Source organism: Rhizobium sp. Leaf453 (assembly GCF_001425605.1).
Lineage (GTDB): Bacteria > Pseudomonadota > Alphaproteobacteria > Rhizobiales > Rhizobiaceae > Pararhizobium.
On sequence record NZ_LMRG01000012.1, the window covers coordinates 116231 to 173901 of the forward strand.

General features: G+C 61.3%; 49 protein-coding genes and 1 pseudogene (2 of these 50 running past the window's edge). 26 read left to right on the top strand and 24 right to left on the bottom strand.

Annotated elements, in window-relative coordinates; all coding sequences use genetic code 11:
- The 10 genes from ASG68_RS14115 to ASG68_RS14160 form a co-directional block, all read right to left on the bottom strand.
- Window positions 1–702 carry the 5' portion of a siderophore ABC transporter substrate-binding protein gene (locus ASG68_RS14115; protein WP_062583809.1) on the bottom strand. 204 nt of this gene lie to the left of the window's left edge, so 702 of the gene's 906 nt are visible here — the first part of the coding sequence; the start codon lies at window positions 700–702; its stop codon lies off the left edge, out of view.
- An 11-nt stretch (window positions 703–713) separates the two neighbouring features.
- Window positions 714–1559, bottom strand: a complete 846-nt coding sequence (locus tag ASG68_RS14120) for a sugar phosphate isomerase/epimerase family protein (RefSeq protein WP_062583810.1) — start codon at window positions 1557–1559, stop codon at window positions 714–716.
- On the bottom strand, window positions 1556–2872 hold the full coding sequence (locus ASG68_RS14125; RefSeq protein WP_062583811.1) for a DUF6005 family protein: 1317 nt from the start codon (window positions 2870–2872) through the stop codon (window positions 1556–1558). Before ASG68_RS14125 ends, ASG68_RS14120 begins: the two co-directional genes overlap by 4 nt.
- Window positions 2869–4149, bottom strand: coding sequence for an AMP-binding protein (locus ASG68_RS14130; protein WP_062583812.1), 1281 nt, complete (start codon window positions 4147–4149; stop codon window positions 2869–2871). Before ASG68_RS14130 ends, ASG68_RS14125 begins: the two co-directional genes overlap by 4 nt.
- Entirely contained in the window at window positions 4146–5882 is a 1737-nt protein-coding gene (locus ASG68_RS14135) for an IucA/IucC family protein (protein ID WP_062583813.1), read from the bottom strand. The genes ASG68_RS14130 and ASG68_RS14135 overlap by 4 nt, the downstream gene beginning before the upstream one ends.
- Window positions 5866–7644, bottom strand: a complete 1779-nt coding sequence (locus tag ASG68_RS14140) for an IucA/IucC family protein (RefSeq protein WP_062583814.1) — start codon at window positions 7642–7644, stop codon at window positions 5866–5868. Before ASG68_RS14140 ends, ASG68_RS14135 begins: the two co-directional genes overlap by 17 nt.
- Before the next feature lie 97 nt (window positions 7645–7741).
- Complete coding sequence (locus ASG68_RS14145) at window positions 7742–8032, bottom strand: DUF2218 domain-containing protein (protein ID WP_062583815.1); 291 nt, start codon at window positions 8030–8032, stop codon at window positions 7742–7744.
- 98 nt (window positions 8033–8130) lie between these two features.
- Window positions 8131–10374, bottom strand: a complete 2244-nt coding sequence (locus ASG68_RS14150; protein WP_244484238.1) for a TonB-dependent receptor — start codon at window positions 10372–10374, stop codon at window positions 8131–8133.
- A gap of 181 nt (window positions 10375–10555) precedes the next feature.
- Window positions 10556–11497, bottom strand: a complete 942-nt coding sequence (locus tag ASG68_RS14155; protein WP_062583817.1) for a FecR family protein — start codon at window positions 11495–11497, stop codon at window positions 10556–10558.
- Between the two features lie 155 nt (window positions 11498–11652).
- Window positions 11653–12165 (bottom strand): sigma-70 family RNA polymerase sigma factor, encoded by a 513-nt coding sequence (locus tag ASG68_RS14160; RefSeq protein ID WP_062584033.1) that lies wholly within the window; start codon window positions 12163–12165, stop codon window positions 11653–11655.
- Between the two features lie 346 nt (window positions 12166–12511).
- Here ASG68_RS14160 and ASG68_RS30680 point away from each other — a divergent pair, with 346 nt between their 5' ends.
- The gene (locus ASG68_RS30680) at window positions 12512–12658 is read left to right on the top strand and encodes a DUF1127 domain-containing protein (RefSeq protein WP_082478435.1); all 147 of its coding nucleotides are present in this window, start codon (window positions 12512–12514) and stop codon (window positions 12656–12658) included.
- A gap of 106 nt (window positions 12659–12764) precedes the next feature.
- Here ASG68_RS30680 and rsgA read toward each other — a convergent pair whose 3' ends face one another.
- Window positions 12765–13832 (bottom strand): ribosome small subunit-dependent GTPase A, encoded by a 1068-nt coding sequence (gene rsgA, locus ASG68_RS14165; protein ID WP_082478436.1) that lies wholly within the window; start codon window positions 13830–13832, stop codon window positions 12765–12767.
- A 234-nt stretch (window positions 13833–14066) separates the two neighbouring features.
- Between rsgA and ASG68_RS14170 the strand changes: the two genes are divergently transcribed.
- The 3 genes from ASG68_RS14170 to ASG68_RS14180 all read left to right on the top strand — a co-directional run bounded on the left by ASG68_RS14170 (window position 14067) and on the right by ASG68_RS14180 (window position 18946).
- Window positions 14067–14543 carry a GNAT family N-acetyltransferase gene (locus ASG68_RS14170; RefSeq protein WP_062583818.1) on the top strand — a complete coding sequence of 159 codons (477 nt, stop codon included), beginning with the start codon at window positions 14067–14069 and terminating at the stop codon, window positions 14541–14543.
- 19 nt (window positions 14544–14562) lie between these two features.
- The gene (locus tag ASG68_RS14175; RefSeq protein WP_062584035.1) at window positions 14563–16587 is read left to right on the top strand and encodes a beta-N-acetylhexosaminidase; all 2025 of its coding nucleotides are present in this window, start codon (window positions 14563–14565) and stop codon (window positions 16585–16587) included.
- A gap of 577 nt (window positions 16588–17164) precedes the next feature.
- Window positions 17165–18946, top strand: a complete 1782-nt coding sequence (locus tag ASG68_RS14180; protein ID WP_062583819.1) for a methyl-accepting chemotaxis protein — start codon at window positions 17165–17167, stop codon at window positions 18944–18946.
- Between the two features lie 85 nt (window positions 18947–19031).
- Here the strand turns inward: ASG68_RS14180 and ASG68_RS14185 are convergent, their stop codons facing one another.
- Together ASG68_RS14185 and ASG68_RS14190 are read right to left on the bottom strand one after the other, a co-directional pair.
- Complete coding sequence (locus ASG68_RS14185) at window positions 19032–22265, bottom strand: efflux RND transporter permease subunit (RefSeq protein ID WP_062583820.1); 3234 nt, start codon at window positions 22263–22265, stop codon at window positions 19032–19034.
- Window positions 22266–22302: 37 nt separating this feature from the next.
- Window positions 22303–23520, bottom strand: coding sequence for an efflux RND transporter periplasmic adaptor subunit (locus ASG68_RS14190; protein WP_062583821.1), 1218 nt, complete (start codon window positions 23518–23520; stop codon window positions 22303–22305).
- Between the two features lie 188 nt (window positions 23521–23708).
- Here ASG68_RS14190 and ASG68_RS14195 point away from each other — a divergent pair, with 188 nt between their 5' ends.
- Window positions 23709–24308, top strand: a complete 600-nt coding sequence (locus tag ASG68_RS14195) for a TetR/AcrR family transcriptional regulator (RefSeq protein ID WP_082478437.1) — start codon at window positions 23709–23711, stop codon at window positions 24306–24308.
- A gap of 37 nt (window positions 24309–24345) precedes the next feature.
- Here ASG68_RS14195 and hutC (ASG68_RS14200) read toward each other — a convergent pair whose 3' ends face one another.
- A complete protein-coding gene (gene hutC, locus ASG68_RS14200; RefSeq protein ID WP_062583822.1) occupies window positions 24346–25113 on the bottom strand; it encodes a histidine utilization repressor in 768 nt (255 codons plus the stop codon).
- A gap of 198 nt (window positions 25114–25311) precedes the next feature.
- On the opposite strand from hutC (ASG68_RS14200), the gene ASG68_RS14205 reads away from it, so the two are divergent.
- The 7 genes and pseudogenes from ASG68_RS14205 to ASG68_RS14235 all read left to right on the top strand — a co-directional run bounded on the left by ASG68_RS14205 (window position 25312) and on the right by ASG68_RS14235 (window position 32174).
- Window positions 25312–26151: a transporter substrate-binding domain-containing protein gene (locus ASG68_RS14205; protein WP_062583823.1), complete on the top strand. Its 840-nt coding sequence runs from the start codon at window positions 25312–25314 to the stop codon at window positions 26149–26151.
- A gap of 161 nt (window positions 26152–26312) precedes the next feature.
- A complete protein-coding gene (locus tag ASG68_RS14210) occupies window positions 26313–27035 on the top strand; it encodes an ABC transporter permease (RefSeq protein ID WP_062583824.1) in 723 nt (240 codons plus the stop codon).
- Window positions 27036–27046: 11 nt separating this feature from the next.
- The gene (locus tag ASG68_RS14215) at window positions 27047–27757 is read left to right on the top strand and encodes an ABC transporter permease (protein WP_062583825.1); all 711 of its coding nucleotides are present in this window, start codon (window positions 27047–27049) and stop codon (window positions 27755–27757) included.
- 47 nt (window positions 27758–27804) lie between these two features.
- Window positions 27805–28575, top strand: a complete 771-nt coding sequence (locus ASG68_RS14220) for an ABC transporter ATP-binding protein (protein ID WP_062584037.1) — start codon at window positions 27805–27807, stop codon at window positions 28573–28575.
- A gap of 2 nt (window positions 28576–28577) precedes the next feature.
- Window positions 28578–30071, top strand: a complete 1494-nt coding sequence (locus ASG68_RS14225; RefSeq protein ID WP_062583826.1) for an HAL/PAL/TAL family ammonia-lyase — start codon at window positions 28578–28580, stop codon at window positions 30069–30071.
- A gap of 20 nt (window positions 30072–30091) precedes the next feature.
- Window positions 30092–31248, top strand: a pseudogene (gene solA / locus ASG68_RS14230) (N-methyl-L-tryptophan oxidase).
- Between the two features lie 2 nt (window positions 31249–31250).
- Window positions 31251–32174 (top strand): arginase family protein, encoded by a 924-nt coding sequence (locus ASG68_RS14235; protein ID WP_062583828.1) that lies wholly within the window; start codon window positions 31251–31253, stop codon window positions 32172–32174.
- Between the two features lie 6 nt (window positions 32175–32180).
- On the opposite strand, the gene ASG68_RS14240 is transcribed toward ASG68_RS14235, so the two are convergent.
- The 5 genes from ASG68_RS14240 to hutI form a co-directional block, all read right to left on the bottom strand.
- Window positions 32181–32714: a HutD family protein gene (locus ASG68_RS14240; protein WP_156373865.1), complete on the bottom strand. Its 534-nt coding sequence runs from the start codon at window positions 32712–32714 to the stop codon at window positions 32181–32183.
- Window positions 32715–32822: 108 nt separating this feature from the next.
- Window positions 32823–34496 carry a urocanate hydratase gene (hutU, locus tag ASG68_RS14245; protein WP_062583830.1) on the bottom strand — a complete coding sequence of 558 codons (1674 nt, stop codon included), beginning with the start codon at window positions 34494–34496 and terminating at the stop codon, window positions 32823–32825.
- Window positions 34497–34509: 13 nt separating this feature from the next.
- Complete coding sequence (hutG, locus tag ASG68_RS14250; protein ID WP_062583831.1) at window positions 34510–35310, bottom strand: N-formylglutamate deformylase; 801 nt, start codon at window positions 35308–35310, stop codon at window positions 34510–34512.
- On the bottom strand, window positions 35311–36846 hold the full coding sequence (gene hutH / locus ASG68_RS14255; protein ID WP_062583832.1) for a histidine ammonia-lyase: 1536 nt from the start codon (window positions 36844–36846) through the stop codon (window positions 35311–35313).
- A gap of 48 nt (window positions 36847–36894) precedes the next feature.
- A complete protein-coding gene (gene hutI, locus ASG68_RS14260) occupies window positions 36895–38145 on the bottom strand; it encodes an imidazolonepropionase (RefSeq protein ID WP_062583833.1) in 1251 nt (416 codons plus the stop codon).
- Window positions 38146–38244: 99 nt separating this feature from the next.
- Here hutI and ASG68_RS14265 point away from each other — a divergent pair, with 99 nt between their 5' ends.
- Together ASG68_RS14265 and hutC (ASG68_RS14270) are read left to right on the top strand one after the other, a co-directional pair.
- A complete protein-coding gene (locus ASG68_RS14265) occupies window positions 38245–39588 on the top strand; it encodes a formimidoylglutamate deiminase (RefSeq protein WP_062583834.1) in 1344 nt (447 codons plus the stop codon).
- A gap of 63 nt (window positions 39589–39651) precedes the next feature.
- Window positions 39652–40425 carry a histidine utilization repressor gene (gene hutC / locus ASG68_RS14270; protein ID WP_062583835.1) on the top strand — a complete coding sequence of 258 codons (774 nt, stop codon included), beginning with the start codon at window positions 39652–39654 and terminating at the stop codon, window positions 40423–40425.
- A gap of 42 nt (window positions 40426–40467) precedes the next feature.
- Here hutC (ASG68_RS14270) and ASG68_RS31920 read toward each other — a convergent pair whose 3' ends face one another.
- The 5 genes from ASG68_RS31920 to ASG68_RS14295 form a co-directional block, all read right to left on the bottom strand.
- A complete protein-coding gene (locus ASG68_RS31920) occupies window positions 40468–40608 on the bottom strand; it encodes a hypothetical protein (protein ID WP_164491909.1) in 141 nt (46 codons plus the stop codon).
- A 145-nt stretch (window positions 40609–40753) separates the two neighbouring features.
- A complete protein-coding gene (locus ASG68_RS14280) occupies window positions 40754–41326 on the bottom strand; it encodes a sarcosine oxidase subunit gamma family protein (RefSeq protein WP_062583837.1) in 573 nt (190 codons plus the stop codon).
- Window positions 41319–44264, bottom strand: coding sequence for a sarcosine oxidase subunit alpha family protein (locus ASG68_RS14285; protein ID WP_062583838.1), 2946 nt, complete (start codon window positions 44262–44264; stop codon window positions 41319–41321). Before ASG68_RS14285 ends, ASG68_RS14280 begins: the two co-directional genes overlap by 8 nt.
- A complete protein-coding gene (locus tag ASG68_RS14290; protein ID WP_062583839.1) occupies window positions 44261–44533 on the bottom strand; it encodes a sarcosine oxidase subunit delta in 273 nt (90 codons plus the stop codon). The genes ASG68_RS14285 and ASG68_RS14290 overlap by 4 nt, the downstream gene beginning before the upstream one ends.
- 11 nt (window positions 44534–44544) lie before the next feature.
- Complete coding sequence (locus ASG68_RS14295) at window positions 44545–45795, bottom strand: sarcosine oxidase subunit beta family protein (RefSeq protein ID WP_062583840.1); 1251 nt, start codon at window positions 45793–45795, stop codon at window positions 44545–44547.
- A 157-nt stretch (window positions 45796–45952) separates the two neighbouring features.
- On the opposite strand from ASG68_RS14295, the gene ASG68_RS14300 reads away from it, so the two are divergent.
- From ASG68_RS14300 to ASG68_RS14355, 12 genes are all read left to right on the top strand, one after another.
- A complete protein-coding gene (locus ASG68_RS14300; protein ID WP_413814018.1) occupies window positions 45953–46867 on the top strand; it encodes a GlxA family transcriptional regulator in 915 nt (304 codons plus the stop codon).
- A 72-nt stretch (window positions 46868–46939) separates the two neighbouring features.
- The gene (locus ASG68_RS14305; RefSeq protein ID WP_062583842.1) at window positions 46940–47635 is read left to right on the top strand and encodes a helix-turn-helix domain-containing protein; all 696 of its coding nucleotides are present in this window, start codon (window positions 46940–46942) and stop codon (window positions 47633–47635) included.
- Window positions 47636–47754: 119 nt separating this feature from the next.
- Window positions 47755–48660: a class II glutamine amidotransferase gene (locus tag ASG68_RS14310; RefSeq protein WP_062583843.1), complete on the top strand. Its 906-nt coding sequence runs from the start codon at window positions 47755–47757 to the stop codon at window positions 48658–48660.
- A 38-nt stretch (window positions 48661–48698) separates the two neighbouring features.
- On the top strand, window positions 48699–49385 hold the full coding sequence (locus tag ASG68_RS14315; RefSeq protein WP_062583844.1) for a GXGXG domain-containing protein: 687 nt from the start codon (window positions 48699–48701) through the stop codon (window positions 49383–49385).
- A gap of 15 nt (window positions 49386–49400) precedes the next feature.
- Window positions 49401–50729 (top strand): FMN-binding glutamate synthase family protein, encoded by a 1329-nt coding sequence (locus ASG68_RS14320; RefSeq protein WP_062583845.1) that lies wholly within the window; start codon window positions 49401–49403, stop codon window positions 50727–50729.
- Between the two features lie 91 nt (window positions 50730–50820).
- Window positions 50821–52128, top strand: a complete 1308-nt coding sequence (gene glnT, locus ASG68_RS14325; RefSeq protein WP_062583846.1) for a type III glutamate--ammonia ligase — start codon at window positions 50821–50823, stop codon at window positions 52126–52128.
- A 162-nt stretch (window positions 52129–52290) separates the two neighbouring features.
- On the top strand, window positions 52291–53175 hold the full coding sequence (gene purU, locus ASG68_RS14330) for a formyltetrahydrofolate deformylase (protein ID WP_062583847.1): 885 nt from the start codon (window positions 52291–52293) through the stop codon (window positions 53173–53175).
- Window positions 53176–53602: 427 nt separating this feature from the next.
- Window positions 53603–54928, top strand: coding sequence for an ABC transporter substrate-binding protein (locus ASG68_RS14335; protein ID WP_062583848.1), 1326 nt, complete (start codon window positions 53603–53605; stop codon window positions 54926–54928).
- Window positions 54929–55030: 102 nt separating this feature from the next.
- On the top strand, window positions 55031–55975 hold the full coding sequence (locus tag ASG68_RS14340; protein ID WP_413814019.1) for a carbohydrate ABC transporter permease: 945 nt from the start codon (window positions 55031–55033) through the stop codon (window positions 55973–55975).
- Window positions 55972–56925, top strand: coding sequence for a carbohydrate ABC transporter permease (locus ASG68_RS14345; RefSeq protein ID WP_062583849.1), 954 nt, complete (start codon window positions 55972–55974; stop codon window positions 56923–56925). The genes ASG68_RS14340 and ASG68_RS14345 overlap by 4 nt, the downstream gene beginning before the upstream one ends.
- The gene (locus tag ASG68_RS14350; RefSeq protein ID WP_062583850.1) at window positions 56922–57125 is read left to right on the top strand and encodes a hypothetical protein; all 204 of its coding nucleotides are present in this window, start codon (window positions 56922–56924) and stop codon (window positions 57123–57125) included. The genes ASG68_RS14345 and ASG68_RS14350 overlap by 4 nt, the downstream gene beginning before the upstream one ends.
- A 3-nt stretch (window positions 57126–57128) precedes the next feature.
- Window positions 57129–57671, top strand: the beginning of a protein-coding gene (locus tag ASG68_RS14355; RefSeq protein WP_062583851.1) for an ABC transporter ATP-binding protein. It continues 555 nt past the right edge of the window; only the first 543 of its 1098 coding nucleotides appear in the window; the start codon lies at window positions 57129–57131; its stop codon lies off the right edge, out of view.

A 57671-nucleotide genomic window follows, 5' to 3' on the forward strand; every position in this document is an offset into this window, starting at 1 on the left:
CACCAGCAGCCAGTCGGGATTGGCCTTGGCGATGAATTCGAACGAGATGGCTTCACCATGGGTGGCGGCCTCGACATCGGGAACGGCCGGCGGCAGGTCGAGCGTCGCATGCACCCACCCGAAGCGCGATCCCGGACCATAGGCGGTCACCTTCGGGCCGTTGGTCATGATGATCAGCGCCTTGCCCTTGCCGGCAACGGCGGCCTTGGTTTTTTCCAAGTTCGCATCGAGCGTCTTGGCGGCTGCCTCGGCTTCGGCCTGCTTGCCGAAGAGAGCGCCGTAGCTCGCCAATCGGGTTTTCGCCTGTAGGTAAAGATCGTCGCCGTCCATCGTCATGTCGATCGTCGGCGCCACTTGCGACGTCGCTTCCACCTGCGGGGACGACCGGCCGCCGAGGATGATGAGGTCCGGCTGCAGTTCGCTCAAGGCCTCGAGATTGGGCTCGAAGATATCGCCGACCACGGCGGAGCCTTCCTTCAGGCGCGCCAGTTCCGGCAGGTAGAGATTGGACGGCAGGCCAGCCATCTTTACGCCAAGGCTGTCGAGCGTGTCGATCGCGGCGATGTCGAATACCGCAATCTTGGCCGGTGTGGCATCGATCTTGACCGGCCCCGTCGCGGTCTGAATGTCGGCAGCCTGGGCAGCGCCGGCGAATGACAATGCCAGCGTGATGGCGAGTGTTGCTATTGTCCTGTTGAACATTTTGTTCCCTCTTAGAAATTGACTGTCCGACGAACCGGTTCCCGCCCCTCGACCACCTGCCGGACCTGTCGCCGGTCGCGCCGGAGAATGTCGAGGCAATCGTTGCCGAACCATTCCAGCGAGGCATCGATTTGCGGATCGCCGGAAATCTCGGACAGAAAAGCGGTGTAATCGACGGTTCCTTCGAACAGCGGCGTCATACCGGTGCGGCGTCCGGCGGCGGCGTAGACATTGGCCGGTTCGAAGACGGAAAGATCGGAGCGGTTGAGAATATTCTTCAGGTGGTAATGACGAATGTGCGGCTTCATCTCGCGATGAACGGCAATCGGGTCGTCGCCACCTTCCCAGACATGCAGCGTGTCGAAATTGATGGCGAGGAAGGGGTGATCGACCTCGGCGATCAGGCGCATGGTCGAGCCGGCCGTGTCCGCCAGTGTCTGCGGATGGGTCTCTACCAGCAGGTGAATGCCGTAGCTTGCGGTGATCGTGCAGATGTCGTGCAGGCGCTCGACAATACGCTGCCTGTCTTCGGTTGAAGTAGCCAGGCTGCCGCGATTTCCGGCAAAGGTGCGGATTTTCCGCGCCCGCCAGCGGCGCGCCAGCCGGCACAGATCGACGGTCTTGCGCCGCAGGGTATCGGCATCGGCGTCGATCGGCAGATAGTCGCTGATCATCGGCACCGACAGGCCGTAATTGTCGAGCCATTCGGCATTTCGATCTGGCTGTTGCGCCAGATTGCGGGCATGCGCGCCCCAGAGTTCGATGCCCTGGAAATCGTTGGACTGTGCCCAAGCGGCGATTTCGCCGAGCGAAATCAGGTGATGACGGAAGGTGATGGTGCAGAGCGAGACTCTCATCGTGCGGCCCTCTTCAGCATGCGGATTTCGACACCGGCGGGAATATTCCGAGCGCACCAGAGATCGAAAATCTCGGACAACTTCGATTTCAGCTTCGTCTCCAGCCGGCCGGCTTCATCGAGACGCTCGAAAACTGCGCCTGCCAGGGTGGAATCGCCTGTCTGGGACAGTTTCATGCAGGCGTAGTGCAGTGTCTTCAGCGACTGGACGAGGGTTTCGATCTCCTCGCACCATGTCTCGAACTCCGCTGCCGGCAGCTTCAGCGCCCGCCAGAAGAAGGCGAAGCCATGCTCGTAGGCATATTTGCGGATGGTGATGACCGGCAGTTCCCGAACAGCTGCTGTGAGGTCGCATAGCCTGACCTCGTTCGTTCCCTCCAGATGTGCGGTGACAATCGCGCGAACCGAATCGACGAGCGGGTTCCTGTCCCTCACGAAGCAGGCTTCGAAAAAGGCTTGCAGATCCTGCGGGTAAGGCGCTCTCGCCTCGGCGCTGTCAAAGACGTAACCGCCGCCGACAGTCGGCTGCATGATGGCGTGGATGACCTTCTCGCGGGCGATCTCGCCTTCCCAGCGGTAATCGGGATCATGCACGAACCATGTCTGCGGATCAGCGGCTTCCTGTAGCATCAGATAGTGCGGAAAGGGGTTCTGGTTGAACTTGTTCTCCCGCTCCGGCAGGTGGAACATGTCGAGCATGACCATGACCGATCCGGTTTCGCCGCGGTTTTCGACGAGATCGAGCAGCGTTGCCAGATTTTCGATCTTGGTTTTTTCAGGGTCGTACCATTCGCGCACTGTCACGCCATAGAGGCGTTCGAACCAGCCGCGCAGGAATTCCTGACTGATGTCCGGTGCGTGGTAGAGAAGCTCGAAACGGTCGCTGACAGCGAATTTCGCATCCCAGACACCGAAGTAGAACGGCCGGTGGTCGAGGCCGCGCTTCTTCAGGCCGTCGCAGACGCAACTGACGAAGCAGTGGACCTTGATGTCGTAATAGGCTTCGCCATGCACGCCCTCATCGGTCGTGCCGCCTGTCATCGGAAAGGACGGAGTGACGATCGTGGCCGTCTTCGGCGCGTAAAGCGCCGCCAGATCGGCGACGGTTTCGATATCCTGCTTCGCAATGGCCTCTTCCGGAACCGAAAGCCCGTATTCCAGTTCGAGATTGAGGAAGATTTGCAGGATCAGCACGGAATCGAGATAGAGGTCTTCATTCAGGCGAGCCTCGAGGCCGAAGCCGTCCATATGGGCGTGCATCATCTGCTCGTCGAGAACGGTGCGGATCGCGGCAAGGATTTCGCTCTGGGTCATGATGCGGCTCCTGCGACCGGTGTTGCGAATTCGCCGGCGGCGTGGCGTGCGGCGACCTCGCGGCGGCTGATCTTGCCGTTGGCCTGACGCGGGATTTCACCGATCTGCAGGATTTCCATCGGCAACTGATGGCTGGCGAGATGGCGGCTGCACCATTCGCGCACGGCCTGCGGAGCGACTGTCTCGCTGGCACTGAACAGGAGCGCGACACGCTCGCCGGCAAACCGGTCGCTCTTGCGGAAGGCGACGGCGTCGGTGACAGCGGGCATGGCCATCACGGCATCCTCGACATCCTTCGGATAGACGTTGAGGCCGGAGACGTTGATCATGTCGTCCATGCGCGAGATGAACACCAGCATGCCGTCCTCGCGGATATAGCCGAGGTCGCGGGTGTGGATGGTGACGTCATCGGGATTCTTCACCACGATCTCGCCGGCATCATCGGCGCTTGTTCCCGTCTCCGGGCGTAGATGCGGCAGCACGAAGCCCATGTCTCCGGTCGCGGTCACGTTGGGATTGATGGCGATGCATCCCGATTCCGAGCAGCCATATTGCTGGAACATGTGCAGGCTGCGGGCGCGGATCAGCGAGAACCAGGCGTCCGGCAGCAATGTGCCCGACGTCATGGTCGCATGGATCTGCTCGCCCTCCGGCATCAGCCGGGCCAGCGTGTGCAGGATCGCCGGCGAGGAATAGAGCAGCGGCCGTTCGGTCTCGCGCAGCACCTTCAGCAGGTATTTCGGATTGCCGGTATTGACGATGACCGGAACCTGGCCGCGCTTCAGCGCGACGAGAATGCCGCAGATCAGACCGTAGGAATGCGTCGCCGGGCAAGCGACGATCGGGGTCATGTCGTCAGGCTGACGGAAGGTTCGCACATAGCTTTCGACTTCCGCGTCAATTTCGTCCCAGCTGCGCGCCACGCATTTCGGCGCGCCCGTCGTGCCGGAACTCATCTGCAGCAGTTGACCCTTCGATGAAGAGGCCGCCGGTGTATCGAGCACTTCCGCCGTCAACCTGTTGTAGAACAGCCGGTCGGATCCGGCGCCGATCGCTAGCTTGCGAGCCGCCGGATAGGGCGTGCCCGGATGGATCGGCAGCACACTGGCACCTGCCTGACGGATGGCGAAGAACAGCGCCAGCCAGTCGATGGTCTCGGCAAAGCAGACGGCGTATCGACCACCTTTGTGGATTGAGAGCCCCGCCTGTTCGGCAAGACGGGCCGAAGCCTCTTCGAAATGGGCGTGATCGTAAAGCCTGTCATCGATCCGGATCATGGCTTTCTCCTTCGTTGCAGCTGGTTCGCTGCGAGAGCATTGGGTACCGTGTGGTGGTACTCCGGCTTCTGTGCGAACAGCTTCCGCGTCATCAGGGATTCGGTGAGAATCTGCGGCTGGTCGTGGCCGAGGAGGGCCTGCCGCTCGAATGCGTCGTGCTCCTGCGCATAGCCGGTCAGCACGCTTTCGACCCGCTGCCAGAAGAGGGTTTCCGGCAGGTCGTAGCAATGGTCGAGAAGGTGAGAAATCTCGGTCAGATTGTAGACGAACAGCGTGTCCATCACCAGTTCGCGCAGGGCGTCGAGATTATCAGTCCAGTAATACTGGTCCGGCTTCGCTTCGGCATAGATCGGGTGCAGCGCCAGGAAATCCGGGGCCTTTTCCGGCTCGCGCAGGAAGACGGGGCAGAATTCCATGCTGTCGTGGAAATCGCGCAGGATCAGCCGCACCGGCCAGCCGTCGCGATGCACCAGCAGCATGTTCTGGCCATGTGCCTCGACGGCGATGCCGTGATGGACGAGCAGGTGCCAGACGGGCAGGACCGATATTTCGATCAGCCGGTTGATCCATGGCATCAGGCCGAAACGCGCGATCCAGCCATTGGCGAACGGCTTTCCGTCTGCCTCCATCATCATCAGCGCATTGAAGGGAATGACGGCTTCGCCCGGCAGCAGCGTGGCATCGGCATTGTCGCGCCAGATCGCGCCGATCTGTCCGGCAAGTGCCCCATCGGCATCGGCAATGATACCGGCATATTCCTGCAGGATGGTGAGCGGGTACCGCTCGCTGAAAAGCACGTCCCCGGCGACGATGTCGCCGATCCACCGCGAGATGGCAGGCGCGGAGCAGACCGAATGCGGCTCCAGATTTCGCAGCGACGAGGTGTTGACCATGTTCAGCGGCAGCTTGATGCTGGCTGCCAGCGGCCGGTCGATATTCATCAGCGAGCGCACCGATTGCGTCGCCGTATAGCGATCTCCGGCGGGGCCGAGGCAATGCGCTTCACCGGCGGCAATCCACCCGGCAAACAGCGTGTCCGCCAGATTGCGCCATTGCCAGGGATGCAGTGGCACGAGCCCGAACGTATCCCACGAAAGGTCGAGCTGTGCTCGCATGGCTTCAAGGTGAGCCCATGTGTCGCCGCCGAGTTCGGCGCTCCAGAAGGCGACTTCATCGTTGGGCAGGACGCCACGCAGATGCTTGCGCTCAACGAGCAGCCAGATCAGCTGAAAGGGTTTACCCGTCTCGGGACCATAGGCCGCATGATCGGCATCAGAGAAGCCGGTCCTGGCTTTGTAGCAAGGATGGTAAGGATGCCCCTCGTCTAGCGCACCCTCCAAGGCGGCAAGCGACAGGGAGCGGCGATCGCGAGGCGCAATATGGCGATCGTTCCATTCGGAAAATGCAATGGTCTGCTTCATCTCGCCGAGCAGCTTGCCGCGAGCAATGCCGGTGCCGGGCAGGGCGGACACGAACTGGGCGATGGAGACTTCGCCCCATGTCGCGTCATCGTTTTCAACTTCGACAGAGCCCGTCCCCACGCGGATGCGGCCGAACGGGCCGATCGAGCCTGTGCATCGGTAGGCACGTCTGCCCAGCGACCACTGGAACTCGGATACACCGTCCCGCACGCCTTGGCGCGCATCGATCACGCCTTCGTAGAGCAGGGCGGCAACAAGCTGGCGCAACACCCGTTCGCCGGGTTGCCCTTTGCGATCAAGAGGCAATGGCATGGCTTGTCCTTGGAACGGTCAGTACCGCCGGGATGCGCAACGGATTTGGCACGGGCCGGTAAAGCGTCGGCGCATGATCGGATTGCAGTTCATCGACATCGAACAGGCGTGTCGTCAGGTTGGCTTTCGAGGCGATGGTCGGCTGGTCGAGAATGTGGCGCGCGAAGTCGCGGCCGGCGCCGGTCATCGTCTGCGCGCACTCTTCCAGATGCGTGCGCATCATCCGCAGCAACTGGCCTTCGTCGCACAGCCCGTCGTGCCCCATGCGGCTGATGATCGAAAACACCTGGTTGACGATCAGGTAATAGGCGAAGCGATCGCGGATCTCGGTTTCCGGGAAATAGAGCGACGCGATGGTCTCGGTTTCCGGAACGTAACCGCGCAGCAGTCCGCGATAGCGCTCGGAAAGATAGAAGCCCTGATTGTCTCTGTAGTAGCTGACGGTAGCGTAGCCGGAGCCGATATCGAGCAGGCTGTTCTGCTGGTGCGCCTCCAGCGCCACGCCGTAATCGTCATAGAGGCGGACCAGCGGTTCGACGGCGCAGGTGAGATAGTGCTGGAACCAGACGAGCGCCGTGTCGGAGACCGCTTCCCCATCGCGGGCGGAAAGATTGCGAATGAGGCGTTCGAGCCGGGAGCGTTCGCCCGGCACCGGGTCCGCCGTCAGAGCGGCAACGGTCAGGATGCCTTTGCCCTTGTCGACGGTAAAGGGGTTGTCGCGCAGGATGACTTCGAAGCCGCTTTCGCTGCGGCCGGGGATATCCAGCGTGATATAGGCCGGATCCTGAATGATCCTGAAGTTTTCAGACCGCGCCGCGAAGCCGATCCGGTCGATCAGTTTTGCCATCGCAACGCCGGCTTCAAGCTCCTGCCGCCGGTTGAGACGGACGGAATTGGTGATGCGTACCGGCAGGGAGAATTTCAGCATCCAGTCTTCCTGCGGATGAAAGACGGTGCGCACGGAGGATGTCGCGGTGAAAGGCTGGCCGGCCGGTCCGAGATGGCGCAGGATTCCCTTGCGTTGCATCTCCCTGATCTCCGGATCCAGCAACAGCGCTTCGGCCTGCAGCGGATGCATTGGCAACAGGTATTCGTCTTGTTTCACACCTAGCGTTTTGCCGGAGTGTTTGATCAGCGAGCGAACGATGTCCGGCGCGGAGGTCATGCGGGACGATGCGTGACGGACACGGTCAGCCTTGGCCGCAAAGTAATGCAGCTTGAATTCGCCGCGCAGTTCCGGCGCATAGCTTTCCTGCTGCCAGAAGGCCATGCCCTGCCGGCTCTTCGGCGTTGGGTGAAGCCAGTGGCCGAACACGAGCGACTGCTCCGCCTCGATGAAATGATCGTCGGGGGCGGGCTGGGCCTTTTCGATAAAGAGCGCGGTCTGCTGGTAGCTTTCCAGAACCCGCATCAAGAGTTCGAGTTCGAAACCCCGCAAGGCGTCGGTGTGGCCGTCTTCGACCTGCCGATAGGACTCATGGACAAGACTGTGAAGCGCGGACATCAGCTCGAGCGGCCGCCAGATGGCATCGGATGCGCCCCTGCACCAGACGCGGCCGAAATGGTGCGGACCGCACAGGGAGGGGGAGGTTACTTCAGCGCGAAGGACGGTCTGCTGGCGCGGCAGTGACCATTCCATGCAGTCAACCGGACCTGACGGTGTCCGGTGCAGCACCAGCGTGCCGCCGTTCACTTCCCGCATGTAGCAGTTGGCGAAACTCTGAAAGGTCGCTGCTTCGGCGATTTGCCTGGACGATTGCATCGTGTCGTTCCTCAGCACGCGACCTCGAAGGCCGCGCAATGGCGTTGTCGTTCAACGCCTTGAATTTTCTTGACCGAACGGTTTTGATGGCTGGCCGTCAGCCGGGCGCCTGCCACTGGAGCGGGCCGGTATTTTCGCGGAAGGCGAAGCGCAGGAGGTGATCCTCGACCACGGATTTGGTGTCCGCCAGATTGGGTTCATCGGGCGAGCGCACGCGAATGTTCAGGCCGCCGGCATCGGCGTGCAGATATCCCGTTCCGCAGGAAAATCTGAGTTCGCCACGGTCGTCGTCCTGGGTGACGTCGACTTTGTGAGCGAAATGCTTGCAGAGCTGGGTCAGGTATTTCTGGCCGTTTTCCGTCGTGAAACGGGTTGTCGCTTCTTGCATCGTGAACTCCTGTCTTTCGACTTTGGGTCGTAAGGAACGGGGTTTTAACCCCGCTCCTTTGTCAGCATCCGGAACACCGGAAAGTTTCGATCAACGGATCAGAACGTCGCCTTGGCGGTCAGGATGAAGGCGCGGCCCTGCTCGTAGAGCGGGGTCACGGTTCCGAATTCCTGGCCATAGGTTGCGCGATCCGAATAGGTCTCGTCGAAGATGTTCTTGATGTCGGCCCGGAACGTCAGGTTCTGGTGGGTCGGCGGTTTGTATTCGACGAAGGCGTTGAAGACCTGATAGCCTTCGAACGGCGTGCTTCCGACGGCAACGTCATCGTAATCGAGCGCGATCTCGGCATCGGCGCCGACCGTGACACCGTAATCGGTGAACGTGTGGACAGCCTGCAGCGTGATGATCTCACCGGCCGGCGCCGCCAGATAGGTGCCGATATCGGAATCAGCCGGTGCTCCGTCGATTTCGACGTCGATATTGGCGTATTTCACCTTGAAATAGCCGTCACCCCAGTTGTAGCCGCCGCCGATTTCGAAGCCGCGGGAGCGAACGTCATGGGCTTCGATGCCACGCAACGCCGCATATCGCGGAGACCGGGCGTCGTCGATATCGGTCTGGAAGATGCTGCCTTCGATCGTGAAGTCGTTGTAGTTCGCCTCAAGACCGACATTGTAGTTGTCCGACGTCACCGGCTCCGGTCCGTCGCCATAAACCCAGTTGGGGTTCATGATGAAGTTTTCGGCAAGCGGAATACCGGCCCAGACGTGCGAATATCCGGCCTTGGCAGTCAGCAGGTCCTCGACGATGTCGTACTCGCCTGAAACATTGCTGCTGAAGCCTGAATTGTTCCATTCTTCGCCGGTGGTTCCGGTGAATTTCTGGGTATCGCCGCGTGCGCCGAAGGACAGCCGTGTTCGCTCCCAGGGTTCGAGCCGCGCCTGGGCATAGACGCCGAAATTGCGCGCTTTTTCCGTGGCGGGTTCGAAGGGGTCGTCCAGTTCCGCTTCATCGTTGTAGAAATCGACGCCGGCGATGACGTTGCCGATATCGAAGGAGAACTTGTTTTCGAACTTGCCGTTGAAGCTGTCGGTTATGCCGGTGTCGGTATAGGACGGAACGCCACCGCCCGAGGGCAGGTAGATCGGCACTTCCAGCTCGGTCTTGCTGTAGGCAAGCACAAGCTTCGGCTCCCACCAGCCTTCCGGCGTCGTGTCGGTGTAGGTGAAGACGGTGTTCTGGCGATCCATCTTGTAGTCGCGGACACGCGGTTCCCACGGCGGGCGGCCGTCGATAAAGCCAGTATTGGCGCGGAACGGCCGCGGGGCATCGTCGTGAACGCGCTCATGGCTGATTTCGAAGCGGTCGCCGCTGTCGGCTTCGAAGCCGAGCTTGCCGATGCCGCTCAAGAGATCGGTGCTGGTGCCTTCGACTGTGTCGCCATTGCCTGCCGAGAAGTCGTTGCCTTTGCCGAAATTGAAATATCCGAGGAAGTCGATGCCGTCCTGGACGCCGTAGCCGGAAATCCCGGTGGTGACCGTTTCGCTGTTGAAATTGTAGCTGGAGGTCACGAAACCGCCGAAACCGTTGCCATCGATCAGGTCGCGGGCATCCTTGGTTTCATAGGCGATGGCGCCGCCCAGCGCGCCGGGGCCGGCATCGGCCGGAGCCACGCCCGCATCGACGCCGACGGCCTTCAGGAGGCCCGGATCGATCAGGTTCGTACCGCTGTGGTGGAAAACCTTGTTGTTCTGGCGGCTACCGTCGATGGTGACGGCGAGGTTGGTTTCCTCGATGCCGTGAACATAAACTTTCTGGGACATCGGCAGGGAACTGCCGACGGAAATCCCCGGTTCGCCGGAGAAGACGTCGGCGATCGTTGCCGGGTTCTTCTGTTCGAGTTCTTCGGCTGAAATCTGGATTTCACCGGCGCCGAGCGTGCCGCCACCGCCAAAGACGGAAATCGGGTCGAGGGCGGTTGCGCCGGCAACCTCGACGGCGCCTCCGCCACTGCTTGCCGAAGCCGGAGAGCCGATGACGGCCGTGCCGCCCGAAATCTGGTAGGAAATGCCCGTGCCGGACAAGAGCTGCGCCAGTGCCTGCTGCGGATCGAGCGTGCCGTTGACCGCATTCGAGCGGACGCCGCGCGAGGTGTCGGCGGACAGCGTGACCTGCAGGCCGGACTGGCGGCCGAAGGCGTTGAGAGCACCGGCAAGTGACTGCGCGGGAATATTGAATGCCCGGCTGGTGCGCGTGGTTTTTTCCTGTGCGAAGGCTGGCTGCAGGGAGCCCAGTGCGAGAGAAGACAGTCCGACGATTGCCGTTGTGGCAAGCAGGCGCAATCCGATCCTACGGCTGCGGTTTGCCTGGTGACATGTATTTCCATTGCGGCATTTCGGCGAACTCATTGTACCCCCGTCTCGGTTTCCCGCGCAGTGCCCCGCATGCGCTTCCAACCAAAGACGACCGGCTCCGGATTTTTTTTCATCCAATCCGGATTTTTTCCTGATTATTTTTCTCAGCTTAAAATCGGCTGACAACGCGCCCGTATGGCGTCACCTCGCGAACGTTGCCACCAAAGGGTTTGACCAGCGCCGCAAGCGCCTGATCAGGGTCCTTCAGGTCATAGAGCCCGGTCACGCGTTGCCTGGCGAGAGAGGGATCCGGAATGCTGATCCAAGCAGAATGGTAGCGCTGCAGCCGTTCGACGGCGGCGGCGACGCTGACGTCGTTGACGAACATCTTGCCGCTTCTCCAGGCCGCGATGTCTTCCGGCGCGATCGTATCGCGGATCACGTCGCCGGTCCGGTGATCGACCGCCGCCATTTCGCCCGGTGCGAGTTCGAAGTTTTCCTTAAGCCCCGGCATGGAATAGGAAACGGCAACCGTTCCTCGCGCGAGTTCGACGGTTGTCGTGTCATCCGCCATCTGCACGTCGAATGCCGTGCCGAGCACGGCGACAGCCACGCCGCCGGCATCGACCGTGAACGGCCGTGACGCGTCGTGGGCGACATCGAAGAATGCCTCGCCGGTGAGAAGTGTGACCCGGCGGGCGGACGCGGTGATTTCAGTGGCGATCGCGCTATCGCCCGCCATTTCGATGATCGTACCGTCTTCCAGCTTCACCGTGCGGCTTTCAGCCGTTTCCGTGATATGGTCGGCCTGCCAGCGGATGAGAAGGGCGGGCGCGGCCAGCAGCACGAGGGCGCTCGCCGCCAGCGCCACGGCGGTCGCGGCCGCCCAGCGCTTCCATCGCCGCCGCGCAGGCAGGGCCGCGACTGTTGCGGACGGGGCAGGTCTCCACAGATGCTCCAAGGCAGGAGGGACTTCGCCGAGCAGCGTCCAGGTTTTCAGTGCCTGTTCCCAGGCGTGCGCGTGGACGGGCGAGCGTGCGAGCCAGTCCTCGAAACCGTGTTCGGTCTGGCGACAGTCCGGGCGCGCCTTGAGGTCGAGAAACCAGTCCATGGCCTCTTCCAGGATTGCCGGTGGTATGTGGTTGTCCTGTGTCAAAATTTCCGCGCCGCCCGCTTCGCACTTTCCGTGCAGATTTCTAGCCTAATCATCCCCTGTCCTACAAAGACGAACTGTGAACGATTTTTTTTCACACTCATTGCGGGTTTTTACGATGCGTTGGCGGTGAGCATCGTGGCGACCCGCATCATGGCCGTGCGGACGTGGCGATGGGCGGTCGCGACCGAGATATCCAGATGCGCCGCTATCTCTTCAAGTGTGTAGCCACCGAAACGATGCATCTCCAGAGCAACGCGCACCTCGACCGGCAGATCGTCGAGGATTTCAGATATTCGCCTGATCTCATCGGTCACCGCAACGAAATCCTCCGGTGTCGGCACTTCGTTCGGGATGGACCAGTAGGGCGGTTCGTTCTGCTGCTCGCGGTTTTCCAGCTTCTGGCGTTTGAGGAAGTCGAAGGAGAGGTTGCGAACGATCTTGTAGAGATAGGCCAGTGTCTGGGTGGAGGAACCGGCATTGGTATTGGCGGGTGCGAACCGAAGGAAGGCATCCTGAACGATATCCTCCGCCGTTTCCCGCGATCCGAGAATACGCGTGGCATAGGCAATGAGGGCCGAGCGGTTGGCGATGTAGACGTCATGGCGTGTTTCGACATCGATCATGCGGTCAATCCGATTTGCGGCGCAGCGGTGGTCTGCAGCGCTTCGATCCTCATTGCGGCATTCCATGCACGGGGTCAGGTGCATATAAGCCATACTTAAATCATGCGATTGGCGTGCGCTATAACATGCTAAAACAAAGTTGTCTGTGTTTCTCAAGTTTATTTTTGCATTGCTGAAATTTTTGCGCCGGGGGCCGCCATCACCACCCCTGCAAGGCATGCATGGGTGCGTTGCCGCTTTCGCGCTGTTCGAAAAATGGGGGTAGGCTTATATTCCAGCCATCAAATGACAACGGCGCCAAGCACTGGCAGCCGGTCAGAAGAGAGACCCAGGAAAGGGGATTATCATGAACGTAGCACGCTCTTTCAACAATTGGCGCAAGTACCGTCAGACGGTTTCCGAACTCGGCCGCATGACGACCCGCGAATTGCGCGACCTCGGCATCGACCGCGCCGACATCCAGAGCATCGCACGCGCTTCCGTCGCTCGCTAAGAGCGCCGAAAACATTCGGACTGAACTCCGTGGAAACGCCCGCTCCCCTGCAGCGGGCGTTTTTGCGTTTGCGTTCCATCGTGACACTGTCGCCACGCTTCGCCGCTTATTTTCCGAAACGCTTTTTCTGAAGGACCTTGTTGCCGCGCGGACCGGTGAATTGCGGCGTGTTGGTCCGGTTCTCATCCTGCAGCTTGCGCCAGCGATCCAGTCGTTCGGCCGGCAGTGTGCCGGCTTTTATGGCCGCCTGGACGGCGCAGCCCGGCTCGTGGGCATGCGTGCAATCGCGGAACTTGCAGGAGGGGGCAAGATCGGTGATCTCGGCAAACAGCGTATCGATGCCCTCGGCGGAATCGCTGACATGCAGGGTTCGCATGCCCGGCGTGTCGATCACCCAACCGCCGCCGGCGATGGGGTGCATCGAACGTGCGGTTGTCGTGTGCTTTCCCTTGGCGTCCCGTTCGCGGATGCCGCCCGTTTGCTGTTGCTCATCCTCCTCCAGACCGGCCAGCGTATTGACCAGCGTCGATTTGCCGACGCCGGAGGAACCGATCAGCGCCACCGTCTGGCCCATACCGCACCAGGGCGCGAGCACATTGGCGGCATCGGCCAGTTTGGCATTTAGCGCCACGACGGGAAGATCGCGCTGTAGGCCTTGCGCCTCCCGGATATAGATATTCACATCATCCGCCAAATCGGCCTTGGTCAGCACCATCACCGGATTTGTCCCGGCCTGGTTCGCCAAGGCGAGATAGCGCTCCAGCCGGGCCGGGTTGAAATCAGCGTTGCAGGAGGTGGCTATAAACAGCGTATCCACGTTCGCCGCGCCGAGCTGATGCGTCTTGCGGCCTTCGGTGCGGCGCTGCAGCAGGGTTTTTCGATCCAGCCGGCGGTGGAATGCCATGTTTTCCGGATCGGCCAGCACCCAGTCGCCGACGGCGAAATCGGCGGTATTGATCTGGATGTCGATCGCCAACCGTTCCGGGCCGATCTCCGACATGATGCTCAAACGGGTACGATGGACCTCCGCGATACGTCGCGGGAGAAGTTCGGATTCGTCCGGTTCGACTTGGGATGCGAAAAAATCGGACCAGCCTAGGGAGGCGAGAAACGCTTGTTCGGAAGGTGTCGTCACAGTTCCATCCGGAGATACGGTGTTGCGTTCATTGGACATCTCGTCTCGTAATTGATGGACTGCTCATAGCAGAATGGCCATCGGCACCCAAGCCTCTACGCGCGGGCAGCATGTTCAAAGCCGCAAAATCGGTGCCTGCAAACAGCTGTGTTTTTGAAAATTGGTATCATTGCCAAAAGCGGGCGGTTGGGTGAAGACTTGTCGCCGCCTGCTTCGGACAGGCAGCCTGCGCGGCGCGCTGTCAACGGAACCGGTTGGAAAGTACGGTTTGCAATGGATTACCTAGTCAATCTGTCGCTGGTGACTCCAGCCCCCGAGCTCGACGCGCGGATGAAGTCGGCGGATGTCACCGTACGGCGCGCGCTTGCGCCCGAACTGGAATTGGTGACCGGCTGGATCCGGGAAAAATTCGGTTCCGGCTGGGCCAGCGAAACCGCTATCGCCTTCGCGCGCCAGCCTCCGACCTGTTTTCTCGCGACGAGAGGCGGCAAGCTGATCGGTTTTGCCTGCCATGAATCGATCGCACGCGGATTTTTCGGCCCGACCGGCGTCGATGAGGCGGCACGGGGCGAGGGTATCGGCCACGCGCTGCTTCTGGCGAGCCTGCTGGACCTGAAGACGATGGGCTACGGCTACGCCATTATCGGCGATGTCGGCCCCTCGGCATTTTATGAACGAACGGTCGGTGCAACGCCGATCCCCAATTCCGCGCCCGGCGTCTATGCCGGATTGTTGACAAGCGCCGACTGAGATTCCCGGGAGCAGCATGATGACAAAGACGATGCGAGGCAATTTTCGCCTGGAGACTTTCTGGGTACCGGCTGCGACGGGTGAGGCGCCGGTTTATTCCATCGCGCTGACCAATGATGGCGATCAGCCGATCTCGGACTTCACCCTCTGCGTGTCCGGTCCCGCGCGCATCGATCCGGCCGCGAGCGTTGAGGGCGGACGATTGCTCGTGCGCCTGTCGAACCACGCGGAGTTCGCGCCGCCGCCGGGCTTCGTGCTTCAGTCGGGCGAAACCTGGACGATGAAGGCACACGGGATGAGCTATCATCCGAAACACTGGACCGATGGCGCCAATGCCGGCTACGTCGTGCTGGCTGACCGGAGCGCCGTTCCGGTCACGGTCGCGCCGACGCTTGCGAAGGGGGACAATGCGCCCCTGACCCGCGGCGCCGTCGTCTATCCGGTTCCGAAGGTCGCTCCGGTCACCGTGTCGATCGTGCCCTGGCCGGAAAAGGTTGCCGTTTCCGGCGTGATTGCCCCGCCGGCCGGGTTTGATCTTCGTTCCGAGGTTATCGAAGCCGATGCAGCGGCGCAGGCCTTCGCCAAGCTCGCGCAGGCGCTGTTCCCCGTCGAAGGTATCGTTCGCTCGGCTGCCGAAGGCGGGTTTCCGGTGTCGCTTGCTGTCCGTGATGGCTTTGCGCCGGAGTCTTATAAGATCGAGTTTTCAGCCACCGGCGTGACAATCGAGGCAGGCACGCGCACTGGCTTGCTCTATGGCCTGATCACACTCGGCCAGATCCTGCGCGCCGCACGACAATATCCTGAGACATTCACCTTTCCGGCGGCTGGCGAGATCGTTGATGCGCCAGCACTTGGTTGGCGTGGCGTTCATCTCGACGTTGCCCGTCAATTCTACGGCACGGCCGAAGTTGCGCAATTCCTGCGCATTCTCGCCTGGAACAAGCTCAATCGCTTCCACTGGCACCTGTCGGACGACGAAGCCTGGCGCGTGGAGATCGATGCCTATCCCGCCCTGACCGAGATCGGCGCCTGGCGTGGCCACGGCCTGAAGATCCCACCGCTCCTGGGGTCTGGGCCGCAGATGACTGGCGGTTATTACAGCAAGGCGGCCATCCGCGAAATCGTCGCACTGGCCTCAAGCCTCGGCATTGCGGTCGTGCCTGAGATCGATGTCCCCGGCCATTGTTATGCAATGCTGCAGGCAATCCCCGAACTGCGCGATCCCGACGAGGCGGGCAGTTACTATTCGGTCCAGGGATTTCCGGACAATTGCCTCAATCCCGTGCGTGAAGAAACCTATCAGGTGCTTGAAACGATCTTCGACGAACTGATCGAACTGTTCCCGTCGAAGATCATTCACATCGGTGCCGACGAAGTTCCCCTCGGCGCCTGGTCCGGTTCACCCATGGCGCTGGCGCGTCTCAATGAGGTTGGTGGCAAGGCGATGGCTGATGCGCATGCCGCGCGTCTGAACGTCGTCACCAATACGCACGGTGCCGACGAGATCGACGGATCGGGCGCAGCCGTCCTGCAGGCGGAGTTCCTTGCACGCATCCAGGCGTTTCTCGCTTCACGCGGCTGCGTTACCGGCGGCTGGCAGGAGGCGGCGCACGGTAATGTCATCGACAAGACCAAGTCGACGCTGTTCGGCTGGCGCACGGTCGAGGCGTCCGCCGCCTTGGCTGGCGAGGGCTATGACATGGTCGTCTGCCCCGGTCAGGTCTATTATCTCGACATGGCCAATAGCCAGGCCTGGTCGGAGCCGGGCGCCAGCTGGGCCGGTTGGTCGGATCCAGAGAAGCTCTACACGTTCAATCCCGTGGAAGGCTGGAGCGATGCGCAGAAAAGGCATCTGCTCGGGGTCCAGTGCTGTATCTGGTCGGAGCCGATGACTGATCGCGGCGTTTTTGATCGGCTGGTTTTTCCCCGTCTGTCGGCTCTGGCGGAAACTGGATGGACGCTGCCGAAGCGCAAGTCTTTCGCCCGATTCGCGGCCTTGGCCGGTCTGATGCCCATTCTTTATGGCATCTATGAAAAGCCATGAACTGCCCTGACCTTGAATTTCCCGATGTCGCGGAAAGATATGCGGCGCAAACGGATTAGGTGACTGAAAACATGACGAAAACGGGAAACAATTAAAAATTGTATTTTTTCCGCAAGATTTTTTAGAGGCAGCTGATGAAATCAACCTTCGGCCGCCCTTTCCAGTGGGCGGGCATCTGCGCCAGAATTGGGCGTTTGTTCGTCAATTCCCTGGTTTCCTTGGTGGTGCGAAGAATTACCATTTCCAAACGATGACTTCTTATAGATGAAAGTATCGTTTCATCTTTAATTCGGAAATTGTCACAAACTTTAATTATTCCTTCAGCTATCATACCAATAGTTGTATGCGTGCAACTGAGTAGTGGCTCAGGCATGACGCAAACGCACAAGCCGAACGATCCGGCATGTTCCCAATTGATATGTAACATTCCCGATGTGGGGGCTTACCGTCGGCGCGTTGCCAGCTTTGCGGCCGCGACGATGACTCCGAGAGTCACAAGCTCAGCAGATGGAATGTTGCATGCGGATGTTTGAGAGCAAACACCGCACAATCGACCAAATGCCCAAGGAGGCGTTGCATGAGCAGGCTGTTTCCAAGTTTCGGTGGCGATACTGCCGCCATCATGGCCGCGATGCACAAGTCGCAGGCGATCATCGAGTTCGATCTTTCCGGCAACATCTTGAATGCCAACGCCAATTTCTGCGCGGCTGTTGGCTATGAGCTGTCCGAGATCAAGGGCAAGCATCACCGGATCTTCGTTGATCCTGTGGAGGCGGCCAGCGCCGAATATAGTGCATTCTGGGCCAGACTGGCGCGGGGCGAGTTCGATCGGCGGCAATACAGGCGCATTACCAAGAGCGGCCGGGAAATCTGGATCGAGGCATCCTACAATCCGGTCTGTCGCAGCGGAAAGCCGTATAAGGTCGTGAAGTTTGCGACGGATATCACCGCGCTGCGCCAGAAGGCGACCGAGGATGCGGGAAAGCTGAGCGCGGTTTCGCGTTCGCAGGCCGTGATCGAATTCACCCCCAACGGCGAGATCATCACCGCCAACGAGAATTTCTGCGGCGCTCTCGGATATAGCCTGTCGGAAATCCAGGGCAGGCATCACCGGATGTTCTGCGACCCCGCCTATGTCCAGACCGAGGAATACCGGAAATTCTGGGAGGGGCTTGCACGCGGCGAGTTCACGGCTAACGAGTTCCTGCGCTTCGGCAAGGGTGGCAAGGAAATCTGGATCCAGGCGGCCTATAACCCGATCGTCGATGACAAGGGCAAGGTGTTCAAGGTCGTCAAGTTCGCGACCGATGTGACCGAGCGCATGGGGGCGGTCGCCGCCCTTGCCGCCGGCCTGAAGGGTCTTTCCGACGGTGACCTGACCCAGCGAATCGACCGCCCCTTCGTTCCGACCATGGAAAAGGTCCGTCAGGATTTCAACGATGCCGTCGCCAAGCTCCGTGCGGCCATGCAGTCGGTCGGCTCCAATGCGCAGGGTATCGCGGCAGGCTCGGGCGAAATTCGATCGGCAGCCGATGACCTCGCGCGGCGCACCGAGCAGCAGGCGGCCTCCGTCGAGGAAACGGCGGCAGCGCTCGAGCAGATCACCATGACCGTCGCCGATTCCAGCCGCAGGGCGGAAGAGGCGGGTGCCCTGGTTACCGCGACCCGCGAAAACGCGCAGAAGTCCGGCGAGGTCGTACGCAATGCGATCACCGCCATGGGGCAGATCGAGCATTCGTCCGGCGAGATTTCCAACATTATCGGCGTCATCGACGAGATTGCCTTCCAGACCAATCTTTTGGCTCTGAACGCAGGCGTCGAGGCTGCTCGTGCGGGTGAGGCCGGCAAGGGTTTCGCCGTCGTCGCCCAGGAAGTGCGCGAACTTGCCCAGCGGTCTGCCAAGGCCGCCAAGGAAATCAAGGCGCTCATCCATGCCTCCGGTGATCAGGTGAAGAACGGCGTCGCCCTCGTCGGTGAAACCGGCAGGGTGCTGCAGGAAATGGTCACGCAGGTGCAGGAAATCAGCACCAATATCATGGCCATCGTTGAAGGTGCCCGCGAACAGGCGACGGGACTGAAGGAGATCAACCATTCGGTCAATGCCATTGACCAGGGCACGCAGCAGAATGCGGCCATGGTCGAGCAATCCACGGCCGCCAGCCACAGTCTGGCGAAGGAAGCTGAAGGTCTGTTCAACCTGCTCAGCCAGTTCCGTGTCGGCCAGGAATCTCGCGGACCGCGCGCTGCCGATACCAGCCATCGGTCTGTCGCCTCTCCCGCGCGCAAGATGGCCGGTCAGGTGGCGCACGCCTTCTCCGGAAACGCAGCGGTGGCGCAGGGCAACTGGGAAGAATTCTGAGCTTCGGATGCTCCGCTGGTAACGAATGAAAAAAGGCGCCGCTTGCCTGCGGCGCCTTTTGTATTTCAAGCCGATCGTTGGCGGCTTATTCGGCTGCTTCCAGCCCTGGCAGCAGCGGTTGCTGCGGGTGGAGTTGCGTCACCGTCGCCGAATCGGTCGGAGCAACGTGGTGACCCGTCTGCTTCAGCGGCCGGTTGCCGGTCAGGGCGCGGACTACCGTATAGAAGACCGGGGTCAGGAACAGACCGAACAAAGTCACGCCGATCATGCCCGAGAACACCGCGACACCCATGGCGTGGCGCATTTCGGCGCCCGCACCGGTGGAGGTGACCAGCGGCACGACACCCATGATGAAGGCCATGGAGGTCATCAGGATCGGACGTAGTCGTAGACGGCTTGCCTTGACGACCGCCTCGAAGGGTGTCGCCCCTTCGAATTCCAGTTCACGGGCAAACTCGACGATCAGGATCGCGTTCTTCGCCGATAGGCCCACCAGCACGATCAAGCCGATCTGGGTGAAGACGTTGTTGTCGCCGGCCGTTAGCCAGACCCCGCCGAGAGCCGCCAAAAGTGCCATCGGAATGATCATGATGATCGACAGGGGCAGCGTCAGGCTTTCATACTGGGCCGCCAGAACGAGGAAGACCAGCAGGATCGACAGCGGGAAGATCAGGATACCGGTATTGCCGGCGATGATCTCCTGATAGGTTAGTTCCGTCCACTCGAAGGTGACGCCTGCCGGCAGGGTTTCCGCTGCGATACGCTCGACGGCAGCGCGTGCCTGGCCGGATGAGTAGCCTGGTGCGGTATTGCCGTTGACATCAGCCGAGAGGAAGCCGTTGTAACGCATGGCGCGTTCCGGACCGGCGGCCGAGTTGACCTTCAGCACCGCCGACAGCGGGATCATTTCGCCGGAATTGGAGCGAACCTCTAGCTTGCCGATGTCTTCGGCCTGCGCGCGGTAATTGGCATCGGCCTGAACACGGACGGAATAGGTTCTTCCGAACTTGTTGAAGTCGTTGACATAGACCGAGCCCAGATAGATCTGCAGCGTGTTGAAGATTTCCGTCAGCGGAACATTCAACTGGCGGGCCTTGGCGCGGTCGACGTCGGCATAAAGCTGCGGAACGTTGACCTGGTAGCTGGAGAACATGCCGACCAGTTCAGGCGTCGTATAGGCCTTGGCCATGAAGCCCTTCACCGCCGCATCAAGCGCCTCGTAGCCAAGCCCGGCCTTGTCTTCCAGCTGCAGCTTGAAGCCGCCGATGGCGCCGAGGCCCTGGACGGGGGGGGGCGGGAAGATGGCGCTGAACGAATCCTGGATGACGCTCAGTTCCTGGTTCAGCCGCCCGGCAATGGCGCCGGCCGAGAGATCAGGCGTGGTGCGTTCCTCAAACGGCTTCAGCGACAGGAAGACGATGCCGGCATTCGACGAGTTGGTGAAGCCGTTGATCGACAGGCCGGGGAAGGCGATGGCGCTTTCGACGCCCGGTACCTTCATGGCAATATCGCTGATACGGCGGATGACGTCTTCGGTGCGGTCCAGCGAAGCGCCGTCCGGCAGCTGGGTAAAGCCGACCAGATACTGCTTGTCCTGCGGCGGCACGAAACCGCCAGGCACGGCCTTGAAGAAGAAGACGGTCGCGCCGACGAGCAGCAGATAGACGCCCATCATTAGGGTCTTGCGCGAGATCACGCCCTTCACGCCGGAGCTATAGGCATTCGAGCCGCGCGAGAAGACCGCGTTGAAGCCCCGGAAGAACCAGCCGAAAAGGAAGTCCATGACACGGGTTAGCCGGTCCTTCGGTGCATCGTGACCCTTCAGGAGCAGGGCGGCCAGTGCCGGAGACAGGGTCAGCGAGTTGAATGCGGAGATGACCGTCGAGATGGCGATCGTCAGCGCGAACTGCTTGTAGAACTGGCCGGTGAGGCCCGAGATGAAGGCCAGCGGTACGAACACGGCGACAAGCACCAGCGCGATCGCGATGATCGGGCCGGAGACTTCCGTCATTGCCCGGTAGGTGGCTTCGCGCGGTGAAAGACCGTTCTCGATATTGCGCTCGACGTTTTCAACGACCACGATCGCATCATCGACGACGATACCGATCGCCAGAACCAGTCCGAAGAGACTGAGCGCGTTGATCGAAAAGCCGAACAGTTGCATCACTGCAAACGTGCCGATGATCGATACGGGAACGGCGATCAGCGGAATGATCGAGGCGCGCCATGTCTGCAGGAAGATGATGACGACGATGACAACCAGCGCGATGGCTTCGAGCAGCGTGTGGATGACGGCTTCGATCGAGGCACGAACGAACTGGGTCGTATCGTAGACGATCTCATAATCGACATCCTGCGGCATCGAGGCCTTCAGTTCCTGCATCGTGGTGCGGACCTGGTCGGCAATCTCAATGGCGTTCGAGCCGGGGGCCTGGAAGACGGGGATCGCGACCGCCTGCTTGTTGTTCAACAGCGAACGCAGCGAATATTCGGCCGAGCCGAGTTCGATGCGGGCGACGTCGCGCAGACGCGTGATGGCGCCGGTCAGGCTCGTCTTGATGATGATCTCGCCGAACTCTTCCTCGCTCTGCAGGCGGCCCTGCGCGTTGACCGATAACTGCAGGTCCACGCCTTCGAGATTGGGCGATGCGCCGATGACGCCGGCCGCAGCCTGCACGTTCTGGGCGCGGATTTCATTGACGACATCGGACGCGGAAAGGCCAAGCTGCGCCATTTTCTGCGGATCGAGCCAGATACGCATCGAATAGTCGCCCGAACCGAACAGCTGAACCTGGCCGACGCCATCGATGCGGGCCAGCCGATCCTTGACGTTGATCAGCGCATAGTTGCGCAGATAGGTCATGTCGTAGCGGCCTTCAGGCGACGTCAGGTGCACGACCATCATCAGGTCGGGCGAGCTCTTGACCGTCGTGACGCCGAGGCGACGCACTTCTTCCGGCAGGCGCGGCTCGGCCTGGCTGATGCGGTTCTGCACGAGCTGCTGAGCCTGATCGGGGTCAGTGCCGAGCTTGAAAGTGACGGTCAGCGTCATCAGGCCGTCGGTGGTCGCCTGGCTGCTCATGTAGAGCATGTCCTCGACCCCGTTGACCGACTCTTCCAGCGGTGTCGCCACGGTCTCGGCGATGACCTTCGGGTTTGCGCCCGGATAGTTGGCGCGCACGACGATCTGCGGCGGCACCACGTCCGGATACTCGGAAATCGGCAGGATCGTCATCGCGATCAGGCCGCCGAGGAAAATGATGAAGGAGAGAACGCCCGCGAAAACCGGGCGATCGATGAAGAACCTGGAGATATTCATGGCGTGATCCGCCCCTATGCTGAATGCGGAAAAAGGATCAGTTGGTCGCGGAGGCCTGCTGCTCTGCAGCCGGCTTCATCGCCACCATCTCGGGGGCGACGAGAGCGCCGGGCCGAATTCGCTGGAGGCCGTTGACGACGATGCGTTCCTCAGCCTTCAGGCCAGCTGTCACCACCCGCAGACCCTCGGAGCGGGCGCCGACGGTGATCTCGCGATATTCGATGGTGTTGTCCGGCTTCACGACCATGACGTATTTCTTGTTCTGGTCGGTTCCGATCGCCCGTTCGTTGATGAGAACGGCGGTCTCGGTCTTCGCCTGGCCCATGTTCAGGCGGGCGAACTGGCCGGGAATGAGGGCGCCGTTGGCATTGTCGAAGACGGCACGGACACGGATCGTTCCGCTCTGCGGATCGACGCTGTTATCGACCAGCTGCAGCTTTCCGCTCACATCCGGCAGGCCGGCGACCGACATGCGGATCGGAACGCGATCGATGAAGTTGCGGGCATTGGCTCCGTCCGGCAGTTCGGCAAGGATGCCGGAGACGATCTGTTCATCGGCCTCGAAGCTGGCGTAGATCGGGCTGAGCGATACCAGTTGCGTCAGGACCGGAGAGGACGGACCGGCGGCGATCAAGTTGCCGGCGGTGATCTCGATCTTGCCGACGCGGCCAGTGATCGGTGCGCGGATTTCGGTATAGCCGAGATTGAGAGCCGCAGTCTGCAAGACGGCGCGGGCGGCTTCGAGATCCGCCTTGGCGCTCGCCTCGGCGTTCATGCGCTGATCGACTTCGCTCTGCGAAACAGCATTGGTGGCGAGAAGCTGTTGGCCGCGCTTCAGCTCGATGCTAGCCAGCGAAACGCGCGCCTGGGCGGCGGTGACATTGGCCTGGGCGCGGGCGACTTCGGCCTGGTACGGCGCTTGGTCGATGGTGACGAGAAGGTCACCCTTTTCAACGATCGCCCCTTCCTGGAAATGCACCGACTGGATGGCACCGGCCGCACGCGAGCGGACTTCGACGCGGTCCACAGCCTCAAGGCGGCCGGAGAATTCGCTCCACTGGGTGACCGGTTTGGCTTCTACGACGGCGACGGAAACCGGAACGGCCACAGGTGCAGCAGCCGTGGTTGCATCCGCCGCGTTGCCCGCGCCGGTCGTGCCCCCTTCAACGTCAAAATAGATCGTCGGTGCAATCGTCGCGACAGCGAGAACGAGGCCGGTGGTGAGAAGCTTGGTTTTGAAAGTTCCGAATGACATGGCGGTTATCCTGAATTTCTAGGCCCTGGACGGGGCCGGTCCGTCGATCTTGCTTGGGAGGAAAGGATCGAACCGGAAGGTTTGCATTGACGTTCAATACCGTTCGGTATAGAAATAGGTTCATTAGCCGATCGTTGTCAATCGAATTATATACCGATCGGTATAAAAAAATTCGGGAGTTAACGTCCATGGGACGGCCTAGAGAGTTCGATGTCGATGAAGCCCTTGAAACGGCCATGGAGCTGTTTTGGCGAAAGGGCTATGAAGGCACGTCTCTGTCCGACCTGACCGAGGGTATGGGGATTACCAAGCCCAGCCTTTATGGCGTGTTCGGCAACAAGGAAGGCCTGTTTCTTCAGGCCTTGGAGCGCTACGAGCGCACCAAGATGAACTTCTTTCACAAGGCGCTGGAACTGCCGAATGCGCGTGATGTGGCGGAGCGCATTCTGCGCGGCTTTGCCGATTCGCAGACGCCGGAGACCGGCCCGAGTGGGTGTCTCGGTATCAATGGGGCGCTTGCCTGTAGCGAGGCAGCGGCGGAAATCCAGAAGTGTCTGATTGAAAACCGTCATCGTGGCGAGCGCGATCTCGGCAAGCGGTTCGAGCGTGCTGCGGAGGAGGGCGATTTGCCGCCCGGGCACGAGCCCTATGATCTGGCACGTTACATCATGACGATTTCTCAAGGAACCGCGATCCAGGCCGCATCCGGCGCCGATCGGGCTGCCCTCTACAAGGTCATCGACATGGCGCTGCAGTTCTGGCCACTGCCGGAAAAGCAGGCAAATTAGGTTCCATATACAACATGGCCAATGTTATGGCCGATACTCACTCTTCCGAAATTTTCCCACTGCGCGATTCGAGCCGGTAGCGGTTGCCCGGATAGACAAGCCGGGCAAACGAGACAACGCGCTTCGACGACCAGGTCCGGCGACGGATCAGCAAACATGGCTCCGTGCGCAGGATGACGAGCAGCTTGCATTCCCAAGGCTGTGGCATGGCCGCCTCGACGATATGTTCGGATCCGCTGAGTGGCGCTTCCGCCGTCAGATAGGCGTTCGGAGTCTGGTTGGTGAAATCCTGGTCGAGATAGCCGGGCGCTGCCTCCGGGTTGACGAAACGGTCCTCGATCTGCACCGGCACGCCGTTTTCACTGTGGACGATCAAGGAATGAAATACGGGCACGCCGATCGGCAGGCCGAGCGCGTCGGCGACGTCCGGAGATGCGGTTTCCTGTCCCAGAACCACCACGGATGCCTGATGCACATGGCCTCGCTCATTGATTTCCTCGGCAATGTTGCGCACCTCGAAAAGCTCAGAAAAGCCCTTGCGCTCGGCAACGAAGGAGCCGACGCCCTGGATGCGGACCAGTTCTCCTTCGCTGGCCAGTTCGCGCAGCGCGCGGTTGGCCGTCATCTTGCTGACGCCAAGTTCCGCGACGAGTTCGTTCTCTGAGGGAACGCGATGTTTCGGGGGCCATTCGCCGCTCTGGATGCGGTCCAGGATCATCTGCTTGACGCCGGCGTAAAGCGGCGCGCCGTCATTGTCGCTATTGTCCCATTTCAGCTGAGCGGTCTGGTCGTTGCTGCGCTTCATCTGCTCATTCCTTGGGCGAAATTAAATTTGCTTTCAAATGCGGCCTCCCTCTTGCATACCATAAAAATTCGCATATGGTACCATATACAACATGGATGTTCAGGGTCATTTTATTGGCCGGCGCATCCATCAAGGTATTTGTAAAGCCGGCGCAGATCGGCGGACGTTGTTGAAGATAAACCTCAGAGGAACCTGAACATGAGCCTGTCGAAATTTCTGATGGCTGGCGCCGTCGCAATCGCAGCCTTCTCCGCATCCGTGGCCCAGGCCAAGGACTGGAAGACCGTTACCATTACGCTGGAAGGCGCCTATGCGCCCTGGAACCTGACCAATCCGGACGGCACGCTCGGCGGCTTCGAGCCGGAGCTTGCCAAATATCTCTGCGATCACATGAAGGTCGAGTGCACGCTGGTCGCCTCCGACTGGGACGGCATGATCCCGGCGCTCAACGCCGGCAAGTTCGACGTGATCATGGACGCGCTTTCGATCACCGAAGAGCGCAAGCAGATCATCGATTTCACCATTCCCTATGCTCACACCCATGCCGCCTTCGCAACGCTGAAGGACAGTCCGCTTGCCAATGCAGCCGGCACCGGTATGGTCGTCAAGCTTGAGCCGGGCGCCACCGGCGTCAAGGAAGTCGAAGCCATGAAGGCCGCGTTTGCCGGCAAGACGATCGGCATTCAGGCTGCCACCGTCTATTCCAAGTTCATCTATGACAACTTCGGCGACGTCGCGACCGTTCGCGAATACAAGACCGGCGCCGAGCGCGACCTCGACCTCGAAAGCGGCCGTATCGACCTCGTTTTCGACGATGCCGTCTACCTGATCTCCGCCTTTGAAAAGGCCAACGGCACGCTGGGCTTCACCGGTCCGGAAATCGGCGGCACGATCTTCGGTTCGGGCGAAGGCCTCGGTATCCGTCAGGCCGACACCGACCTGCGCGACATGTTCAACAAGGCAATCGAAGCCGCTCTTGCAGACGGCACGATCAAGACGCTGTCGATGAAGTGGTTCAAGACCGACGTCACCCCGTAATCGGGGCCTGCCCGCCGCTTGCTATTTTGCCTGCGGCGGGCACACTTGCTGCGGCAGGTCGCCACCGGCAAGATCGGTGCGGCCTTCCAACTCCACCCTGACGATCGGCAAGCCGGCCCAGCCTGGAACGAGGGCGCCGGAAGCAACGGGACGCCTGCGGCATGGCACTTTTCGAAATTCTGGGATTCGGTCCCACCGGCTGGGGCGGGCTGCTCCTTCTCGGGGCGCTGATGACGCTCTGCGTCACTGCTGTCGCACTCGTCATCGGTGCCATCTTTGGCACGCTCGTTGCCTGGGCCAAGCTCTCCGGCAACCGGGTCATGCGGTTCATCGGCGGCACATACACGACGGTCTTCCGGGGCGTGCCGGAGCTGTTGATTATCTATTTCGTCTATTTCGGCGGATCGAGCGCGGTGACCGCGATCGGCAAGGCGATGGGATATGAGGGCTTTCTCGGTCTGCCATCCTTCGCCGCCGGCGCGTTCGCGGTCGGCATAATCTCCGGGGCTTATCAGGCCGAAGTCTACCGCGGCGCCTATCTGGCCATTTCCAAGGGCGAGCTTGAGGCGGCGCAGGCGATTGGCATGAACAGGGGCTTGCGCTTCCGCCGCATCATCGGGCCGCAGGTGTTTCGCTTCGCCATTCCTGGCATCGGCAATGTCTGGCAGTTGAGCCTCAAGGATTCGGCGCTGGTCTCCGTCACCGGGCTTGCCGAGCTGATGCGCACAAGCCAGGTGGCTGCCGGGTCGACCCGCCAGCACTTCCTGTTTTTCATCGTCGGTGGCTGCCTCTACCTGATCCTGACGAGTTTCTCCGACCGCTCCTTCACCAGCGCCGAAAGGCGCGCCAATCGCAGCATGCCCACCAGTCTCGGCCAGGATTAAGGAGACGCGAGATGGATATCGACTTCATGTTCTCCACGATGAAGACGCTCTTGGCCGCGCTGCCGATGACGTTGGTACTGTTCGCGCTCTCGGTCTTCTTCGGTGGCCTGCTGGCGCTGCTGATCGTCTGGATGCGGGTCAGCGGCAACGCGGTCGCGCGCAATTTCGCCAAGGGCTACATCTTCGTTTTTCGCGGTTCGCCGCTGCTGATTCAGATGTTCCTGATCTTCTACGGTCTCGGCCAGTTCGGCTTCATCCGCTACAGTTTCCTCTGGCCGGCGCTGCGCGAACCCTTCGTCTGCGCGGTGCTCTCGCTGGCGCTCTGCACGGCGGGCTATTCCGCTGAAATCTTCCGCTTCGGCCTACGGGCCATTCCGGCCAAGGAGATCGAGGCGGCCCGTTCGATCGGCATGTCCGGCTTCCTGCTGACGCGGCGGATCCTGGCGCCGATAGCCTTCCGCCATGCCCTACCTGCCTATTCGACTGAGGTAGTGATGATGGTAAAATCGACGGCGCTTGCCAGCCTCGTCACCGTCTGGGAAGTCACGGGCGTTGCCCAGCGGCTGATCTCGCAGACCTATCGCACGATGGAAGTCTTCCTGTGCGCGGCCGCGATCTATCTCATCCTCAACTTCCTGATCCTGCAGGCCATGGCTCTGCTGGAATACAAGCTGACCCCGCACCGCCGCGCCGCGCCGCTCTTCCCGGTGCCGCAGCGATGAACACCACGCCACTCGATCACGCGACCCTGAACCAGACTGGAACGACCATGGCAGGCACGACCCGGCTTTCCGTCCGCAATATCCGCAAGAGCTTCGGCACCCACGAAGTGTTGCGCGGCATCTCGCTCGATGCCCGTGATGGTGATGTCATCTCGCTTCTGGGCGCCAGCGGATCGGGTAAATCGACCTTCCTGCGCTGCATCAACCTTCTGGAGATTGCCGATCACGGCGAAATCTTCGTCGATGGCGAACTGATCCAGATGCAGCAGCGTGGCGGCAAGAACGTTCCCGCCAATCGCAAGCAGGTCGATCGCATCCGTTCCGAACTCGGCATGGTGTTCCAGTCGTTCAATCTCTGGTCCCACATGACCATCCTCGAAAACATCATCGAGGGGCCGGTACATGTGCTGAAGCGCCCGCGCGCCGAATGCATCGCCGAGGCCGAGGTACTGCTCCAGAAAGTCGGGATCGCCGAGAAGCGCCATGCCTATCCGGCGCACCTGTCGGGCGGTCAGCAGCAGCGCGCGGCGATTGCCCGCTCGCTGGCGATGAAGCCGAAAGTCATGCTGTTCGACGAACCGACCTCGGCGCTCGATCCGGAACTGGTCGGCGAAGTGTTGCGCGTCATGCGCTCGCTGGCGGAAGAGGGCATGACCATGCTGGTCGTCACCCATGAAATGAGCTTCGCCCGCAATGTCTCCAATCGCGTCATCTTCATGAAGTCCGGCGAGGTCGATAGCGACGGCGCGCCTGATGAACTGTTCGGCTCCGGCGGTTCACCCAGCTTTCGCCAGTTCATCGGCAATTTCGGAGGCTGAACGTGCAGGATATCAGGCTCGAAACCGGGCTCGACTGGCGCGCCGTGGCGGCGGTTGCCGATGGTGCGACGCTCTCTCTTTCGGAGGCAGCGCGCGAACGCGTCTCGACCGCCAGCCGCATCGTATCCGCGATCGTCGAGAGCGGCGTCCGGGCTTACGGCGTCAATACTGGCGTTGGTGCGCTTGCCGATACGGTCGTCGATCGCCCGTCCCAGAGCCGCCTTTCCCGTAATATCATCCTCAGCCATGCCTGCGGCGTCGGCCCGTTGCTGGATGCCCGTGAAGTGCGGGCGATCATCGCCGCCCAGATTGCCAACTTTTCGCATGGTCATTCGGGCGTTCGGCCCGAGATCGTCGAACTGTTGCAGACCTTCCTGCGCGAGGATTGCATTCCCGAAGTCCCGTCCAAAGGTTCGGCCGGTTATCTGTCGCATAACGCCCATATCGCGCTCGTGTTGATCGGTGAGGGCAGGGCCAAGCTGAGGGGCGAGACCGTCAGCGGCGCCGAAGCCTTGAAGGCGCTTGGTGTCGAACCGCTGGTCCTGCAAGCCAAAGAAGGCCTGAGCCTCGTCAACGGCACGGCCTGCTCCATGGGGCTAGGCTCCGTTGCCCTTGCACGCGCCGAACGCCTGCTCGACTGGGCGGATGCGATCGCCGCATTGACGATCGAGGCGCTCGGCGGCCAGATGACGGCCTTTGCCGCAGAGGTGCTCGCCCTTCGCAAGTCGGACGGGATTGAAAAAGTTGGCAAGGTCTTGCGCGATCGCCTGGCCGACAGCGGTCTGATCGATGCTGCCAAGGGTGTCCGTACACAGGACGCCTTGAGCCTTCGTTCGGTACCCCATGCCCATGGCACCGGCTGGGATGTACTTGCCTTTGCAGGCGACGTCGTGAACCAGGAACTGGCGTCGGTCACCGATAACCCGGCCGTATCGGGCACGCCCGAGGCGCCGGTGGTTTCGTCCGAGGCCCATGCCGTGGCGCCGGCACTGGGCCAAGCGCTCGACAGTCTCGCGGTCGCCATCGCGCAGATTTCATTGATGAGCGAGCGCCGTATCGACCGTCTCGTCAACCCGCTGGTGAGCGGTCTTCCGGCCTTTCTCGCGGCTGATCCCGGCGCCGGCTCCGGCTTCATGATCGCGCAATATACTGCGGCGGCGCTGGCTGCGGAAAACCGCCGCCTCGGCGCGCCGGCAAGCCTCGATGGCGGCATCACGTCGGCGCTACAGGAAGATTTTCTCGCGCACCCGACGGCGGCCGCCAACAAGCTCCTGGCTGTCATCGACAATGCCGAACAGATACTCGGCATCGAATTTGCAGCCGCTGCGCAGGCGCATGATTTCAAGACTGAAATTGCGCCGAGGGCCGAAGGCACCGACACGCTCTATCGCCATATCCGCGCGAATATGCCAACCTATGCCGACGACCGGCCGCTTGGCTGGGATCTCGAAAAGGCCCGCGATCTCCTGCGGGCATCTCCGCCGCCCGGCGCCTGAATTCCCGAAAGGACACTGCCATGACCGCCCATTTCGACGTTGCCGTTATCGGCCTCGGTGCCATGGGGAGTGCAGCCGTCGCGCATCTGGCGGCGCGCGGCGTGAAGGTCATCGGCATTGACGCCTATTACCCGGCCCATGCCCTGAGTTCCTCCCATGGTGACAGCCGGCTGATCAGGCTCGGCTATTTCGAGGATCCGTCCTATGTGCCGCTCTTGCAGCGTGCCTATGAGAACTGGCGGACGCTCGAGGCGCGGCTGCGCGAGGATATCCTGACGGTGACCGGCGTTTTGCAGATCGGCAAGCCGGACAGCAAGATCGTCAGCGGCACGCTGAAAAGCTGCGCGCTGCATGATCTGCCGCTGGAAACCCTGTCGCCGGACCAGATGCGCGTCCGGTTTCCGGTGTTTTCGCTCGATGCAGACGAGGTGGCGCTGCTCGATCCACAGGGTGGCTATATCCGCCCGGAAGCGGCGGTCATGGGTCACCTGAAGCTCGCTGCCAGTGATGGTGCAGCCCTGCATTTCGGCGAGAAGGTAACAGCCATCGAGCCCGGCGAAGGCGGTGTCACCATCGTTTCGATTACCGGCCGCTACCATGCAGCCAAGGTGATCGTCGCGACAGGTTCGTGGATCAGCGAACTGGTGCCCGCCCTTCGTGGCCATGCCGTGCCGATCAAGCAGGTCGTTTCCTGGTATCAGCCGACGGATGGGCTCGTCACCCAGCCGCAACGGATGCCGGTATTCATCCGCGACGAAGGTGAGAACGGTTCTTTCTTCGGCTTCCCTTCTATCGGCATCGATGGCGTCAAGGTTGGCCGCCATGCCCATTTCCGCGAGCCGATCGATCCGAACCAGCCCAATCCTGTCGTCAACGAGCGGGACACCGACTGCTAGACAGTTTCATCCAGCGTCGGCTGCCATCGGCTGCCGGGTTGCGGGTACGCTCCACCACCTGCCGCTACACGATGCTGCCGAGCGAGGATTTCCTGATCGACTTCCTGCCAAGCGACAATCGTATCGTCGTTGCGTCGCCCTGTTCCGGGCACGGCTTCAAGTTCACCAGCGTCGTCGGTGAGATCCTTGCCGACTTGGCGCTCGACGGCGGTACGGATCTGCCGATCGGTGCCTTTTCGTTTGCCGCGATGGACCGGTTCCTCGCAGCACGGGCGGCCTGACCATGACCTATCGTCTCGTCCCGGCTCCTGAAACCTTTCTCGGCATTCCGGCATCAACGCGAGCAACTGCGGGCTCCGTTTCGATTTTTGGGGCCGTCCATGGAACGCGCTATCCCGGCGCATTGACCGAGACGGCCGAACCCGCGGCGCCGGATGCCGTCCGTCAGGCCATCACTGCCGCGTCTGTTCACATCGACCATTGGGATTTCGATTTCGACGGCCCCTTGCTGAACGATGGGGCCTTGAACGTCATTGATCTTGGCGATGTCGCGACGACCCCGGATGACAATGTCGGCAATCGGGCTGCCATCGAAGCCGCGACACGCGAAATCCGTGCTGCCGGGGCCATTCCCATCCTGATCGGCGGCGACGATTCCGCTGCCATTCCCTTCATGCGTGGGCTTGGTGATGTCGATGCCCTGCATATCCTGCAGATCGACGCCCATATCGACTGGCGCGACCGGATCGGCGATGAGACGCAGGGCTATTCCAGCACCATGCGGCGGGCATCCGAACTGCCCTTCGTCCGCTCGATGACACAGGTCGGCATTCGCGCCGTGGGCAGCGCCCGCCGGGAAGAAGTCGAGGCGGCCAAGGCGTGGGGTTCGCGGCTGGTGACCATGCGGCAGGTCAGGGCCAATGGTGTCGCCGAGACCGCCAATGCCATCCCGCGCGATCGAGCACTGCTGATCCATATCGATATCGACGCACTCGATCCCTCGATCTGCCCCGGCATCAACGCCTTGTCGCCGGGCGGCCTGTGGCTGGAGGAGGTGACCGGCCTCATCGCTTCAGCCTTGGCCGGGAGGACGCTCGCGGGCTTTTCGATCGTCGAGTACCAACCGGCAAATGATGTTAACGGCATGACGGCGACCGTCGTGGGCCGCCTGATTTGCCATGTGCTTGGCCATCTGGCCCGCAAGTAGAGGCCGTCAGTTTTCTACGATACGAATGATGTATGTTTCCGTCGGCACATCCGATGTGATCGTCACAATCCCGCCAATAAAGGCGCAATCGAGATGGCCGAGTTCTTTGGCGTGACCGGCGCTGTCGATCCGCAGGTTACCCAGCGACAGCAGCAGCGTGACGCCGCCTTCGGCATCGATGTGGTGCTCGCCTTCGAAACGGCGATGCTCGACCCGATGCGACCATTGTCCGCGCCGGGTCATGACGTTCAGATCCGTGATGGTGCCCGAGACCAGTCGCGCCGAGGTCGCCGCATCGGCGGGAAAGGCGAGCGGGGCGGAGGATCGGGTCAGCACCACAGGCGCACGTCCGGCAATATCGAGCACTATACCTTCGCCGCTGAGGATCGAGAGCGTGCGATCGATGCCGGGGAAAACCGAAAAAGGCCCGTCACTCGCCACCGTCGCCATGCTGACACGCCAGCCAAACCCGGCGAGATCGGCATCCTCCGGAAACACCGCGACTTCGGTGGTCTCACCGCCACCGTTCTTCCACGGCATGCGGCGGTAGTCGCTGTTGCGCAATACTATCACTGCAAACCTCCTTCGATGCCGTGTTCATCGTTCGTCACCGGCGTCGAGAATGATCCGACGCCGGTGATGTTAGCCTCAGTTCCCGAGAATCCCCGGCAGACGCAGGCCCTTGTCCTTGGCGCATTCGACCGCGATGTCATAGCCCGCATCGGCGTGGCGCATGACGCCGGTGGCCGGGTCGTTCCATAGCACGCGTTCGAGGCGGCGGGCTGCGTCGTCGGTGCCATCGGCGCAGATGACGACGCCCGAGTGCTGGGAGAAGCCCATGCCGACGCCACCGCCGTGATGCAGCGAGACCCAGGTGGCGCCGGATGCGGTGTTGAGCAGGGCGTTGAGCAGCGGCCAGTCGGAAACGGCATCCGAACCGTCCTTCATCGATTCCGTTTCGCGGTTCGGCGAGGCGACTGAACCTGAATCGAGATGGTCACGGCCAATGACGACCGGAGCGGAAAGCTCGCCGTTCTTGACCATTTCGTTGAAGGCAAGGCCGAGGCGGTGGCGATCACCGAGGCCCACCCAGCAGATGCGTGCCGGCAGGCCCTGGAAGGCTATGCGCTCGGCTGCCATGTCGAGCCAATTGTGCAGGTGCTTGTTGTCGGGCAGCAGTTCCTTCACCTTGGCGTCGGTCTTGCGGATATCTTCCGGATCGCCCGAAAGGGCAGCCCACCGGAACGGGCCGATGCCGCGGCAAAACAGCGGGCGGATATAGGCCGGCACGAAGCCCGGGAAGGCGAAAGCGTTTTCAAGGCCCTCATCCTTGGCGACCTGGCGGATGTTGTTGCCATAGTCAAAGGTCGGGATGCCCATGTTCAGGAAGGCGATCATGGCTTCCACATGGTCGCGCATCGAGGTGCGGGCGGCCTTTTCGACGGCCTTCGGATCGCTTTCGCGCTTTTCCTTCCACTCGGCCATCGTCCAGCCCTTGGGCAGGTAGCCGTTCACCGGATCGTGCGCCGAGGTCTGGTCGGTGACCATGTCGGGGCGGATGCCGCGGCGAACCATTTCCGGCAGGATTTCGGCGGTGTTGCCGAGCAGGCCGACCGATTTCGCTTCGCCGTTCTTCGTCCAGCGGGCGATCATTTCCATCGCCTCGTCCAGCGTTTCGGTCTTTTCGTCGAGATAGCGGGTGCGCAGGCGGAAATCGATCGAATCCGGATTGCACTCGATGGCAAGGCAGGATGCGCCGGCCATGACGGCTGCGAGTGGCTGGGCGCCGCCCATGCCACCGAGACCGCCGGTCAGAACCCACTTGCCCTTGAGGTTACCATCATAATGCTGGCGGCCGGCCTCCACAAAGGTCTCGTAGGTGCCCTGAACGATGCCCTGCGTGCCAATATAGATCCACGAACCGGCCGTCATCTGGCCGTACATGGCGAGGCCCTTCTTATCCAGCTCGTTGAAGTGATCCCAGTTCGCCCAGCGCGGTACGAGGTTGGAGTTGGCGATCAGGACGCGCGGCGCATCCTTGTGGGTGCGGAACACGCCGACCGGCTTGCCGGACTGCACCATAAGCGTTTCGTCTTCATTGAGATCGCGAAGGGTCTCGACGATCTTGTCGAAATCGGCCCAAGTGCGGGCGGCGCGGCCGATGCCGCCATAGACGACCAGTTCATGCGGGTTTTCGGCGACTTCGGCGTCGAGATTGTTCATCAGCATGCGAAGCGGCGCTTCGGTCAGCCAGGATTTCGCCGTCAGTTCGGTGCCGCGGGCAGCGCGGATGTCGCGGGTATTGTGACGAGGATTGGTCATATGGTTCCCCTTGTTACTTTGCTAATGCCAGCGCCGCATCTTCAATGCGGGTCAGGATGTTCTTCAGGTGAATGCGAAGCTTGGCCGCCTTGGCTTCGTCATAGGCGAAGGGCGGTGTTTCGGTTGTCAGGTGCGTCGATTGCGCCAGTTCCATCTGGATGGCGTGCACGCCGGTGTCAGGCTGTCCGTAATGGCGTGTCGTCCAGCCGCCCTTGAAACGGCCGTTCAGGATGCTGGTATAACCATCAGCATAGAGGGCGACATCCACTGCCGCATCCTGAATCACCGGATCGCAGGTCTTGCCGCCATCCGTGCCGATGTTGAAATCCGGCAGGATGCCTTCGAACAGGAAGGGAATATCGGAGCGGATCGAGTGGCAGTCATAGACCACCGCAATGCCGTGGATGGCCTTTACCCGTTCGATTTCCGCCGCCAGGGCTGCATGATAGGGAGTGTGGAAGTCGGCAAGCCGCTTGGCGATATCCGCTTCGGTCGGTTCCTCGCCATCCTTCCAGATCGAAATGCCGTCGAAATCCGTCGAAGGCACGAGGCCTGTGGTGTTCTGGCCGGGATAGAGGCTGACGCCTTCCGGGTCGCGATTGGCATCGATGACATAGCGATGGAAAGTCGCCCGCACCGCCGTCGCCTCCGGCAGCAGGCCGGCATAGAGCTCGTGGATATGCCAATCGGTATCGGCGAGGATGCGGCCATTGTCGTTCAGCCGCTCCCAGATGGCGGGCGGCACGTCAGTACCGGTATGCGGTAGGCCGAGGATGACGGGGGATGTGCCTCGTTTGACTTGGAAGGCGGTCATTCAAACCTCCAGAACCGGTAGGATGCCGGCCGAAATCGCAGCATTCAGACCACCCGAACCGACGAGGTCGCTGGCGGCCTTGAGGTCGGTTGCCATATAGCGGTCGATCTCCAGCGTCGGTACGACCTCACGGATGGCGGCGATGGCGCTGGTCAGCTCAGGGCTGGTGGTCAACGGCGCGCGGAACTCGATGCCCTGGGTCGCGGTCAGCGCTTCGATGCCGACGATCGAGAAGAGGTTGTCGGTCATCTGCAGCAACCGGCGGGCGCCATGGCAGGCCATGGAAACATGGTCTTCCTGATTGGCCGAGGTCGGGGTGGAATCGACGGATGCCGGATGCGACATCTGCTTGTTTTCCGACATCAGAGCCGCCGAGGTCACCTCGGCGATCATCAGGCCGGAGTTGAGGCCTGGTTTTTTGGCGAGAAAGGCGGGTAGACCGTAGGAAAGCGCCGGATCGACCAGCAGCGCGATACGACGCTGGGAAATCGCGCCGATCTCACAGATGGCGAGCGCGATCTGGTCGGCGGCGAACGCCACCGGTTCGGCATGGAAATTGCCGCCGGAAACAACGGAATTGTCCGTCAGGACCAGCGGATTATCGGTGACCGCATTGGCTTCGATCTCGAGCGTGCGGGCAACCGAACGCAGCAGATCGAGGCAGGCACCATCGACCTGCGGCTGGCAGCGGATACAATAGGGGTCCTGAACGCGTTCATCGCCTTCAATATGGCTTTCGCGGATCACGGAGCCCTTGAGCAAGCCACGGAGCGCAGAGGCGGCATCGATCTGGCCCTTGTGGCCGCGCAGCGTATGGATATCCGGATGGAACGGTGCAGACGAGCCCATGGCAGCGTCGGTCGACAGAGCGCCGGTGATCAGTGCGGATTGGGCGGCGCGGTGGGCGCGGAACAGGCCGGCGAGCGCCAAGGCGGTCGAGACCTGCGTGCCGTTGATGAGGGCCAGACCTTCCTTGGCGGCCAGTACAACCGGGGTCAGACCGGCGCGTTCCAGCGCGGTGCGGCCGTCAAGCTGCTCGCCGCCGAAGAAGGCTTCGCCTTCGCCCATCATCACGGCTGCCATATGGGCAAGCGGTGCCAGATCGCCGGAGGCGCCAACGGAGCCCTTTTCCGGAATGACCGGAATGACGCCCTTTTCGAGCATCCTCTCGATCAGGCGGATGAGTTCGAGCCGGGTGCCGGACGCGCCGCGTCCGAGCGAAATGAGCTTCAATGCCATGATCAGGCGAACGATATTCTCGGCGAGCGGCTGGCCGACGCCGCAGCAATGGGAGAGGATCAAGTTGCGCTGCAGGGTGGCGACATCGGCGGCGTCGATCTTGATGCTCGCCAGTTTGCCGAAGCCGGTGTTGATACCATAGACCGGCGCATTGCCGGCGGCGATTTCGGCGATGCGGGCGGCGGCATTTTCGATGCCGGCGTCGAAGGCCGGGTCGAGCCGCGCGGGCTCGCCGGTCCAGTAGATTGTTTCGAGGGTCGAAAGGGGCACGGAGCCAGGCTGGAGAATCAGGGTCATTTGAAGTCCTCACTAATGCGCGGAGCGGGGCTCACGCGTCTTCAAATTTCAATGTCCGTTGCGGACGCGGGCATGGAGCGGATTGAAGCCCATGCGGTAGACGAGTTCGGCCGGTCGCTCGATGTTCCAGATGGCGAAGTCGGCCCATTTTCCGGGTTCGAGCGTCCCCACTTCGTCGACGAGCCCCAGCGCACGTGCTGCCTCCCGCGTCACGCCGGCGATGCATTCAGTGACCGTCATGCCGAACAGGGTCGCTGCCATGTTCATGGTCAGAAGCAGCGACGTCAGCGGCGAGGTGCCGGGATTGCTGTCGGTCGCGACCGCCATGGCGACGCCAGCCTTGCGGAACAGATCGATCGGCGGCTTCTTCGTTTCGCGGATGAAATAGAACGCGCCGGGCAGAATGACAGCAACCGTGCCGCTCTTTGCCATGGCCTCGGCGCCGGCCGCGTCGGTATATTCGAGATGATCGGCCGACAGCGCGCCATATTCGGCGGCAAGGGCCGCGCCATGCAGGTTGGACAATTGGTCGGCATGCAGCTTGACCGGCAGACCATGCGCCTTGGCCGCATCGAAAACCTGCCGCATCTCATCGGTCGAAAAGGCGATGCCTTCGCAGAAGCCGTCGACAGCGTCAGCCAGGCGCTGTTCGGCGATCGCCGGCAGCATTTCGTCTACGACCTTGGCGACATAGCCGGCTTGGTTCCCCTTGAATTCCGGCGGGAGGGCATGGGCGCCGAGAAAGGTTGTGCGGATGGCGACGTCCCGTTCTTCGCCAAGGCGGCGTGCGGCGCGCAGGGTTTTTGCTTCATTGTCGAGATCGAGGCCGTAGCCGGATTTGATTTCGATCGTGGTCACACCTTCGGCCATCAGGGCGTCGAGACGCGGAAGCGACTGGCGCACCAGATCGTCTTCGCTGGCCTCACGCAGGGCCCGGACGGAAGAAACGATACCGCCGCCGGCGCGCGCGACTTCCTCATAGGTCGCGCCCGCAAGCCGCATTTCGAATTCGTTGGCGCGATCACCGGCATGAACCAGATGGGTATGGCAGTCGATCAGGCCGGGCGTGATCCAGCGGCCTTCGCAGTCGATGACCTCGGCTGCATCGTCGATGGGAAAGGGAAGATTAGCTTCGCTGCCGGCATAGAAAATGCGTCCGTCCTGCACTGCGATAACGCCGTTTTCGACAAGGCCTAAGTCCGGCAGGGCCGGGTTGAGCGTCGCAAGCCGTGCGTTGCGCCAAAGGCGATCGCAGGCGGTTGGCCGGGTGCTGTCCGGTGCCGATTTTATGGAAGACATCGTTTTCTAGCCTTTCCTTTTCGTGCTATTATGTATAGACATAAAGAAAATGAGCGCAAGTGGTTTTTTTGACCACGGCAGTCAGGAAGGGATGAGGCCTTGACCAGCATTCATGTGAAATCGGCTTTGACGCCGACGGGATGGCAGAAGGATGTGCGGCTAACGATCGAGGGCGGACGCATCGCTTCGCTCGAGGCCGGCGTTGCGGCGCAGTCTGGCGACGAGCGCCATGACATCGTTGTGCCGGGCATGCCGAACCTGCACAGCCACGCCTTCCAGCGCGGCATGGCCGGTCTTGCCGAGGCGCGCGGTCCTGGCGCCGACAGCTTCTGGAGCTGGCGCAATGTCATGTATCGTTTCGCGCTGTCGATGACGCCGGATCATGTCGAGGCGGTGGCGAGCCAGCTCTATATGGAGATGTTGGAAGCCGGGTTTTCCCGCGTCGGCGAGTTCCATTATCTCCACCATGATATCGATGGCGGCTCTTATGCCGATATTGCCGAGATGGCACAGCGTATCGCGTCCGCGGCTTCCGAGACGGGAATTGGCCTGACGCTGCTTCCGGTCTTCTATGCGCATTCCACCTTCGGCGGTGCTGCACCGAACGAGGGCCAGCGCCGTTTCATCAACAGCACGGAAAGTTTTGGCCGCTTGCTGGAAGGATGCCGTGCGGCAGTGAAGGGGCTTTCCGATGGAAAGGTCGGCGTGGCGCCGCACAGCCTGCGGGCGGTGACGCCGGAAGAGTTGTCCGCTGTTGTCGCCATGGCCAAGGATGGGCCGATCCACATCCACGTCGCCGAACAGGTCAAGGAAGTCGAGGACTGCATCGCCTGGTCCGGCGCGCGACCCGTTCAATGGCTATTGGACAATACGGACCTCGATGGTCGCTGGTGCCTGATCCATGCGACGCATATGACCGACGACGAGACCCGCCGCATGGCCGAGCGCAAGGCGATCGCCGGTCTCTGCCCGATCACCGAAGCCAATCTCGGTGACGGCACGTTCAACGCGGTCGTCTTTGGCGAGCATGGCGGCAAGTTCGGTTTCGGCTCGGATTCCAACGTGCTGATCGGTCTGCCCGACGAATTGCGCCAGCTCGAATATTCGCAGCGCCTGGCGCATCGTTCCCGCAACGTGCTGGCTGCACCCGGCCAGTCGACTGGCCGTGCGCTCTTCGACGGTGCGATCGATGGCGGCGGCATCGCACTTTCGACAAAGACCGGCCTTGCCGCCGGCAATCCGGCGGATTTTGTCAGCCTGACCGTGCCCGATATCGGTGGCCAGACCGACGATGTGATCCTTGATTCCTGGCTTTTTGCCAATGGCACGAAGCCGGATTGCGTCTGGGTCGCCGGCCGCAAGCAGGTCGCTGGCGGGTGTCATGCCAAGCGCGATGCGATCTACTCCCGCTTCCGGGCAACGATGCAGGAATTGCTCGGTTGATTTTCTGGGCAGGCGGCGCCGATGAATCTGCTAGATCGCTTCCAAAGCGTTGAAAGTGAGCGAATGACGAAATTGCCAGAGGATGCAGATCAGGATGCGGAGAACGGACCTGCCGGACCGGCGGGTGAGCTATCGCTGCATCAGCGCATCCTCGGCGATATCGAAGAGCGCATTCTGTCCGGCGAGTGGCAGCCGGGGTTCCGCATTCCCTTCGAGGTGGATCTCGCCGAGCAATACAAATGCTCGCGGATGACCGTCAACAAGGCACTGACCCAACTGGCAAAGACTGGCCTGATCGAGCGGCGGCGGAAATCCGGCAGCTATGTCACCCAGCCGCGGGCGCAGTCGGCGGTGCTTGAAATTCGGGATATCAAGCTGGAAGTTCAGTCACTCGGGCTTGCCTATGATTACCGGTTGACGGCCAAGAGCCGCCGGCGCAGTACGTCAGATGACCGATTGCGGCTGGATCTCGACGGCGCGACGCCGATCCTGGATGTGAAATGCATTCATCTTGCCGGGCAGCGCCCCTTCTGCGCCGAGCAGCGTCTCATCAATCTTGCCGCCGTGCCGGATGCCGCGACCGAAAGTTTCGAGGAGGAAGCACCCGGCCCCTGGCTTTTGAACAGGGTGCCGTGGAGTGCCGCCGAACATACGATCCGGGCGGTCGCTGCGGATGAGGCGATTGCCTCTGCCCTCGGGATTGCGGTGGGAACGGCTTGCCTGACGGTGGAACGGCGCACCTGGAGCAACGGCGCCTATATCACTAATGTGCGGCTGATCTATCCGGGCGAACGGCATGCGCTGGTCGCAAACTTCACGCCGTCGCAGCCGAAATAAAACGGGCGAAGGCAGCCTTGTGCCATCGCCCGCGCGGCATGCTTATTTCTTCGGCTTGGCACCGGAGAGCTTGGGAACTTCCTTCTGGGTCGTCGCGGCGAAAGGCGTTGCTGCCTTAGCTGCAACCTTGTCCTTCTTCGGCTTCCTGGTTTCCTTGTTGCTTTTCACTTGACCTTTGGCCATGGCGCTATCCTCCTGATCTGAATTCGCGAACGGAACGCGCGGTTCACGGGCCGCATCCCATTCAGCGATATGCAAACATGGACGATGCCTTGCGCCGAGACAATCGGAAAATTGAGAGTGTATTCCGCTTTATGTGAGAATTCCGCTAGTTGGCGGCCGTCGCATCGACGCCGAACTCGAGGCTCATCTCGATGAGTTCATCCCACAGGCTTTCGGCAAAGCCGCGCAGGACCATGAGCTCGAAACTGTCCGGCCCGGTGCGGGTGATCAGCGCCGAGATGTGGCCGATCAGGGTCATCGCCGAGCGACCGACAGGGTATTGCGACAGCGCGAGATCGACGGCGGTTCCCTTGGCAAGGACGGTTTCGACGGCGGTGCCAGCGATCTCGATCCGGACGCGTCCATGGCTTTGATCGGCGACAGAGCCTGCGCCATCAAGCTGTGACGCCTTCGCGAAAATCTCGGATGAGGAAAGCGGAGCATCGCCGACGAGGAACCACTGCCCGGGGCCATAGGCACGCACAGCATGCGGTTTGCCATCGCCGATCTTGGCGACGGCCTGTTCGATATCGGCATGTCCTGGGGATGCCAGTACCTGCAACACATGACCTTCCGGCAAGGCCGTCAGCGCGATGCGGCCATCGGCCGTTCGAGCGCCAAAGGAGCCGGACTTTGCTGTTGCGAGGGCGAGGCGGTGGAGGAGGGCGAAATCAACCATGGAGCTTACCGTTTTCCGGATCGAAGAAGACCGGGCTGCACAACTCGGCTTCGGTATATTCGTTTTTCAGGTCGTTCCACACGGTCACGCGTTCACCGTGACGCTGCGGACCGCGCTTGACCAGCGCCAGACCGATGGTCGAACCGAGATTCGGCGAATAGCAGCTGGAAGAAACATAACCCTGATCGTTTGCCAGCGATGGCGTCGCTCCCTTGGCGAGGATATGCGAACCGGTCTTGAACGTCGTCGCCGGATCGATCGGCTTGACGCCGACAAGCGAGAGGCGGTCTGCGGCAACCATGCCTTCGCGCGACAGCATCGCCTTGCCGATGAAGTCGGGCTTCGCTGTCGATACCATCTTGGCAAAGCCGAGATCGGAGGGAATGACCGTGCCATTGATCTCGGAATGGGTGACATGACCCTTCTCGATGCGCATGACGCCGAGTGCTTCGACACCATAGGGGCAGATGCCGTGCGGGGCGCCGGCTTCCATGATCGCATCGGCCACCGCCTCGCCATAGCCCGCCGGAACGGCGAGTTCATAGGCGAGTTCGCCGGAGAATGAGATGCGGAACAGCCGGCCGGTGAGTTTGCCCCCGAACAGCGAAACTTCTTTTGCACCGAGGAACGGGAAGGCGGCGTCGGAAATGTCCTCGTCCACCAGCGCCTGCAGGATCGTCCGGGACTTCGGGCCAACCACGGCGATCTGTGCCCACTGGTCGGTCGACGAGGCGAACTGCACGTCGAGATCGGGCCAGAGCGCCTGCGCGCAAAATTCCAGATGGTTCATGACGCCCGCAGCATAGGCCGTGGTGGTGGTCATGAAGAAATGGTTTTCGCCGAGACGGCTGGTCGTGCCGTCATCGTAGATCATGCCATCCTCGCGCAGCATCAGGCCGTAGCGCGCCTTGCCGACCGGAAGTTTGAGGAAGGCATTGCAATAGACGCGGTTGAGGAATTCGGCCGCGTCCTTGCCATGGATTTCGATCTTGCCGAGCGTCGAGACATCACAGATGCCGGCATTCTTGCGGACATTCAGGACTTCGCGATCGACGCTTTCGCGCCATGTGGTTTCGCCAGCCTTCGGGAACCAGGAGGAACGGTACCAGAGGCCAGTCTCGACAAAAACGGCGCCGTTCTTCTTCGCCCAGTCATGTAGCGGCGATTTGCGCACCGGCTGGAAATGTTTGCCCTTGGAGGCGCCGGTCAGCGCGCCGAAGGAGAGCGGCGTGTAGAACGGCCGGAACGTCGTGGTGCCGACATCGGCCGGCGAGACCTTGCGCGCTTCCGCCAGGATGCCGATGGCGTTGATGTTGGACAGCTTGCCCTGATCGGTCGCCATGCCATTGGTGGTGTAGCGCTTGGCAAGTTCGACATGGACATAGCCTTCGCTGACGGCGAGGCCGAGATCCTTGAGGTGGACGTCGTTCTGGTAATCGACGAAGGCCTTGCCCTTCGAGCCCTGCACCCGCCAGAGTGGCTTGGAGACGATGGCGTTGTCGCTGGTGGCAGCGAAGGCAGCGGATGCATTCGAGAAGCCGAGTGCCTCGAGCGCGGGTACCGCCTTGGCGGCGCCATCGCCGAGGCAGGCCTCGAAGCTGCCGAGCCCGGCGGCCGAACCCGCAAGCGTCAGCCCTTCTTGTTTCTCCGGTGCAAGGAAGGCGGATTTCGCATCCGACCAGACAGGCTTGGCGCCGCGATGGCAGGCAAGGTGGATGATGGGGCTCCAGCCGCCGGACATGCCGAGCGCGTCGGCGGGAATGGTTTCCGTCCGCCCGTTGCTGAAAACCTCGACACTCTTCACGGCCCTGCCGCCTTTGACGTCGAGGACCACGGCATTGGTCAGAACGCGGGCGCTGCCGGTCCATTTTTGCGGTGCATCCGGACGGCTGTCGATAATCGCGGCGACATGCAGGCCGGCGGCTTCCAGATCGCGGGCGGTCGCATAGCCGGAGGCGTCATTAGTAAAGATGACAGTGCTGTGACCCGGTGCGACGGCCTGGCGGTTGAGATAGGAGCGCATGGCGCCCGCCATCATCACGCCGGGAACATCATTGCCTCCGAACACCAGCGGCCGTTCTTCCGCACCCGAGGCAAGAATTGCGTGTTTTGCGGCGATGCGCCAGAGACGCTCGACCGGGCGGTTGGGATCGACGGTTACCGTGTTCTTCTGCACGCTCTCGACGGCGCCGAAGACATTGCCGTCATACCAGCCGAACACGGTTGTGCGCGAGAAGATGCGGACATTTGGCAGGCTATCGAGTTCGGCAATCGTCTGCGCCAGCAGATTGGTGGCGTCTTGTTCCGTCTCCGACAGCAATGAGCCGCCGGGCGTAAAACCTTCATCGACGAGAATAATACGCGCACCGGTACGGCCTGCAGTTAGCGCTGCCGCAAGACCGGCAGGACCGGCGCCGATGACGAGCAGGTCACAATGCGCCCAGCATTTCTCGTAGGAATCCGGATCGGCTTCGTAGGTCGCGCGACCGAGGCCTGCGGCCTTGCGGATGATCGGCTCGTAAACCTTTTCCCAGAAGGCCGCCGGCCACATGAAGGTCTTGTAGTAGAAGCCAGCGCTGAGGAAAGGCGAGAGCAGGCTGTTGACCGCGCCGAGGTCGAAATCGACCGACGGCCAGCGGTTCTGGCTCTTCGCCGTCAGGCCATTGTAAAGCTCGACCAGCGTCGCACGCGAATTGGCTTCCGTGCGCCCGCCTTCGCCGATCGTCACCAAGGCGTTGGGTTCTGCCGCGCCCGCAGTCAGGATGCCGCGTGGGCGATGATACTTGAAGCTGCGGCCAACGAGCTGGCGGCCATTGGCGAGCAGCGCGGATGCCAGCGTGTCGCCGACGAAACCCTGCATCGGCTTGCCGTCGAAGGTGAAGTCGAGCGGCTTGGCACGGTCGATATTGCCACCCTTGGAGAGACGATAGGAACTCATGCGGTCTCTCCCTGCGCGCTGGCATCCGTGACAGTGTAGATCGCGTGGGTCATCGTATCGCGTTCGACCACCAGCCAGCGGCGGCAACCGGATGTGTGGTGCCAATGCTCCTTGTGGCGGCCGCGAGGATTGTCGCGCAGGTAGACGTAAGCGTGCCACTCGTCCTCACCGGCGTCGGGCAACGGACGGGCGATACCCGCATCGCCGCGGATGGTGAATTCTTCCTTGGGGCGCGGCCCGCAATGGGGGCAGGCGATCAGGCTGGCCATGTTTCAGGTCCTCAATGCAGGTTCGGTTGGGCGCCAACGCCCTTTTCGTCGATCATCTTGCCACGCGCGAAGCGGTCGAGCCGGAAGGCCCGGCCCGTCTCGTGTGGTTCGTTCGTCGCGATCAGATGGGCGTAACAGAAGCCGGAGGCCGGCGTGGCCTTGAAGCCGCCGTAACACCAGCCGGCGTTCAGGTAGAGATTGTCGATGTGCGTACGGTCAATGATCGGCGAGCCGTCCATGCTCATGTCCATGACGCCGCCCCAGGAGCGCAGCACCCGGACGCGGGAGAGCGCCGGGATCATCGCGACGCCGGCTTCGGCAACGTGCTCGACGGTCGCCAGATTGCCGCGCTGGGCATAGGAATTGTAGCCATCGATATCGCCGCCGAAGACCAGACCGCCCTTGTCGGATTGCGAGACATAGAAATGTCCGGCACCGAAGGTGACGACATTGTCGATGAAGGGCTTCAGGCCTTCCGACACGAACGCCTGCAGCACATGGCTTTCGATCGGCAGCTTCATGTCGACCATGTCGGCGACCGTGGTGGAGTTGCCGGCCGCCGCCAGCGCCAGCTTGCCGCAGCCGATGAAGCCCAGGCTCGTCTCGACGCCGACGACCCGGCCGTTCTCGCGACGGATGCCCTTCACCTCGCAGTTCTGGATAATATCGACGCCCCGGCTGTCGGCGCCGCGTGCATAGCCCCAGGCGACGGCATCATGGCGTACGGTGCCGCCACGCCGTTGCATCAGTGCGCCCTGGATCGGGAAACGGGCATTGTCGAAATCGAGGAAGGGCAGCATCTGCCGCACGCCGTTGCGATCCAGCAGTTCCGAATCCACGCCGTGCAGGCGCATGGCATTGCCACGCCGGGTGTAGGCGTCACGCTGGGCGTCGGAATGATAAAGGTTGAGGACGCCGCGCTGCGAGACCATGGCGTTGAAGTTGAAGTCCTGCTCCAGCCCTTCCCAGAGCTTCATCGACAGTTCGTAGAAGGGGTTGTTCCCTTCCAGCAGATAATTTGAGCGGATGATGGTCGTGTTGCGGCCGACATTGCCGGAGCCGACATAGCCCTTTTCCAGCACGGCAACATTGGTGATGCCGAATTCCTTGGCGAGGTAGTAGGCGGTGGAAAGCCCGTGGCCGCCACCCCCAACGATGATCACGTCATAATGGTTTTTCGGCACGGGGCTTCGCCAGGCCGGCTTCCAGCCCTTGTTGCCCTTTAGGGCATTCAGAAAAACGGAAAAGGCGGAGTAGCGCATGGCGATGTGATCCCGGATGAGTGCCGCCGATCATGACAGGATTGTTTTTTGAGACTTGCACAAAAGAGACAATTTCGCGCATGATAAGGACGTGACCGCAGAAGACCTGAAAAACCAGCAGAGGATCGGTTTCATCCTCATTCCAGGCTTCGCGCTGATGTCCTACGCGTCGGCCGTGGAGCCCCTGCGCGCGGCCAATCTTCTGGCGGGCCGTGAAATCTACAGTCTTTCGTCGCATGTTGCGGAAGGCGATGCGGCGCTGACATCGTCGGGCATACCGGTTCCCTCGATAGCATTGCCGGGACGGGCGTCCGGCCTGCACACTGTCTTTGTTTGCGCTGGCGGGACGCCCGTCGACTGGACCGTCCCGCCAGTGCTTGCCTGCCTGCGGCAGCTTGCCCGCGAGGGCGTGCGTATCGGCGGCATTTCCGGCGGTCCCTATCTGATGGCTGCGGCGGGATTGCTGGATGATCGGGATTTCACCATTCACTGGGAGCATGCGCCGGCTCTGATGGAGGCATTCCCCTCGCTTGCGCCACGGCAGGCGCGTTACGTGCTCGACGGCAATCGCATCACTTGCGGCGGCGGCGTCGCCCCGCTTGACATGATGCATGCGCTGATCGCCGAGCGCATGGGTTCCGATTTCGCCCGCCGAGTCAGCGACTGGTATCTGCACACCCATGTCGAAGGCTCAAGCGCGCCGCAGCGCGCGTCGCTCGCCGAACGTTACGGTGTCAATCATCCCGGTCTATTGACTGTTCTGGAAAAGATGGAGGCGACAATCGAGGCGCCGCTCGACCGTCAGGCCATGGCCGCGCTCGCCGGTCTTTCACCGCGTCATATCGACCGGTTGTTCTCCACGCAGATGGGCTCATCCTTCCTCAACGAGTACCGCAAGCTGCGGCTTGATCATGCCCGCCGCCTGCTGCAGCAGAGCCCGTTGTCGATCTCCGAAATCGCCTTCGCCACCGGGTTTTCCAGCGCCGGCCATTTTTCCCGCAGCTATCGCGCTGCTTTCGGCGCTGTACCGCGTTCGCAGCGGCAAACGGCAGTTCACGATCAGCTTGAATAATATTCTTCCGGGTTGAGAAAATTTCACTCTCAGGATAGTCTGCTTGCGAATAGTCAGGGGAGACCGCACCGGATGGCAAAGAAGCAGCCAAGCATCGATATCGGCCGGGTGACGGTTGATGAACATCCGGCGCTGAAGGCCGCTTTCCTGCAGGATCCGCATGCGCTACGCGAACCGAAAGAAAACAATCTCGAGATCGCCATCGGTCACGAGGTGCGGGCCTTCCGCAAGAAGCTTGGCATCACCGTCACGGACCTTGCGACCGCCACCGGCATTTCGCTCGGCATGCTGTCGAAGATCGAGAACGGCAACATATCCCCGTCGCTGACGACGCTTCAATCCCTGTCGCGTGCACTCGGCGTTCCCGTCACTGCGTTTTTCCGGCGATATGAAGAGCCGCGCAACGCCGTTTTCGTCAAGGCGGGCGAGGGGGTGGAACTGGAACGGCGCGGTACGCGCGCCGGGCATCAATACAATCTGCTCGGCCATATCGACAACAACACCGCCGGCGTCGTCGTCGAGCCCTATCTCATCACGCTGACTGCTGACTCCGATACATTCCCGGCCTTCCAGCACGAGGGAATGGAGTTTCTCTACATGCTGGAGGGAGAGGTGGTCTACCGTCACGGCGACCGGCTCTTCACCATGCAGCCCGGAGACAGCCTGTTCTTCGACGCCGACGCCCGCCACGGGCCGGAGGAACTGGTCAAGCTGCCGATCCGCTACCTCTCGATCATTTCCTATCCGCAGACGCGGGGCGGGATGTGAGGCGTGCTGCGCCCCATCAAAAAATCTTGCTTTAAAAGAAAATAACTTTCTTCTCAGTTGAAATTCGAAATGGCAACTGCTATCCCTCTTTTCATCAACGAAACGAAGGATTGTCCCCCATGTGCGGAATTGTCGGATTGTTTTTGAAGGATAAGTCACTGGAGCCCAAACTGGGCGCCATGCTGTCCGATATGCTGGTGATCATGACCGACCGCGGGCCTGACAGCGCGGGTATCGCAATCTACGGCGCGCCGTCGGATGGGCGGGCGAAAATCACGGTTCAATCGGCAGCGCCCGCGACCGATTTTGCCGGTTTGGCCAAGCTGTTGAAGCCTGTCGATGCGAGCGTGTCGGTCGAGCTGAAAAGCACGCATGCGGTCATCGAGACCGCCGCCGACCAGGCCGGTGCCGTCCGCGAGCTGCTGGCCAAGGAACGCCCCGAAATCCGCGTCATGGGCTCGGGCGATAGCGTCGAGATCTACAAGGAAGTCGGACTCCCGAAGGACGTGGTTTCCCGGTTCGGTATTCGCGAGATGGCGGGTACCCATGGCATCGGCCATACCCGCATGGCAACGGAATCGGCCGTCACGACGCTCGGCGCGCATCCGTTCTCGACCGGTGCCGACCAGTGCCTGGTGCACAATGGTTCTCTTTCCAACCACAACAATCTGCGCCGCGAGTTGCTGCGCGAGGGCATGACCTTCGAGACGCAGAACGACTCGGAAGTCGCTGCCGCCTATCTCACCGCAGAAATGGCCAAGGGCAAGGATCTCGGCCAGGCGCTGACCAGCGCGCTCGACGATCTCGACGGCTTCTTCACCTTCGTCGTGGGAACCAAGTCCGGTTTCGGCGTGGTGCGCGACCCGATCGCCTGCAAGCCCGCCGTCATGGCCGAGACCGATCAGTATATCGCCTTCGGTTCGGAATACCGCGCGCTGGTCAACCTGCCAGGCATTGAGGATGCGCGGGTGTGGGAGCCGGAGCCGGCCACCGTCTATTTCTGGGATCATGAGAAGGCGGCCTAACCGTGAATGTCAGCGTACAACGAGAAAGTCTGGAAGCGATGCGAGTCTTCGACCTTGCCACCACGCCGCTGCGCGAACTGAACAGCGCCCTGCACGCCATTGCGCCGGGTACCAACGACACGAATTTCGAGGTCGTCAATCCGCGCGGCAGCCACTCCGTCGCTGTTGGCATCGATCAGCCGGTCACGGTCGATGTGCGGGGAAGCGTCGGTTATTACTGCGCCGGAATGAATGATGGCGGGTCGGTCACTGTTCATGGTTCCGCCGGTCCGGGCATCGCCGAAAACATGATGTCCGGCACGGTCGTCATCGAAGGTGACGCCTCGCAATATGCCGGCGCCACCGGTCGCGGCGGCCTGCTCGTCATCAAGGGTAACGCGGCCTCGCGTTGCGGCATCTCGATGAAGGGCATTGATATCGTCGTCCACGGCAATATCGGCCACATGTCCGCCTTCATGGGACAGTCCGGCCATCTGGTCGTGCTCGGCAATGCTGGAGATGCGTTGGGGGATTCGCTCTACGAAGCCAAGCTTTTCGTACGCGGCGAGGTGAAGAGCCTCGGTGCAGATTGCGTCGAGAAGGAAATGAAGCCGAAGCATATCAAGCTCCTGGCCGAACTCCTGGAGAAAGCCGGCGTCACCGGCGTCGCCCCGGAAGAGTTCAAGCGCTACGGCTCTTCCCGCAAGCTTTACAATTTCAACATCGATAACGCTGACGCGTACTAAGGCAGGGATCATTTCATGAGCTATCACAACCCCTATACCCCGCCGCGCAAGTCTGCCACCTTCGATGATTATACCTTGGCGGAAATCCGCCGTGCAGCGGCGACCGGCATCTATGACATCCGCGGCGCTGGCACCAAGCGCAAGGTCCCGCATTTCGATGATCTGCTGTTCCTCGGCGCCTCTATCTCCCGCTATCCGCTCGAAGGTTATCGCGAAAAATGCGATACGTCTGTCGTTCTCGGCTCGCGCTTCGCCAAGAAGCCGATTGTGCTGAAGACGCCGATCACCATTGCTGGCATGAGCTTCGGCGCGCTGTCGGGCAATGCCAAGGAAGCGCTCGGCCGTGGTGCGACGATCGCCGGCACCTCGACCACCACAGGCGACGGCGGCATGACGGACGAGGAGCGCGTCCACAGCCAGACGCTCGTCTACCAGTACCTGCCGTCGCGCTACGGCATGAACCCGAAGGACCTGCGTCGCGCCGACGCGATCGAGGTCGTGGTCGGCCAGGGCGCCAAGCCCGGTGGCGGCGGCATGCTGCTCGGCCAGAAGATTTCCGATCGTGTTGCCAACATGCGCAACCTGCCGAAGGGCATCGACCAACGCTCGGCCTGCCGCCATCCCGACTGGACCGGCCCGGACGATCTTGAAATCAAGATCATGGAACTGCGCGAAATCACCGATTGGGAAAAGCCGATCTATGTGAAGGTCGGTGGCGCACGCCCCTATTACGACACGGCGCTCGCAGTGAAGGCCGGTGCCGACGTCGTTGTGCTCGACGGCATGCAGGGCGGCACGGCGGCAACGCAGGACGTCTTCATCGAGAATGTCGGCATGCCGACGCTCGCCTGCATTCGCCCCGCCGTCCAGGCGCTGCAGGATCTCGGCATGCACCGCAAGGTGCAACTGATCATCTCGGGCGGTATCCGCTCCGGTGCCGACGTGGCAAAGGCGCTGGCGCTGGGCGCCGACGCTGTCGCGATCGGTACGGCCGCTCTCGTCGCCATCGGTGACAATGACCCGCATTGGGAAGAGGAATACCAGAAGCTGGGCACCACCGCTGGCGCATATGACGACTGGCATGAAGGCAAGGACCCCGCCGGCATCACCACGCAGGATCCGGAGCTTGCCAAGCGTCTCGATCCGATCGTCGCCGGCCGTCGCCTCGCCAACTACCTCAAGGTGATGACGCTCGAAGCGCAGACCATCGCGCGCGCCTGCGGCAAGAACCATCTCCATAATCTGGAGCCGGAAGATCTCGTCGCCCTGACTATCGAGGCGTCTGCCATGGCACAGGTGCCGCTGGCCGGCACCAGCTGGATCCCGGGCAAGGGAGGTTTCTGACCAGCCATAAAGCTTCGGCCGCCGCTGATCTCCCAAGGCAGTGGCGGCCATTCCCGTGAAAAAGTGTCTAAATAATCCAAAGGGGAACACAGTGACACTCGATCTTTCGACCTATGCCAAGGAACGCGGCATCAAATATTTCATGATCAGCTATACCGACCTGTTCGGCGGCCAGCGCGCCAAGCTGGTTCCGGCACAGGCCATCGCTGACATGCAGGCCGATGGCGCTGGTTTCGCAGGGTTTGCCACCTGGCTCGATCTGACGCCCGCCCATCCCGATCTCTTCGCCTTGCCCGATGCATCCTCCGTCATCCAGCTTCCCTGGAAGAAGGATGTTGCCTGGGTCGCCGCCGATTGCGTCATGGACGACAAGCCGGTCGATCAGGCGCCGCGCGTGCTTTTGAAAAGGCTGATCGACGAGGCCGCCAAGGAAGGCCTGCGGGTCAAGACCGGCGTCGAGCCGGAATTCTTCCTGATCTCGCCGGACGGTTCAGTAATTTCCGACCAGTACGATACGGCGGAAAAGCCCTGCTACGACCAGCAGGCGGTCATGCGCCGCTACGACGTCATCGCCGAAATCTGCGATGCGATGCTGGAACTCGGCTGGAAGCCCTACCAGAACGATCATGAGGATGCGAACGGCCAGTTCGAGATGAACTGGGAATATGACGACGCGCTGCAGACGGCCGACAAGCATTCCTTCTTCAAGTTCATGGTCAAATCGATCGCTGAAAAGCATGGGCTGCGAGCAACGTTCATGCCCAAGCCCTTCAAGGGCCTGACGGGCAATGGTTGCCACGCGCATATCTCGGTCTGGGATCTCGACGGCAAGACCAACGCCTTCGCCGACAAGGCGATGCCGTTCGGTCTCTCCGCAAAAGGCCGCACCTTCCTCGGCGGCATCATGAAACATGCCTCGGCGCTCGCCGCCGTCACCAATCCGACCGTCAATTCCTACAAGCGCATCAATGCGCCTCGGACGATCTCGGGTGCCACCTGGGCTCCGAACTCGGTGACCTGGACCGGCAACAACCGCACCCACATGGTGCGCGTACCTGGCCCTGGACGCTTCGAGCTTCGTCTTCCCGACGGCGCGGTCAATCCGTATCTGCTGCAGGCGATCATCATCGCGGCTGGCCTCTCGGGTCTGCGCACGAATGCCGATCCCGGTCCCCATCATGATATCGACATGTACAAGGACGGGCATACGGTCAAGGATGCCCCGAAGCTGCCGTTGAACCTCTTGGACGCGCTGCGCGCCTATGACAAGGACGAGGAACTGAAGGCGGCGCTTGGCATCGAATTCTCCGCGTCCTACCTGAAGCTCAAGCATATCGAGTGGAACAACTACGCCTCCCAATTCACCGAATGGGAGCGTCAGACGACGCTCGATATCTGAGCGCCGTCTGACGTTCGAAGATGAGAAGAGACGACATGGCCTGTTCCTGCTATCCGATGTCGCGAAACGGATGGACGGGCAGGCCAGCGTCGCGATAGCTTCCATTTCACGATGCTGGGCCGGGAGGGCCAGCCAAGACCTCAAGCCAAGAGACTGAGACCCATGAAAAGCTACGTCCTGACCGTATCCTGCAAGTCCACGCGCGGCATTGTTGCTGCGATCACGGGTTATCTTGCGGAAGAGGGTTGTTACATCTCCGACAGTTCGCAGTTCGACGATCTGGAAACGGGCCTGTTCTTCATGCGCCTGACCTTCATCAGCCAGGAAGGTGCGTCGCTGGAAAAGCTGGAGGCAGGCTTCGAGGCGGTGAAGGCGAAGTTCGGCATGGTTGCCGATATCCGCGACAGCGAGCACCGGATGAAGGTGCTGTTGATGGTGTCGCGTTTTGGCCATTGCCTCAACGACCTGCTGTATCGCTGGAAGATCGGCGCGCTACCGATCGATATCGTCGGCGTCGTCTCCAACCATTTCGACTATCAGAAGGTGGTGGTGAACCACGACATCCCGTTCCATCATATTCCGGTGACCAAGGCCAACAAGGCGCAGGCGGAAGCCCGGATGATGGACGTGGTCGAACAGACGGGCACGGAACTGATCGTGCTGGCGCGCTACATGCAGATCCTGTCGGATGCGATCTGCCAGAAGATGTCCGGCCAGATCATCAACATCCACCACTCGTTCCTGCCGTCGTTCAAGGGGGCGAACCCCTACAAGCAGGCCTATGAACGCGGCGTGAAGTTGATCGGCGCGACGGCGCACTACGTCACTGCCGATCTCGACGAAGGTCCGATCATCGAGCAGGACATTGCCCGCATCACCCACGCGCAGTCGGCGGAGGACTATGTCTCGATCGGCCGTGACGTCGAAAGCCAGGTTCTGGCGCGTGCGGTTCACGCCCATATCCACCACCGCACCTTCATCAACGGCAACCGCACCGTCGTTTTCCCGGCCAGCCCGGGCTCTTATGCCTCCGAGCGCATGGGCTGATTCCAGGCCGCTTCGCAGCATTTTTGCCTTTTCCGGTTCTACATCCCCGAATGCCCGGCATTCGGGGATGTTTTGTTTTGATCATCTCGATCCTTGCCTTTCCGACTGAACTATTTGTTTAGTCGCATATATTTCTAATAAAGCGCCGTTTTCGCCACGTTGATGCGATATCGTTGTGCATCGCAGCAACGATTGTCTCTTGTCATGTTTAGTAAATTGATTATCACTAAACATATTGCTCAACATGGCGGGTGTGAGGCCGATGAGCGAAGGGCGGGGAGCTCAGTAAAATTCAAAGTGGGACGGTCCCCGGCAGGTGACAGTAGCGCTGGTGTGCATCTTCGGCAGCGAGGACGCGTATCCGCGTGAAGGCAGTCGGAATTCGCGAAGACGGCGTGGTGCCGGCTTCTGTATCTGGGAGGATTACATGCGGAAATTGACCAAGGCCCTGTTGGGGGCGACAACTGCTCTGACGATCTCGACCGCCATGCCGGCGGTGTCGCAGGCGGCGGAACTGACCTTGTGCTGGGCGGCCTGGGATCCGGCAAACGCGCTGGTGGAACTGTCCAAGGACTTTACGGCCCAGACCGGCACGGAGATGAAATTCGAGTTCGTGCCATGGCCGAACTTCGCCGATCGCATTCTCAACGAACTCAATTCCGGCGGCAAGCTCTGCGACCTCCTGATCGGCGACAGCCAGTGGCTCGGCGGTTCGGCCGAAAATGGCTACTATGTGAAGCTCAACGATTTCTTCGACAAGGAAGGGATCAAGATGAGCGACTTCGCCGAAGCCGCCGTCAATGCCTATGCTACCTGGCCAAAGGGAACGCCGAACTATTGGGCGCTGCCGGCGATGGGCGATGCCAATGCCTGGTTCTATCGCAAGGACTGGTTCGCCAAGCCGGAACTGCAGGCCGAGTTCAAGAAGCAGACCGGCCGCGACCTCGCCATTCCGACCACATGGCCCGAACTGATCGAGACGGCGAAGTTCTTCAACGGCAAGGAAATCGACGGCAAGAAGGTCTACGGAGCGGCTATCTTCACCGAGCGCGCATCGGAAGGCATCACCATGGGCGTCACCCAGGCGCTCTATGCCAATGGCTTCAAGTACGAGAAGACGGCCGGCAAATACGACATGGACGGTGCCGTCAATTCGCCGGATGCTGTGAAGGGGCTCGAAGAGTACAAGGAACTCTACAAGTGCTGCACGCCGCCCGGTTACACCGACGCCTATATGGGTGAAACGCTCGATGCGTTCAAATCCGGCCAGGCGGCGATGGCGATGAACTGGTTCGCCTTCTTCCCCGGCCTTTACAAGGACGAGAATGTTGGTGGCGACAAGATCGGCTTCTTCGTCAATCCGAAGGGCACGACAGCCGCTTCGACGCTCGGCGGGCAGGGCATCTCGGTCGTCGCCAACACCGACAACATGGACGGCGCGCTCGCCTATATCAAATGGTTCGCGCAGCCCGACGTGCAGAAGAAGTGGTGGTCGCTCGGCGGCTATGCCGTGCACAATGCGGTCCTGAACGATCCCTCCTTCAAGGACAGCCAGCCGTTCGCCGCAGACTTCCTCGTCGCGATGAACCAGGTCCAGGATTTCTGGCAGGAACCGTCCTACGCCATCCTGCTGCAGGCCATGCAGAAGCGGATGCACGATTATGTCGTCGCCGATCAGGGCACGGCGCAGGAAGCGCTCGACGGGCTGGTCAAGGATTGGGCCGAGATCTTCGGGGATGAGGGCAAACTCTGATTTCCTCCCGGTGGGGCCGTCCGGCGTGCGCGCCGGGCGGCCTTGTTGACGACGACACCCTGATTGCAGGTGAATTTCGTGACCGATACCAATACGACGATCATGGACAAGGCGACGGAGCGGATGGTGCATGCGACCCCGATGTCACTCGCCCGCCGCGTGCGAGGCCTTTCCGACCGGGCGATCGCCTGGCTCTTCATCGCCCCGACCATCCTCCTGCTGCTGGCGATCAATATCTTTCCGCTGATCTGGGCGGTGCGGCTCTCCTTCACCAACTACCGCGCCAACCGGCCGAATGCGGTCGTCGAAGGCGTCGGGCTGACGAATTACCAGCGGGTTCTCAATGATCCCGACATCTGGATCGCCATGCAGACGACGGCGCACTTCGTGTTCTGGACCATCATCCTTCAGACCCTCATCGGCTTCTCGCTGGCCTATCTGATCGACCGGAAATTCAAGGGACATGCCTTCTGGACGACCGTGATCCTGATCCCGATGATGCTGTCGCCAGCGGTGGTGGGCAATTTCTGGCGCTTCCTCTATCAGCCGCAGATCGGCCTGTTCAACTATATCGTCTCCTATGCCACTGGCGTTCCGCCCTCCTCGTTCGAGATGCTGGGTGCGGTGTCGCTGGCGCCCTGGTCCATCATCATCGTCGATACCTGGATGTGGACACCCTACGTCATGCTGATCTGCCTCGCGGGTCTGCGCTCCATACCGGATTACATCTATGAGGCGGCGGAGGTGGACCGGGCATCGGCCTGGCGGCAATTCTGGTCGATCACCATACCGATGGCGCTGCCCTTCATCATGCTTGCGGTGCTGTTCCGCGGCATCGAGAATTTCAAGATGTTCGACATGGTCATGTTGCTGACAGGCGGCGGACCGGGCTCGACCACGGAAGTTGCCTCGATCACCCTCAAGCGCGAAGCCTTCGAAAGCTGGCGCACCGGGCGGGCATCCTCCTTCGCCATCATTCTCTTCGTCGCCGTCTTTGGCCTCGCCAATATCTACGTCAAGGCTTTGAACAAGGTGAAGCAGAGATGAGCAACGCAACAACAGCCCATTCCGTTGTCGAGCCCAGCAGCACGAGCAAGCGCATCGCCGGCTTCATCGTCATTCTCTATGCCGTGATCACCATGGTGCCGCTGGCCTGGATCTTCCTCACCAGCATCAAGTCGCCGCCGGATTCGATCAGCTATCCGCCGAAGATCGTCTTCCAGCCGACGCTCGAAGGCTATTGCAACCTCTTCACGACCCGCACGCGCCAGACGCCGGAATATATCCAGTCGCTCGGGCCACCAACCTCGACTTGCGACGAGATCACCCGCAGCCGCAACATGGTGATCGCCGGACCGTCCAATTACTGGCCCCGCTTCACCAACTCGATGGTCATCGCCTTCGGTTCGACCTTTCTTGCGGTGTTTCTCGGCACGCTGGCGGCCTATGGCTTCTCCCGCTTCCGCGTTCCGCTGGCCGACGATCTCCTGTTCTTCATCCTGTCGACCCGGATGATGCCGCCGATCGCGGTGGCGATCCCGATCTACCTGATGTACCGCGAACTCGGCCTGTCCGACACGGCACTCGGCATGATCCTGCTCTACACCGCCGTCAACGTTTCGCTGGCCGTCTGGCTGCTCAAGGGCTTCATCGACGAAATCCCGCGGGAATACGAAGAGGCAGCGATGATCGACGGCTATACGCGGCTACAGGCCTTCCGCAAGGTCGTGCTCCCGCAGGCGACCACCGGTATCGCCGCCACCGCCATCTTCTGCCTGATCTTTGCCTGGAACGAATATGCCTTCGCGGTTCTCCTGACCTCCGGCACCGCGCAGACGGCGCCGCCCTTCATCCCGACGATCATTGGCGAGGGTGGTATGGACTGGCCGGCGGTGGCTGCCGGAACGACCATCTTCCTCGTGCCGATCCTCGTTTTCACCATCCTCCTGCGCAAGCAGTTGCTGCGCGGCATAACTTTCGGAGCGGTGCGCAAATGACCGTGGAAACAACGAAACTGACGAAGAAACGGCCTTTCTTCTTCCGTCGCGGGCCGATGGAAAACATTGCGACGGCGCTGATCGCCATCGGCTTCCTGATGCTGTTCCAGCCGTTTGCGCTGATCCTCTATACCTATTCGCTGGTGGCGCTTCTGGTCGGCACCATCATGTTCATCATCGTGTCGAAATTTCCGGAGTGACCCATGGCTGAAATCCGGATCGAAAACCTGCGCAAGCAATTTTCCGACTTTGTCGCCGTGCAGGATTCCAGCTTTACCGTCGAGGACGGCGAGTTCCTGGCGTTGCTCGGGCCTTCGGGCTGCGGCAAGACGACGACACTCAGGATGATCGCCGGCCTCGAATTGCCCACCAGCGGCAAGATCTATCTCGACGGCGAGGACGTCACCTTCAACCGCGCCAGCGAGCGCGACATCGCCTTCGTCTTCCAGTTGTTCGCGCTCTATCCGCATATGAACGTGCGCAAGAATATCGGCTTTCCGCTGCTGTCGCAGGGTGTGCCAAAGGCTGAGATCAAGGCGCGGGTCGAGGAAACCGCGCGGCTCCTGCAGATCAGCCATATCCTCGATCGCTCCGTCTCCGGCCTGGCCGGCGGCGACCGCCAGCGTGTGGCTCTCGGCCGCGCCATCGTGCGGCGGCCGAAATGCTTCCTGATGGACGAGCCGCTCGGCACGCTCGATGCGGAATTCCGCGAGGTCATGGTGCATGAGCTGCGGGAGCTTCACAAC

Bases quoted from the DNA above. Each gene is read 5' to 3' on its own strand.
- ASG68_RS14120 (WP_062583810.1), bottom strand. From the start codon at position 1,559: ATGAGAGTCTCGCTCTGCACCATCACCTTCCGTCATCACCTGATTTCG.
- ASG68_RS14125 (WP_062583811.1), bottom strand. From the start codon at position 2,872: ATGACCCAGAGCGAAATCCTTGCCGCGATCCGCACCGTTCTCGACGAG.
- ASG68_RS14130 (WP_062583812.1), bottom strand. From the start codon at position 4,149: ATGATCCGGATCGATGACAGGCTTTACGATCACGCCCATTTCGAAGAG.
- ASG68_RS14135 (WP_062583813.1), bottom strand. From the start codon at position 5,882: ATGCCATTGCCTCTTGATCGCAAAGGGCAACCCGGCGAACGGGTGTTG.
- ASG68_RS14140 (WP_062583814.1), bottom strand. From the start codon at position 7,644: ATGCAATCGTCCAGGCAAATCGCCGAAGCAGCGACCTTTCAGAGTTTC.
- ASG68_RS14145 (WP_062583815.1), bottom strand. From the start codon at position 8,032: ATGCAAGAAGCGACAACCCGTTTCACGACGGAAAACGGCCAGAAATAC.
- ASG68_RS14155 (WP_062583817.1), bottom strand. From the start codon at position 11,497: ATGGACTGGTTTCTCGACCTCAAGGCGCGCCCGGACTGTCGCCAGACC.
- ASG68_RS14160 (WP_062584033.1), bottom strand. From the start codon at position 12,165: ATGATCGATGTCGAAACACGCCATGACGTCTACATCGCCAACCGCTCG.
- ASG68_RS30680 (WP_082478435.1), top strand. From the start codon at position 12,512: ATGAACGTAGCACGCTCTTTCAACAATTGGCGCAAGTACCGTCAGACG.
- rsgA (WP_082478436.1), bottom strand. From the start codon at position 13,832: ATGTCCAATGAACGCAACACCGTATCTCCGGATGGAACTGTGACGACA.
- ASG68_RS14170 (WP_062583818.1), top strand. From the start codon at position 14,067: ATGGATTACCTAGTCAATCTGTCGCTGGTGACTCCAGCCCCCGAGCTC.
- ASG68_RS14175 (WP_062584035.1), top strand. From the start codon at position 14,563: ATGACAAAGACGATGCGAGGCAATTTTCGCCTGGAGACTTTCTGGGTA.
- ASG68_RS14180 (WP_062583819.1), top strand. From the start codon at position 17,165: ATGAGCAGGCTGTTTCCAAGTTTCGGTGGCGATACTGCCGCCATCATG.
- ASG68_RS14185 (WP_062583820.1), bottom strand. From the start codon at position 22,265: ATGAATATCTCCAGGTTCTTCATCGATCGCCCGGTTTTCGCGGGCGTT.
- ASG68_RS14190 (WP_062583821.1), bottom strand. From the start codon at position 23,520: ATGTCATTCGGAACTTTCAAAACCAAGCTTCTCACCACCGGCCTCGTT.
- ASG68_RS14195 (WP_082478437.1), top strand. From the start codon at position 23,709: ATGGGACGGCCTAGAGAGTTCGATGTCGATGAAGCCCTTGAAACGGCC.
- hutC (WP_062583822.1), bottom strand. From the start codon at position 25,113: ATGAAGCGCAGCAACGACCAGACCGCTCAGCTGAAATGGGACAATAGC.
- ASG68_RS14205 (WP_062583823.1), top strand. From the start codon at position 25,312: ATGAGCCTGTCGAAATTTCTGATGGCTGGCGCCGTCGCAATCGCAGCC.
- ASG68_RS14210 (WP_062583824.1), top strand. From the start codon at position 26,313: ATGGCACTTTTCGAAATTCTGGGATTCGGTCCCACCGGCTGGGGCGGG.
- ASG68_RS14215 (WP_062583825.1), top strand. From the start codon at position 27,047: ATGGATATCGACTTCATGTTCTCCACGATGAAGACGCTCTTGGCCGCG.
- ASG68_RS14220 (WP_062584037.1), top strand. From the start codon at position 27,805: ATGGCAGGCACGACCCGGCTTTCCGTCCGCAATATCCGCAAGAGCTTC.
- ASG68_RS14235 (WP_062583828.1), top strand. From the start codon at position 31,251: ATGACCTATCGTCTCGTCCCGGCTCCTGAAACCTTTCTCGGCATTCCG.
- ASG68_RS14240 (WP_156373865.1), bottom strand. From the start codon at position 32,714: ATGCCGTGGAAGAACGGTGGCGGTGAGACCACCGAAGTCGCGGTGTTT.
- hutU (WP_062583830.1), bottom strand. From the start codon at position 34,496: ATGACCAATCCTCGTCACAATACCCGCGACATCCGCGCTGCCCGCGGC.
- hutG (WP_062583831.1), bottom strand. From the start codon at position 35,310: ATGACCGCCTTCCAAGTCAAACGAGGCACATCCCCCGTCATCCTCGGC.
- hutH (WP_062583832.1), bottom strand. From the start codon at position 36,846: ATGACCCTGATTCTCCAGCCTGGCTCCGTGCCCCTTTCGACCCTCGAA.
- hutI (WP_062583833.1), bottom strand. From the start codon at position 38,145: ATGTCTTCCATAAAATCGGCACCGGACAGCACCCGGCCAACCGCCTGC.
- hutC (WP_062583835.1), top strand. From the start codon at position 39,652: ATGACGAAATTGCCAGAGGATGCAGATCAGGATGCGGAGAACGGACCT.
- ASG68_RS31920 (WP_164491909.1), bottom strand. From the start codon at position 40,608: ATGGCCAAAGGTCAAGTGAAAAGCAACAAGGAAACCAGGAAGCCGAAG.
- ASG68_RS14280 (WP_062583837.1), bottom strand. From the start codon at position 41,326: ATGGTTGATTTCGCCCTCCTCCACCGCCTCGCCCTCGCAACAGCAAAG.
- ASG68_RS14285 (WP_062583838.1), bottom strand. From the start codon at position 44,264: ATGAGTTCCTATCGTCTCTCCAAGGGTGGCAATATCGACCGTGCCAAG.
- ASG68_RS14290 (WP_062583839.1), bottom strand. From the start codon at position 44,533: ATGGCCAGCCTGATCGCCTGCCCCCATTGCGGGCCGCGCCCCAAGGAA.
- ASG68_RS14295 (WP_062583840.1), bottom strand. From the start codon at position 45,795: ATGCGCTACTCCGCCTTTTCCGTTTTTCTGAATGCCCTAAAGGGCAAC.
- ASG68_RS14300 (WP_413814018.1), top strand. From the start codon at position 45,953: ATGTCCTACGCGTCGGCCGTGGAGCCCCTGCGCGCGGCCAATCTTCTG.
- ASG68_RS14305 (WP_062583842.1), top strand. From the start codon at position 46,940: ATGGCAAAGAAGCAGCCAAGCATCGATATCGGCCGGGTGACGGTTGAT.
- ASG68_RS14310 (WP_062583843.1), top strand. From the start codon at position 47,755: ATGTGCGGAATTGTCGGATTGTTTTTGAAGGATAAGTCACTGGAGCCC.
- ASG68_RS14315 (WP_062583844.1), top strand. From the start codon at position 48,699: ATGCGAGTCTTCGACCTTGCCACCACGCCGCTGCGCGAACTGAACAGC.
- ASG68_RS14320 (WP_062583845.1), top strand. From the start codon at position 49,401: ATGAGCTATCACAACCCCTATACCCCGCCGCGCAAGTCTGCCACCTTC.
- purU (WP_062583847.1), top strand. From the start codon at position 52,291: ATGAAAAGCTACGTCCTGACCGTATCCTGCAAGTCCACGCGCGGCATT.
- ASG68_RS14335 (WP_062583848.1), top strand. From the start codon at position 53,603: ATGCGGAAATTGACCAAGGCCCTGTTGGGGGCGACAACTGCTCTGACG.
- ASG68_RS14340 (WP_413814019.1), top strand. From the start codon at position 55,031: ATGGACAAGGCGACGGAGCGGATGGTGCATGCGACCCCGATGTCACTC.
- ASG68_RS14345 (WP_062583849.1), top strand. From the start codon at position 55,972: ATGAGCAACGCAACAACAGCCCATTCCGTTGTCGAGCCCAGCAGCACG.
- ASG68_RS14350 (WP_062583850.1), top strand. From the start codon at position 56,922: ATGACCGTGGAAACAACGAAACTGACGAAGAAACGGCCTTTCTTCTTC.